The 57671-nt window shown below is 65.8% G+C and carries 48 protein-coding genes and 2 pseudogenes (2 of these 50 only partly in view); 22 read left to right on the top strand and 28 right to left on the bottom strand.

What is annotated here, in order from left to right; genetic code table 11:
* The 3 genes in view from YWC_RS0113385 to rsmB are tightly spaced (at most 58 nt apart) and all read right to left on the bottom strand, a layout consistent with a single transcriptional unit that may run on beyond the window.
* Window positions 1–876 carry the 5' end (the start) of a sensor histidine kinase gene (locus YWC_RS0113385; protein ID WP_036214307.1) on the bottom strand. 1443 nt of this gene lie to the left of the window's left edge, so the window shows 876 of its 2319 coding nt (coding positions 1–876); it begins with the start codon at window positions 874–876; its stop codon lies off the left edge, out of view.
* Window positions 873–1436, bottom strand: coding sequence for a DUF4390 domain-containing protein (locus YWC_RS0113390; protein WP_027865844.1), 564 nt, complete (start codon window positions 1434–1436; stop codon window positions 873–875). The genes YWC_RS0113385 and YWC_RS0113390 overlap by 4 nt, the downstream gene beginning before the upstream one ends.
* Window positions 1437–1494: 58 nt before the next feature.
* Entirely contained in the window at window positions 1495–2907 is a 1413-nt protein-coding gene (gene rsmB, locus YWC_RS0113395) for a 16S rRNA (cytosine(967)-C(5))-methyltransferase RsmB (RefSeq protein ID WP_051306448.1), read from the bottom strand.
* Window positions 2908–3226: 319 nt separating this feature from the next.
* Between rsmB and argS the strand changes: the two genes are divergently transcribed.
* The 7 genes from argS to YWC_RS0113430 are packed head-to-tail and all read left to right on the top strand — an operon-like array spanning window position 3227 to window position 9368.
* Window positions 3227–4966, top strand: a complete 1740-nt coding sequence (gene argS / locus YWC_RS0113400; protein WP_027865846.1) for an arginine--tRNA ligase — start codon at window positions 3227–3229, stop codon at window positions 4964–4966.
* 7 nt (window positions 4967–4973) lie between these two features.
* A complete protein-coding gene (locus YWC_RS0113405; protein WP_027865847.1) occupies window positions 4974–5663 on the top strand; it encodes an SPOR domain-containing protein in 690 nt (229 codons plus the stop codon).
* 27 nt (window positions 5664–5690) lie between these two features.
* A complete protein-coding gene (locus YWC_RS0113410; RefSeq protein WP_027865848.1) occupies window positions 5691–6353 on the top strand; it encodes a thiol:disulfide interchange protein DsbA/DsbL in 663 nt (220 codons plus the stop codon).
* Window positions 6350–7135 (top strand): SDR family oxidoreductase, encoded by a 786-nt coding sequence (locus tag YWC_RS0113415; RefSeq protein WP_027865849.1) that lies wholly within the window; start codon window positions 6350–6352, stop codon window positions 7133–7135. Before YWC_RS0113410 ends, YWC_RS0113415 begins: the two co-directional genes overlap by 4 nt.
* Window positions 7132–7905 (top strand): biotin--[acetyl-CoA-carboxylase] ligase, encoded by a 774-nt coding sequence (locus tag YWC_RS0113420; protein ID WP_027865850.1) that lies wholly within the window; start codon window positions 7132–7134, stop codon window positions 7903–7905. The genes YWC_RS0113415 and YWC_RS0113420 overlap by 4 nt, the downstream gene beginning before the upstream one ends.
* A gap of 7 nt (window positions 7906–7912) precedes the next feature.
* Window positions 7913–8638 carry a type III pantothenate kinase gene (locus tag YWC_RS0113425; RefSeq protein ID WP_036214309.1) on the top strand — a complete coding sequence of 242 codons (726 nt, stop codon included), beginning with the start codon at window positions 7913–7915 and terminating at the stop codon, window positions 8636–8638.
* A 16-nt stretch (window positions 8639–8654) separates the two neighbouring features.
* A complete protein-coding gene (locus YWC_RS0113430) occupies window positions 8655–9368 on the top strand; it encodes an SPOR domain-containing protein (RefSeq protein ID WP_027865852.1) in 714 nt (237 codons plus the stop codon).
* A gap of 17 nt (window positions 9369–9385) precedes the next feature.
* Here YWC_RS0113430 and YWC_RS0113435 read toward each other — a convergent pair whose 3' ends face one another.
* From YWC_RS0113435 to YWC_RS0113465, 7 genes are all read right to left on the bottom strand, one after another.
* Window positions 9386–10462, bottom strand: a complete 1077-nt coding sequence (locus YWC_RS0113435) for a PD-(D/E)XK nuclease family protein (protein ID WP_027865853.1) — start codon at window positions 10460–10462, stop codon at window positions 9386–9388.
* Window positions 10463–10478: 16 nt separating this feature from the next.
* Window positions 10479–11477, bottom strand: a complete 999-nt coding sequence (locus YWC_RS0113440; RefSeq protein WP_027865854.1) for a septal ring lytic transglycosylase RlpA family protein — start codon at window positions 11475–11477, stop codon at window positions 10479–10481.
* 17 nt (window positions 11478–11494) lie between these two features.
* Window positions 11495–12610: a rod shape-determining protein RodA gene (gene rodA / locus YWC_RS0113445; RefSeq protein ID WP_027865855.1), complete on the bottom strand. Its 1116-nt coding sequence runs from the start codon at window positions 12608–12610 to the stop codon at window positions 11495–11497.
* Between the two features lie 3 nt (window positions 12611–12613).
* A complete protein-coding gene (mrdA, locus tag YWC_RS0113450) occupies window positions 12614–14614 on the bottom strand; it encodes a penicillin-binding protein 2 (RefSeq protein WP_027865856.1) in 2001 nt (666 codons plus the stop codon).
* Window positions 14615–14639: 25 nt separating this feature from the next.
* Window positions 14640–15158 carry a rod shape-determining protein MreD gene (mreD, locus tag YWC_RS0113455; protein ID WP_027865857.1) on the bottom strand — a complete coding sequence of 173 codons (519 nt, stop codon included), beginning with the start codon at window positions 15156–15158 and terminating at the stop codon, window positions 14640–14642.
* Complete coding sequence (mreC, locus tag YWC_RS29300; RefSeq protein WP_051306438.1) at window positions 15158–16273, bottom strand: rod shape-determining protein MreC; 1116 nt, start codon at window positions 16271–16273, stop codon at window positions 15158–15160. Before mreC ends, mreD begins: the two co-directional genes overlap by 1 nt.
* Before the next feature lie 122 nt (window positions 16274–16395).
* A complete protein-coding gene (locus YWC_RS0113465; protein ID WP_027865858.1) occupies window positions 16396–17439 on the bottom strand; it encodes a rod shape-determining protein in 1044 nt (347 codons plus the stop codon).
* Between the two features lie 312 nt (window positions 17440–17751).
* On the opposite strand from YWC_RS0113465, the gene gatC reads away from it, so the two are divergent.
* From gatC to YWC_RS29305, 4 genes are all read left to right on the top strand, one after another.
* Window positions 17752–18051: an Asp-tRNA(Asn)/Glu-tRNA(Gln) amidotransferase subunit GatC gene (gene gatC, locus YWC_RS0113470; protein WP_027865859.1), complete on the top strand. Its 300-nt coding sequence runs from the start codon at window positions 17752–17754 to the stop codon at window positions 18049–18051.
* A 42-nt stretch (window positions 18052–18093) separates the two neighbouring features.
* Complete coding sequence (gene gatA, locus YWC_RS0113475) at window positions 18094–19569, top strand: Asp-tRNA(Asn)/Glu-tRNA(Gln) amidotransferase subunit GatA (RefSeq protein WP_027865860.1); 1476 nt, start codon at window positions 18094–18096, stop codon at window positions 19567–19569.
* Between the two features lie 33 nt (window positions 19570–19602).
* Entirely contained in the window at window positions 19603–21063 is a 1461-nt protein-coding gene (gene gatB / locus YWC_RS0113480; RefSeq protein WP_027865861.1) for an Asp-tRNA(Asn)/Glu-tRNA(Gln) amidotransferase subunit GatB, read from the top strand.
* 100 nt (window positions 21064–21163) lie between these two features.
* On the top strand, window positions 21164–21898 hold the full coding sequence (locus YWC_RS29305; protein ID WP_156923654.1) for a hypothetical protein: 735 nt from the start codon (window positions 21164–21166) through the stop codon (window positions 21896–21898).
* Here YWC_RS29305 and pyrE read toward each other — a convergent pair.
* Together pyrE and YWC_RS0113495 are read right to left on the bottom strand one after the other, a co-directional pair.
* Window positions 21886–22545 carry an orotate phosphoribosyltransferase gene (pyrE, locus tag YWC_RS0113490; RefSeq protein WP_027865862.1) on the bottom strand — a complete coding sequence of 220 codons (660 nt, stop codon included), beginning with the start codon at window positions 22543–22545 and terminating at the stop codon, window positions 21886–21888. The two genes, YWC_RS29305 and pyrE, sit on opposite strands and share 13 nt — an antisense overlap.
* 70 nt (window positions 22546–22615) lie before the next feature.
* Complete coding sequence (locus YWC_RS0113495) at window positions 22616–24019, bottom strand: PAS domain-containing protein (protein ID WP_084416425.1); 1404 nt, start codon at window positions 24017–24019, stop codon at window positions 22616–22618.
* A 212-nt stretch (window positions 24020–24231) separates the two neighbouring features.
* Between YWC_RS0113495 and YWC_RS0113500 the strand changes: the two genes are divergently transcribed.
* Both YWC_RS0113500 and YWC_RS29310 read left to right on the top strand, forming a co-directional pair.
* The gene (locus tag YWC_RS0113500; RefSeq protein ID WP_027865864.1) at window positions 24232–25002 is read left to right on the top strand and encodes an exodeoxyribonuclease III; all 771 of its coding nucleotides are present in this window, start codon (window positions 24232–24234) and stop codon (window positions 25000–25002) included.
* A 202-nt stretch (window positions 25003–25204) separates the two neighbouring features.
* The gene (locus YWC_RS29310; protein ID WP_156923655.1) at window positions 25205–29473 is read left to right on the top strand and encodes an Ig-like domain-containing protein; all 4269 of its coding nucleotides are present in this window, start codon (window positions 25205–25207) and stop codon (window positions 29471–29473) included.
* A 15-nt stretch (window positions 29474–29488) separates the two neighbouring features.
* Here the strand turns inward: YWC_RS29310 and YWC_RS0113510 are convergent, their stop codons facing one another.
* From YWC_RS0113510 to YWC_RS0113565, 12 genes are all read right to left on the bottom strand, one after another.
* On the bottom strand, window positions 29489–30424 hold the full coding sequence (locus YWC_RS0113510) for a pseudouridine synthase (protein WP_051306440.1): 936 nt from the start codon (window positions 30422–30424) through the stop codon (window positions 29489–29491).
* 12 nt (window positions 30425–30436) lie between these two features.
* Window positions 30437–31342 carry a M48 family metallopeptidase gene (locus tag YWC_RS0113515; RefSeq protein WP_027865866.1) on the bottom strand — a complete coding sequence of 302 codons (906 nt, stop codon included), beginning with the start codon at window positions 31340–31342 and terminating at the stop codon, window positions 30437–30439.
* 123 nt (window positions 31343–31465) lie between these two features.
* Window positions 31466–32083: a methionine biosynthesis protein MetW gene (gene metW / locus YWC_RS0113520; RefSeq protein WP_027865867.1), complete on the bottom strand. Its 618-nt coding sequence runs from the start codon at window positions 32081–32083 to the stop codon at window positions 31466–31468.
* Complete coding sequence (gene metX, locus YWC_RS0113525; RefSeq protein WP_084416426.1) at window positions 32080–33234, bottom strand: homoserine O-succinyltransferase MetX; 1155 nt, start codon at window positions 33232–33234, stop codon at window positions 32080–32082. Before metX ends, metW begins: the two co-directional genes overlap by 4 nt.
* A gap of 24 nt (window positions 33235–33258) precedes the next feature.
* Window positions 33259–35034 carry a phosphoenolpyruvate--protein phosphotransferase gene (gene ptsP / locus YWC_RS0113530; RefSeq protein WP_027865869.1) on the bottom strand — a complete coding sequence of 592 codons (1776 nt, stop codon included), beginning with the start codon at window positions 35032–35034 and terminating at the stop codon, window positions 33259–33261.
* A gap of 41 nt (window positions 35035–35075) precedes the next feature.
* Window positions 35076–35345, bottom strand: coding sequence for an HPr family phosphocarrier protein (locus YWC_RS0113535; protein ID WP_027865870.1), 270 nt, complete (start codon window positions 35343–35345; stop codon window positions 35076–35078).
* Between the two features lie 52 nt (window positions 35346–35397).
* Window positions 35398–35805: a PTS sugar transporter subunit IIA gene (locus tag YWC_RS0113540; protein ID WP_027865871.1), complete on the bottom strand. Its 408-nt coding sequence runs from the start codon at window positions 35803–35805 to the stop codon at window positions 35398–35400.
* A gap of 1 nt (window position 35806) precedes the next feature.
* Window positions 35807–36757 carry a glutathione synthase gene (gene gshB / locus YWC_RS0113545; RefSeq protein WP_027865872.1) on the bottom strand — a complete coding sequence of 317 codons (951 nt, stop codon included), beginning with the start codon at window positions 36755–36757 and terminating at the stop codon, window positions 35807–35809.
* A gap of 128 nt (window positions 36758–36885) precedes the next feature.
* Window positions 36886–38187 (bottom strand): glutamate--cysteine ligase, encoded by a 1302-nt coding sequence (gene gshA / locus YWC_RS0113550; RefSeq protein ID WP_027865873.1) that lies wholly within the window; start codon window positions 38185–38187, stop codon window positions 36886–36888.
* Between the two features lie 141 nt (window positions 38188–38328).
* The gene (gene amt / locus YWC_RS0113555; RefSeq protein ID WP_027865874.1) at window positions 38329–39729 is read right to left on the bottom strand and encodes an ammonium transporter; all 1401 of its coding nucleotides are present in this window, start codon (window positions 39727–39729) and stop codon (window positions 38329–38331) included.
* Between the two features lie 11 nt (window positions 39730–39740).
* Entirely contained in the window at window positions 39741–40079 is a 339-nt protein-coding gene (gene glnK / locus YWC_RS0113560; protein WP_027865875.1) for a P-II family nitrogen regulator, read from the bottom strand.
* Between the two features lie 17 nt (window positions 40080–40096).
* Complete coding sequence (locus tag YWC_RS0113565; protein WP_027865876.1) at window positions 40097–40828, bottom strand: TorF family putative porin; 732 nt, start codon at window positions 40826–40828, stop codon at window positions 40097–40099.
* A gap of 298 nt (window positions 40829–41126) precedes the next feature.
* On the opposite strand from YWC_RS0113565, the pseudogene YWC_RS29315 reads away from it, so the two are divergent.
* Together YWC_RS29315 and YWC_RS0113575 are read left to right on the top strand one after the other, a co-directional pair.
* Window positions 41127–41354 (top strand): annotated as a pseudogene (locus tag YWC_RS29315) (accessory factor UbiK family protein); the annotation flags it as partial.
* 136 nt (window positions 41355–41490) lie between these two features.
* The gene (locus YWC_RS0113575) at window positions 41491–43956 is read left to right on the top strand and encodes an adenosylcobalamin-dependent ribonucleoside-diphosphate reductase (RefSeq protein WP_027865877.1); all 2466 of its coding nucleotides are present in this window, start codon (window positions 41491–41493) and stop codon (window positions 43954–43956) included.
* A gap of 21 nt (window positions 43957–43977) precedes the next feature.
* Here the strand turns inward: YWC_RS0113575 and YWC_RS0113580 are convergent, their stop codons facing one another.
* Window positions 43978–44460, bottom strand: coding sequence for a hypothetical protein (locus YWC_RS0113580; RefSeq protein WP_027865878.1), 483 nt, complete (start codon window positions 44458–44460; stop codon window positions 43978–43980).
* A gap of 174 nt (window positions 44461–44634) precedes the next feature.
* On the opposite strand from YWC_RS0113580, the gene YWC_RS0113585 reads away from it, so the two are divergent.
* The 3 genes from YWC_RS0113585 to YWC_RS0113595 are packed head-to-tail and all read left to right on the top strand — an operon-like array spanning window position 44635 to window position 47966.
* Window positions 44635–45912, top strand: a complete 1278-nt coding sequence (locus YWC_RS0113585; RefSeq protein WP_027865879.1) for an MFS transporter — start codon at window positions 44635–44637, stop codon at window positions 45910–45912.
* The gene (locus YWC_RS0113590; RefSeq protein ID WP_027865880.1) at window positions 45909–47549 is read left to right on the top strand and encodes a glycoside hydrolase family 43 protein; all 1641 of its coding nucleotides are present in this window, start codon (window positions 45909–45911) and stop codon (window positions 47547–47549) included. Before YWC_RS0113585 ends, YWC_RS0113590 begins: the two co-directional genes overlap by 4 nt.
* 36 nt (window positions 47550–47585) lie before the next feature.
* Window positions 47586–47966 (top strand): SirB2 family protein, encoded by a 381-nt coding sequence (locus tag YWC_RS0113595; protein WP_027865881.1) that lies wholly within the window; start codon window positions 47586–47588, stop codon window positions 47964–47966.
* Between the two features lie 18 nt (window positions 47967–47984).
* Here YWC_RS0113595 and YWC_RS0113600 read toward each other — a convergent pair whose 3' ends face one another.
* The 3 genes from YWC_RS0113600 to YWC_RS0113610 are packed head-to-tail and all read right to left on the bottom strand — an operon-like array spanning window position 47985 to window position 52977.
* Entirely contained in the window at window positions 47985–48392 is a 408-nt protein-coding gene (locus YWC_RS0113600; RefSeq protein WP_027865882.1) for a GNAT family N-acetyltransferase, read from the bottom strand.
* 60 nt (window positions 48393–48452) lie between these two features.
* Window positions 48453–52034, bottom strand: a complete 3582-nt coding sequence (locus YWC_RS0113605; RefSeq protein ID WP_027865883.1) for a M1 family aminopeptidase — start codon at window positions 52032–52034, stop codon at window positions 48453–48455.
* A 10-nt stretch (window positions 52035–52044) separates the two neighbouring features.
* A complete protein-coding gene (locus YWC_RS0113610; protein WP_027865884.1) occupies window positions 52045–52977 on the bottom strand; it encodes an ABC transporter ATP-binding protein in 933 nt (310 codons plus the stop codon).
* 315 nt (window positions 52978–53292) lie between these two features.
* Here YWC_RS0113610 and YWC_RS0113615 point away from each other — a divergent pair, with 315 nt between their 5' ends.
* From YWC_RS0113615 to YWC_RS0113630, 4 genes and pseudogenes are all read left to right on the top strand, one after another.
* Window positions 53293–53805: an adenine phosphoribosyltransferase gene (locus YWC_RS0113615; RefSeq protein ID WP_051306441.1), complete on the top strand. Its 513-nt coding sequence runs from the start codon at window positions 53293–53295 to the stop codon at window positions 53803–53805.
* A gap of 97 nt (window positions 53806–53902) precedes the next feature.
* A pseudogene (locus tag YWC_RS34105) lies at window positions 53903–54013 on the top strand (magnesium chelatase domain-containing protein); the annotation flags it as partial.
* Window positions 54014–54084: 71 nt separating this feature from the next.
* Window positions 54085–55830: a recombinase family protein gene (locus YWC_RS31600; protein ID WP_051306442.1), complete on the top strand. Its 1746-nt coding sequence runs from the start codon at window positions 54085–54087 to the stop codon at window positions 55828–55830.
* 1240 nt (window positions 55831–57070) lie between these two features.
* Window positions 57071–57671 carry the 5' portion of a replication-relaxation family protein gene (locus YWC_RS0113630; RefSeq protein ID WP_156923657.1) on the top strand. Its footprint extends 308 nt past the window's final position, so the window shows 601 of its 909 coding nt (coding positions 1–601); its start codon is at window positions 57071–57073; its stop codon lies off the right edge, out of view.

Raw genomic sequence — 57671 nt, forward strand, 5'->3', positions numbered from 1 at the left:
GTATTCCTCGGAGGCGCTGCGCAGCACCACCGCATTCGAGGCCAGGTTGACCGGCACCGACTGCAGCAGCTGCAGGTAGCGCGGCTCCATGCCGGCCGCCTCGGGCACCGCCAGCACCACGCGCAGGCGCAGGCCGGTGGCGGCATCGAGCCCGTTCTGGTCCGGCCCATCCGGCTGCACGGAGGCGTCGCGGTCCATGGTGCCTTCCGGACGCGCATAGCCCCCCGGCAGCGCGGCCGACTTGAGCATGTCGGGCGTCGGGCGGTCCAGGTCGAGGTTCAGGTTGCGGTCCTGCGCGCTCGATGCCAGCACCGTGCCGTCGGACGTGAGCAGCATGGCGCTTTGCAGCCCGCTGATGTCGTTCACCAGGCCGCTCAGGACGCCCTGCACCATCACCGCGTCCTGGCCCGCCAGCGTGGCAGCGGCGGTCTGGCCGGTGGCGCCCAGTTCGGCCACGGCTTCGTCGAGGGCGGCGCGGCCGAGGTTCAGGCCGGATTCGATCGCGGCCTCGATCTTGACGTCGAACCAGCTGTCGATCGAGTGCGAGACGAACTGCACCGACACCATGAAGATCACCAGCCCCGGCAGGATGCCGATGCCGGCGAACAGCAGCACCAGCCGCGCCACCAGGCGCGAGCCGAACTTGCCGGCCTTGTAGCGCGAATACAGGCGCGCCAGCGCGACGACCACGAGGATCAGGAGCAGCACGGCCATGCCGGCGTTTACGCCCAGCAGCCAGACGTAATAACGGTCGAAGAAGCCGGAGTTGTCGGAGGCCGAGGCCAGCAGGAACAACAGGATTGACGCGATCGCGCCGCCCACCACCAGCGCGTAGCGCAGCGCCCGGTTGAACGATTTACCGCGTACCTGGATCATTCTGCACGGTAGGTGAAGGTTTTCCTGTTGGAGCTCAGGCGCCAGCTCGAATCATTGATGGCGTTGACCTGCAGCGGCTTGGACAGGAAGTCGCGGTCCATGAACATGCGCACCGAGACGTTGTAGACCTCGCCCTTCTTGAGGGCGTCTTTGGGGGCGATCAGCCAGCGCGCCGGCCGCCGGATCAGCGACAGCGCATCGTCGAGGGTATTGAAGGGCTGCGGCACGCTGCCGCCGGTGCTGACGATGTACTGGCGCGTGAGCATGTCGTAGGAGATGCCGATGGTGCGCTTGGAGAACACCGCCTTCTCGTCGCGCCACCACCAGCGCGGGCGCGTCATCTCGATCTCGGTGGTGAAGTGCAGCTTGATCCCGTGCTGGACCGCGTCCTGCAGCTCGTGGTTCAGGTCGAAGGCGAACGCGGTATTCAGGCGGTAGCCGTCCTCGCTGGCCTGGATCTCGACCTTGGTGATGTCGATGACCTCGGCCGCCCGTGCCTGCGAACACGCGAAGACCAGCAGCAGCTGACAAGCGAGGAGGCAAAGAAAACGTAAGGTCACAGGTGCGCCGGGAGCCAAAAAATTGAAAGCCGAGGTTGTCTAATGGATCATCGCGCTGTCACGACTTCTTTTGGAACAGCGCATAGAACAAGCCGTCATGATCCTGCCCGGCACCGCTGGCTGGCAGCAGCTGGCCCGGCGCGTCGAGGCGGATGGCGTCGTGGCGGGCCGCAAACGCGGCAGCCTGCGCCTCCGATTCCTGGGGCCAGAGCGAACATGTCACAAACAACAATTTACCATTGGGCAGCAGCATCTGCCAAAGGTTGTCGAGTATTTTGCTAGAAAGTGTTGCAAGTTGGAGCGTGTCGGACTTGCGGCGCAGCCAGCGGATGTCCGGGTGGCGGCGCACGATGCCGGACGCCGTGCAGGGCACGTCGGCCAGGATGCGGTCGAACTGGCGGCCATCCCACCAGTCCGTGTCCTGGGCCTGGGCCGCGACCAGTCGCGCCGACAGGCCCAGGCGGCCCAGGTTGTCGCCCACGCGCGCCAGGCGCTGCGGATCGGCGTCGACCGAGGTCAGCTCGACGTCGGCAGCCTCGAGGATATGGCCGCTCTTGCCGCCCGGCGCCGCGCAGGCATCCAGCACGCGCATGCCGTCCCGCAGGTCGAGCAGCGGTGCGGCCAGCTGGGCGCCGGCGTCCTGGACCGACACCACGCCCTCGTGGAAGCCCGGGATCTGGCTGACGTTGACGGCCTGCGCCAGGCGCACGGCCGTGGGCCCCACCTGCTCGGCCGCGAATCCGGCGTCCGCCAGCGTCTTCAGGTAAGTGTCGACATCGGTACGGCGGCGGTTCACGCGCAGGGTCAGCGGCGGGTGCGCGTTGCCGGCCGCGAGGATGCTTTCCCACTCCGCCGGATAGGCGGCGCGGGTGCTGTCGATCCACCATTGCGGGTAGTTCCAGCGCGCCAGCGGCTGCTTCAGGGCTTGCTCCAGCAGGGCTTCGCGCTCGCGCAGGAAGCGGCGCAGCACGGCATTGACCATGGCCTTGGCATGGGCGAAGTCGGGGTGCCCGGCGGCGGCGTTGACGGCCTGGTCCACCACGGTGAAGGCTTCGTAGGGCGCCGGCGTTCCCGGCGGCGGGTCGAGCAGGGCCAGCGCGGCCGACAGCAGGCCGCCCAGCATCGGCGGCTCGGGCGCCTTGGTCGTCATCAGGCCCAGCAGGGTGTCGCTGCGGCCCAGCTGGCGCATGCTGCGGTAGGCGATGTCCTGGATCGCCCCGCGTGCCTGCGGCGTCACGTCGTAGGCCGTAAACACGCCGGCAAGCGCCTGCGGCAGCGCGGCGCCGGCGCGCACGCGCGCGATCGCATTGGCCGCGCCCAGCAGGGCCAGGGCCAGCGAATCGGCCTTCAGGTCGGGGCGGTAGTCGCGCTGCGGCGCCACTTTCGCTTCATGGCTCTGGCGCAGGCGCGGCGCCGCTGCTTCCGCTTTGTGCGCATGCTCGCGCTGCGGCGCGCGCGCGGGTTCGCGCATGGCTTCACGCTCGGCCGACGGACGGTAGGACGGCTTGGCGGCGGCTGCCTGGCCGGCGCCCTGGGGCCGCTCCCTGCCCTGCGGCGACGCGGAACGTGCCGGCTTGGCTTTCGGTTTCAGGGTGAGCGTCGGGCGCTTGTCGGTCATGGCGGGTCGGTACAGTGAAAAATGGCCCTCATTGTAACGGCTTAGGCTTTGGTGCCGCTTAACGAAGCTGACAACTTGCCGCGGTGAACATATTGCGCGCTGCGCCAAACCAGTATAATGATTGCTGTTTGCCTGTCCGCAGGCCCGCCATTTTTATCAGATCGACATCCCCATGCTCGCCCAACAAAAACAACAGATCGTTGCCCTGTTCCAGGCCGCCCTCGCGCCGATCGTCGCCGGCACCGACCTCACCCCCAACGTCGTATTGGAACGTCCACGCGATCCGAGCCACGGCGACATCGCCTGCAACATCGCCATGCAGCTGGCCAAGCCGCTCAAGACCAATCCGCGCGAACTGGCCACCCGCCTGGTCGCCGCCCTGCTCGCCGAGCCCGGCGCCACCGGCCTGGTCGACTCGGCCGACGTGGCCGGCCCCGGCTTCATCAACCTGCGCGTCGCCGCAGGGGCCAAGCAGTCGGTCGTACGCACCGTGCTCGAACAGGGCGCCGCCTTTGGCCGCGGCAGCTCCGGCAAGGGCCACCACGCCATCATCGAATTCGTCTCGGCCAACCCGACCGGCCCGCTGCACGTGGGCCACGGCCGCCAGGCCGCGCTGGGCGACGCCCTGTCCTCGCTGTTCGAAGCGCAGGGCCACGACGTCACCCGCGAGTTCTACTACAACGACGCGGGCGTGCAGATCGCCACCCTCGCCACCTCGGTGCAGGCGCGCGCCAAAGGCTTCAAGCCGGGCGACGCCGAGTGGCCCGAGTCGGCCTACAACGGCGACTACATCGCCGACATCGCTGCCGACTTCCTGGCGAAAAAGACCGTCTCGGCCAGCGACGGCGAGCCGGCCACCGCATCGGGCAATGTCGACGACATCGAATCGATCCGCCGCTTCGCCGTGACCTACCTGCGCAACGAGCAGGACCAGGACCTGCAGGCCTTCGGCGTCAAGTTCGACAACTACTACCTCGAGTCCTCGCTGTACGCGGACGGCAAGGTGGAAGCGGCCGTGCAGGCCCTGGTCGACGCCGGCAAGACCTACGAGCAGGAAGGCGCGCTGTGGCTCAAGACCACCGACTACGGCGACGACAAGGACCGCGTGATGCGCAAGTCCGACGGCAGCTACACCTACTTCGTGCCGGACGTGGCCTACCACATCCAGAAATTCCGCCGCGGCTTCGACCAGGCCATCAACGTGCAGGGCAGCGACCACCACGGCACCATCGCGCGCGTGCGCGCCGGCCTGCAGGCGGTGAACATCGGCATCCCGCAGGGCTATCCCGACTACGTGCTGCACAAGATGGTCACCGTGATGAAGAACGGCGAAGAGGTCAAGATCTCCAAGCGCGCCGGCTCCTACGTCACGGTGCGCGACCTGATCGAATGGTCGGGCAACGGCGACGTGACGCGCGGCCGCGACGCGGTGCGCTTCTTCCTCATCTCGCGCAAGGCCGACACCGAATTCGTGTTCGACGTCGATGTCGCGCTCAAGACCTCGGACGAGAATCCGGTGTACTACGTGCAGTACGCCCACGCCCGCATCTGCTCGGCGCTCGCCAACTGGGGCGGCGACGAAGCGCAACTGCCTGGCGCCGACCTGTCGCTGCTGACCGAACCGCACGAAGCCAGCCTGCTGGCCAAGCTGTCGGCCTATCCGGAAATGCTGGAGCGCGCGAAGCTCGAACTGAGCCCGCACCACGTCGCCTTCTACCTGCGCGAACTGGCCGGCGAGCTGCACAGCTACTACTTCGCCCACAAGTGGCTGCTGGACGACAACGAGCCCCTGAAGCTGGCGCGCCTGGCCCTGGCCCTGGCTACCCGCCAGGTGCTGCGCAACGGCCTGGCCCTGATCGGCGTGTCCGCCCCAAGCAAGATGGAACGCGCTCCAACTGAACCACAAGAGTAATCGCAACATGACCGCCATCCGACCCTTCTCCCCGTTGCGCCAGCGCGGCAGCACCCTGACCGGCATCATCATCGGCCTGATCATCGGCCTGGGGATCGCGGTGGCGGTCGCGCTCGTGATCACCAAGGGCCAGTCGCCCTTCACCGACCGTTCCAACAAGATGGGCCGCCCGGCCGACCTCGAGCCGAGCCAGGCGAGCGATCCGAACAAGCCACTGTACGGCAACCGCGACGCCGCGCGCGAAGCCAACCGCCAGATCGCCGAACGCGCCAGCCGCCCGGCGCCGGAACCCGCACCGGCGCCGGCGCCGGCCGCAGCCGACGCCGATCCGCTGGGCCAGGCCATCGCCGGCATGCAGGGCGGCGCGCCTGCCGCACCGGCGGCTCCGGCAACGCCAAGCGCGGCTCCGGCCACCCCGGCCCCGGCAGCCACCGCGGCGGCGCCCGCCGCGGGCGGCGACGGCTACATCTACTACCTGCAGGCCGGCGCCTTCCGCGAGATGTCCGACGCCGAGAACACCCGCGCCAAGCTGGCGCTGCTCGGCTTCGAAGCGGCGATCACCGACCGCAGCACCGACAGCGGCGTGCTGCACCGCGTGCGTGTCGGCCCCTACAGCGGCCAGGAAACCGCGAACAAGGCGCGCGCCAAGCTGCTCGACAGCGGCATCGACGTCGCCGTCGTCCGTAGCCAGCGCTAATCCCTTTCCATCCACCGAAGGATCCGCATGAACCCGCTTCGCCGCCTGATCTGCTGCGCCGCCCTGCTCGCCGCGCCCGGCTTCGCCGCCTCTCCGGCCTCGCCGAAGGAAGGCGCCGAGTACCAGGTCCTGCCGGAAGCCCAGCCGACCGACAGCGGGCGCAGAATCGAGGTGATCGAGTTCTTCGCCTATTACTGCCCGCACTGCTATTCCTTCGAGCCCTACTTGGCCGACTGGGTCAAGAAACAGGGCGACCACATCGTGTTCCGGCGCGTGCACGTGCCGCGCGGCGCGCAGGTGGCGGCGCAGCAGCGCCTGTTCTTCACGCTCGAATCGCTCGGCCTGCTCGAGCAGTTCCACGGCAAGGTCTTCAATGCCTACCACGTCGAGCGCGTCGGCTTCACCCAGGACGAGCAGGTGTTCGACTGGGCCAGCCGCGCCGGCATCGACCGCGCCAAGTTCATCGACACCTACCGCTCCTTCGGCGTGCAGGCCAAAGTGCGCCGCGCGCAGGCGATGATGGAGGCCTACCGCATCACCCACTGGCCGATGATCGCGATCGACGGCCGCTTCCTGACCTCGCCCGGCATGGTCGGCGAATCCGGCAACGTCAGCGGCAACGACGCCCTGCAGGGCACCCTGCAGGTGATGGACACGCTGGTCGCGCGCGCCAAAGCAGACAAGAAGTGAGCTTGCCGGCAGACCGGGTATTCATCACCGGCGCCTCGAGCGGCATCGGCGCGGCGCTGGCGCGCGAATACGCGGCGCGCGGCGCATCCCTCGGCCTGCTGGCGCGGCGCCGCTCGCTGCTGGAAGAACTCGCCGCCAGCCTCCCCCACCCCGAACGCCACCGCATCTACGCGGCCGACGTCACCGACCATGACGCCGTGGCCGCCGCCGCCGCCGACTTCATCGCGGCCAAGGGCGGCGCCGACATCGTCATCGCCAGCGCCGGCATCTCGCACGGCACCCTCACCGAGCGCCCCGCCGACCTGGCGGTGTTCGACGCCGTGTTCGCCACCAATGTCAATGCCACCGTCGCCACCTTCGCGCCCTTCATCGCTTCCATGAAAGCCCAACAGGGCCCGCGCCGCCTGGTCGGGATCGGCAGCGTGGCGGGCATCCGCGGCATGCGCGGCGCCGGCGCCTACTGCGCCTCCAAGGCCGCGGTGCACAGCTACTGCGAATCGCTGCGCCTGGAACTGCGTGCCTCCGGCATCAAGGTGGTTACCATCGCTCCCGGTTATATCGACACTCCCATGACCCGCAAGAACCGTTTTCCCATGCCCTTCCTGATGCCCGCCGAACGCTTCGCCACCCAGGCAGCCAAGGTCATCGCGCGCGGTTCCAGCTACCGCGTGCTGCCCTGGCAAATGGGCGTCGCGGCCAAGCTGCTGCGCCTGCTGCCGAATCCCTTGTTCGATCTCGCGTTCTCGCGCGCTCCGACAAAACAGCGCCAGGGGGAAGCATGAACGCCGCGAATATCTTCTCCTTGTCCCGTTCCGGCGTACGGGTCGAAGTCGTGCCGGAGACCGGCTCGACCAACGCCGACCTGCTGGCGCGCGCCGCGCAGCTCAGCGAGCCGGTGCTGCTGGTCGCCGAGCACCAGAGCGCCGGCCGCGGACGCGCCGGCCGCAGCTGGCTCTCTTCCAGCGAGAATTCGCTGACCTTTTCGCTGGCCTGGAAGTTCGAGGGCGGCCTGCAGGGGCTCACCGGCCTGCCGCTGGCGATCGGCGTGGCGCTGGGCGACGCGCTCGGGCAGCTCGGCGTGCATATCCAGCTCAAGTGGCCGAACGACGTGCTCAAGGACGGCGACAAGCTGGCCGGGATCCTGATCGAGACCCAGTCGGCGTCAAGTGACAGCGGCGGCGGCACCTGGGCCGTGATCGGCATCGGCCTGAACCTCGTCATGCCGGACGAAGTGGAAGCGCAACTCGGGCGCAGCGCCGCCGGCGCGCCCTGGCTGGCGCGCATGGACCGCGACCGGCTGATAGCCGCCCTGCTCGACGCCCTGGCCGACGCGCTGCGCCTGTTCGCCAGCCAGGGCTTCGCCGCCTTCAGCGCGCGCTGGAACCTGCGCCATGCCTGGCAGGGCCGCGCCGTCGTCATCCTCGACAACGGCAAGGTGCTGCAGGAAGGCCTGGCGGCGGGCGTCGACGACGCCGGCCGGCTGCTGCTGGACACCGCCGAGGGACGCACGAGCGTGCTGGCGGGCGACGTGTCGCTGCGGCTCAGCGAGTGAGACGAGCATGAACCTGCTGCTGATCGACGCGGGCAATACCCGCATCAAGTGGGCGATCGCGGCGCCCGGCGCGGCGCTGGGCGCCTGGACGCTGATCGACGCGGTCTCGCATGCCGGACTCGATGGCGCCGCCGATACCTGGCGCCGGGCCGGCGTGGCCCGCGCCATCGTCTCGAACGTGGCCGGCGCCGCCGTGCGCGAACGCATCGCGCAGGCGCTGCCAAGGGGAATCACGGTCGAGTGGTTCGCCTCCACCGCGGAGCGCGCCGGCCTGCAGAACGGCTACCGCAACCCGGGCCAGCTTGGCTGCGACCGCTTCGCCGCCGCCATCGGCGCGCGCGCGCTGGCGCCCGGGCAGGACCTGATCGTGGCGACCTGCGGCACCGCGACCACGGTCGATGCCGTGACAAAGGATGGCCGCTTCATCGGCGGCATGATCCTGCCGGGCCTGGCCCTGATGGCCGGCTCGCTGGCCCGCAATACGGCCCAGCTGCCCCAGGTGACGCCGGGCGCGGCCCCACCGCCGCTCTTCGGCGACAACACCGACGACGCGATCGTCTCCGGCGTCCTGTCGGCCCAGGCCGGCGCCATCGAGCGCGCCTGCGCGGCGCACGCCGCCACGGCATGCATCGTTTCCGGCGGCGCGGCGCCGTATATCGCGCCGGTCCTCAAGTTCTCCTGCCTGCTGGTCGATAACATCGTACTGGTCGGACTGCACGCGGCGGCCGCCTGAGGATGGGGGAGCGCACTTGTTGAAATTCGTATTCTGGGCACTGCTGGCGCTGAACGCCCTGCTGCTGGCCTACGGCCAGGGCTATCTCGGCACGCTCGAGGGCGGCGAGCGCGAGCCGCAGCGCCTGAAGAACCAGCTGGCCGCCGAGCGCATGGTGATGCTCAGCGCACTTGAAGCACGCGCGGCCGCCGAGACGGCGGCGGCGCCGGAAACGCCTGAAGCGCCGCCCGCCGAACCCGTCCCAGTGGCCGCGCCACAGGTAGAGACGGTTGCCTGCACCCAGGTTGGCGCCTTCGCGGCAGCCGACGCGCGCCGCTTCGACACCCGCATCGCCCGCCTCGACCTGGGCGCACGCGCCGCGCGCACGGCCGTGCCCTTCCAGGAAATCACCAGCCACCTGGTCTACCTGCCGCCGAACGGCGGCAAGGAAGGCGCCGAGCGCCGCGTGGCCGAGCTGAAGGAAAAAGGCGTGCAGAACTTCTTCGTGATGCAGGGCGACTCGCCGCTCAGGTGGGCGGTGTCGCTGGGCGTGTTCAAGACCGAGACGGCCGCGCAGGGCCTGGTGGCGGCGCTCGGCAAACAGGGCGTGCGTGGAGTGCGGGTGCTGCCGCGCGGGCCGCAGGGCACGCGCGCGGCCTGGCAATTCCGCTACCTGACGCCGGACGAGCGCGCCCGCGTGGCGGGCATTGCCGACGATTTCGCCGGGGTGCAGCTGCGGCGCTGCGATTGAGCAGACAGGACCCTGGACTACACCAGAGCGGGCACGCCAGCCGAAGCCGATTGCGCAAGCGCGCGGATCACCGTGCCGGTCACCTGCGCGACCACGCCGAGATCGGCATTGAGGCTGTCCGGCATGGATATGCCCGACAGGCGAAAACGGTCGGACTCGAATTCACAGGCCCAGCGACTTTCGATCACCTGCCGGAGCAAGGCCAGATCGCAGCCACCGCGCGGGACAAGCTTCAACTCCCAGCCGCTCAGGGTCACGATGGTATCCACGCCGACACGGCCATACGGCAGGCTGACATCGACATAGAAGGTGTCACGGAACAGGGCGTCTCCGTCGCGGTGATAGGCGCCATCGCTGACCACGCCGCTGCCCAGCAAATCTGCGCATTCGCTTCGCATTACCTGGTGCAAGCCATTCAGCTTTTCTCTCAGGTGCGCCCGCAGGTTGGTGATCTCGCGCTGCAGGTCGGCCAGTTGCTGTTCGTTCTCTGCAAAAAATTGGATAGTGTCCATGTCAAAACGGCTTCCTCGTGCCAGATTGTCGATCGTCTTGGTCAAGTCGATCAACAGATGCCAGTAGCGAGGGGATGCCCGCTCGGCATATTGCCCCATGAGGGGGCGCAGTGCGGCAAACAGCTGCGCATAGGTAATCGTGCGGTAGCCGAGCCGGACCAGTTCGGCGCGGCGCGAAGCGCCTGCCTCCGCATGCAAGGCCAGCAGCACGAAATGACGCTGTTGGCGGGGATAGCGCCTCTCCATCACCTGCACATAGCGCTCGAAGGGGTTGGCCTCGGCATGGTGATAGATCTTGTTCTCGATGGCGAATGCCTGGGATGTTCCTGCCACCACGATATCGATGTGCTCGACCTCGGTCTCGACCGTCACGTCGGCATCCAGGTGCTCGATGCCGAGCGCGGATTGCATTGCACGCAACAGCAGGTCGTTCAAGCCATGCTCGGCCTGGGGATTGAAGAAAAACGCCAGGAAGTTGCTGATTACCTGCTCATAATGCGGGAAACCGCCGATCTCAAGAAAGGTCGGCTCGGCCGGTCGACGCTGGAGGGCGGCAAATTGGGCGATCAAATCGTGGTACATGGCTTGGAACCCGTCACTAGCGCTTTACCACGATCGGCTTCAGTCCGAACGAGGACGGCACCGCTTGCGCGGCCGCCGCCGCATCCTCGCGGCTGCCGAACGGCCCGCCGTACAGGCGGTTCACCGAACCCACCTTCACCACTTCGAGCTTGCCGACTTCGATGCCGGCATCGATCAGCTTTTCGCTCATGGCTTCCGCGGTGCCGGAGCGGCTGTAGGCGCCAAGCTGGACATAGAAGCTGCCGCGCGGGACCAGCTTGGGCACCACCTCGGCCACGGCCGCGCTGTCGGTGCGCACGCGGTCTTCCAGCATCAGCGCCGTGATTTCCGGCGGCGCCGATTGCGCTTCGGAAGTGGCGACGCGGCGCTCCGAGGCCATGCGGATCGGATCGTCCGGGAACAGGCGCTCGACATGGACTTCGTGGCTGCCCTTGCCCAGCAGGCCGAGCTTGAGCGCCGCCGTGTAGGACACGTCGACGATGCGGCTGGCGTGGAAGGGACCGCGGTCATTGATGCGCACCACCACCGACTTGCCGGTCTCGACGCTGGTGATGCGTGCGAAGGAAGGAATCGGCAGCGTCGGATGCGCCGCCGTCATCTTGTACATGTCGTAGAGTTCGCCGGACGAGGTCTTCTGGCCGTGGAACTTCACGCCGTACCAGCTGGCGACGCCACGCTGCACGAAGGGATCCTGGTGCAGGATCGGGGTATAGGTCTGGCCGAATACCGAGTAGGGACGATTGGCCCAGCGCGAATAGGGTTCGGCCTTGACCACCGCATCGGGCAGGTCCATCAGACCCGCCGGCGGATTCAGGCCGGGGCCGTCGTCCTTGTAGTAGCCGCCGCGGCCGGAATTGGCGGGCGGCAGCTTGGGCAGTTCGCCGACCTTCGCCTTGGGATGCTTCCACGGCAAAGGAATCAAGCTTTTGCGCTCGCCGGTGTCGGTGGTGCTGCAGCCGGTGGCGAAGATGGCCAGTGCGATGACCGTGGCAAGTTGTTTTCTTGGAACGGCCATGCGCGGTCCTTGTTAAATTACGTCTGCACTAGTTTACGATGTCTTTGAATACTCATCAATATACCAGCGCCGAGGCCGAGCGTAATAAAGGCTGTTCCGCCGTAGCTCATGAAAGGTAAGGGAACTCCGACGACGGGCAGGATACCAATCACCATGCCCATGTTGACGAAAGCATAAGTGAAGAACATCATCGTGATCGCCCCGGCCAGCAGGCGCGTGAACGTGTTCGGCGCATTCGCGGCGATCATCAGTCCGCGCCCGATCAGCAGCAGGTAGACGAACAGCAGGAACAGGTTGCCGACCAGGCCGAATTCCTCCGAATACACGGCGAACACGAAGTCGGTGGTCTGCTCGGGCACGAATTCCAGCGCGCCCTGCGTGCCCTGGCCGTAGCCCTTGCCGAACAGGCCGCCGGAACCGATCGCGATCTCGGACTGGATGATGTGGAAGCCCTTGCCCAGCGGGTCGGAGGTCGGATCGATCAGGGTCATCACCCGTTCGCGCTGGTAGTCGTGCAGCATCGACCAGGCGATCGGCATCGCCGCCGCGGCCGACACGCCCAGCGCGATGATGGCCTTCCACGGCAGGCCGGCCAGGAAGATCACGTAGAAGCCCGAAGCGAACACCATCAGGCCGGTGCCCAGGTCGGGCTGCCTGGCGATCAGCGTGAACGGGATCAAGAGGATCACCGCCGCGATGAGGTAGTTCTTCCAGGTGCCGGCGTTGGCGCGCTGCTGGAAGTACCAGGCCAGCATCAGCGGCGTCGCGATCTTCAGGATCTCGGAGGGCTGGATGTCGATGCCCACGTGCAGCCAGCGCCGCGCGCCCTTCTTGATGATGCCGAACATCGCCACCGCGATCAAGAGCGCGACCCCGAAGGTGTAGATCGGCACGGCCAGCCGCATCAGGGTTTGCGGCGGCACGTTGGCCGCGATCCACATGACGGCGAAGGACAGCAGGAAGTTGCGGATCTGGTGCTCGACGCGATCCGGGAACTCGGCGCCGGCCGAGGCCATGGTGATCAGGCTGGTCATCATCAGCACGAACAGCACCAGGCCGAGCGGCCAGTCGAAGACCGCAAAATAGGGACGCAGGCGGCGCCGCAGCGAGCGGCGTTCTGGAATGTGCGCCATGGCTTATTCCTTTCGTGTGGCGGGGACGCCGGGCGCGCCCGCGGCGGTGGCCTGGATGACCGGGCCCGGCGCGGCGGCCGGTGCGGGCGGCGCGGCTTTCGGGGCCGGCGCGGCTTTCGGTGCCGGCGCAGTCGTCGAGGCCGGCGGCGCCGGACGCTTGCCCAGCAGGTAGTAGTCGAGCGCCTTGCGCGCGATCGGGGCCGCGGCCGCGGCGCCGAAGCCCGCGTTCTCGACGATCAGCGCGAGCGCGATCGTCGGCTTGTCGGCCGGGGCAAAGGCGACGTACAGCGCGTTGTCGCGGTGGCGCTCGTCGATCGCGTTGGCGTTGTACTTGCCGCCCTTGAGGCCGATCACCTGCGCGGTGCCGGTCTTGCCGGCCGAGACGTAGCCGGCGTTGGCGAACACGCGGCGGCCGGTGCCGTTGGAATCCTGGGTCACGCCCACCATGGTTTGCTTGATGAAGTCGATGTTTTCCTGCTTGAGCGGGATGCGCCGGGTTTCCTTCGGCACGGTCTGGGTCCGCTGCTTGGTGGCGCCGTCCTCGATCAGCTTGACCAGGTGCGGCTTCATCACGATGCCGTTGTTGGCCAGGGTCGAGACCGCGTGCGCCAGCTGGATCATGGTGTAGTTGTTGTAGCCCTGTCCGATCGAGATCGAGATGGTGTCGCCGCCCTGCCACCTGCCGGCGGCGCGGCTCTTGAAGCGGTTCGCCTTCCACTCCTTGGACGGCCGCACGCCCATCTTCTCGTGTTCGAGGTCGATGCCGGTCAGTTCGCCGAAGCCGAACTGCTTCATGAAGTTCGAGATGTTATCGATGCCCATCTCGTTGCCGAGCTGATAGTAGTAGGTGTCGCAGGATTCCACCACCGACTTGTACATGTCGACCACGCCGTGGCCGCCCGGCTTGTCGTCGCGGAAGCGGTGCCCGCCCAGCACATAGAAGCCGGCGTCGCGGATCGCGTCGGACGGCTTGCGGAAGCCCAGTTCGAGCGCGGCCAGCGACATGAAGGGCTTGAAGGTCGATCCCGGCGGGTAGGCGCCCGACAGCGGGCGATTCATCAGCGGGCGGTCGAGCGAGGTGTTCAACTCGTTCCAGCTCTGGGTATCGATGCCGTCCACGAACAGGTTTGGGTCGTAGCCCGGGCGCGACACATAGGCCAGCACGTCGCCGGTGGCGGGCTCGATCGCCACCAGCGCGCCGCGCTGCTCGCCGAAGGCTTCCTCGACCACCTTCTGCAGCTCGATGTCGATCGACAGGATCAGGTTGCTGCCCGGCGTCGGCGGCGTGCGCGACAGCGTGCGGACGGCACGCCCGCCGGCGGTGCGCTCGACCTGCTCGTAGCCGGTGATGCCGTGCAGGTGGCTTTCGTACTTCTTCTCCACGCCTTCCTTGCCGATATGCTCGGTACCGTTGTAGTTGGCATCCAGGCCGTCTTCCTCGAGCTGGGCCTGCTCCTTCTGGTTGATGCGGCCGATGTAGCCGATCACGTGCGAGGCGGTCTCGCCCAGCGGATACTGGCGGAACAGGCGCGCCTGCACCTCCACGCCCGGGAAGCGGAAGCGCTGCGCGGTAAAGCGCGCCACTTCGTCGTCGGTCAGGCGGGTGCGCAGCGGCACGCTGGCGAAGCTGCGCGACTCTTCCAGCAGGCGCTTGAAGCGGCGGCGGTCGCGCGCGTCGATCTCGACCAGCTTGGACAGCTCGTCGATGGTCGATTCCAGGTTGGCCTGCAGCTTGGACGGCGTGATCTCGAGCGTATAGGCCGAGTAGTTGCGCGCCAGGACCACGCCGTTGCGGTCGACGATCAGGCCGCGGTTGGGCACGATGGGCACCAGCGCGATGCGGTTGCCCTCGGCCTGCGCGGCGAACTGGTCATGGCGCAGCACCTGCAGCCAGACGAAGCGCGCCACCAGCAGGCCGAAGCAGATGAAGACGAGCACCACCAGCGCCGTGAGGCGCATGCGGAACAGGTGGATCTCGCGGTCGTTGTCCTTGAATTCGGTCACAGCGCAGAAAACTCGGTTCGGTCGATCAGATAGGACGGGTATGGTCGCGGTCGACCGCGCGGCGCTGCGGCGCCAGCAGCAGCCAGGTAATCACCGGCCACAGGGCGACGGCGACGATGCTCTCGGCGAAGTACAGCACGCCGGGAAAACGGCCCGAGGCGGTGAAGTGGACGAAGAACTGCACCGCCTGCGCCAGCAGCAGCAGCGGCAGCACGTGCATGGCCTGGGTCGTCAGGCGGAACCACAGCACGCGGCGGTGGATCATGATGGCGAGGTAGGACAGCAGGGTATAGGCAAGCGCATTCTCGCCCAGCAGGCTGGCATCGTGCACGTCCATCAGGAGGCCCATGACGAAGGCGACCCCGATGCCCACCTTGCGCGGCTGGTGGATGCCCCAGAACACCAGCACCAGCGCGACGAAGTCGGGCGCCCCGACCCAGCGGCCCATCGGCAGCAGGTTGAGCATGAAGGCGCACACCAGGCTGAAGGTGATGAACAGCGGGCTGACGGGCAGCAGGATGTAATGCGGACGGTTACCGGGCATTATTGGCCCTCCCTGTTGGCCGGGCGGACGGCGGTGGCCGGGTTGACGGCGGTGGATTGGACCGCCGGAGTACGTGCCGGCGCCGGTGCGGTGGCCGCGGGCGCGGCGCCGGCCTGCTGGGCAGGAACGCCGGCGGGCGGCCGGGCGGGCTGCGCGGGCACACCCTGCGGCGGCAGCGGCGCGGGCGTCAGCGGCGGCGCCGGGATCGGCGCCATGTCCGGCAGCTTGCGGCGCGCGGTGGTGGCGGCCGGCTTCGCGTCGGGCGCGGGCTTGGGCGGCAGGTTCGACTGCGACATGATGACCAGCAGCTGGCGGTTGCGGTCGATGCCGCCCAGCGGCTGGCCGACCACGCGCCCGAAGGTGCCGCCGGCCACGCTTTCGACCTGCACTACCTTGGCCACCGCCAGGCCGGCCGGATACATGCCGTCCAGGCCCGAGGTCACCAGCACGTCGCCCACCTGGATGTCGGCATTGGCCACCACGAAGCGCAGGTCGAGCAGGCCGGACTGCCCGCGGCCATAGGCGATGCTGCGCAGGCCGCTGCGCAGCACCTGCACGGGAATCGCCTGGTCGCGGTCGGTCAGGAGCGTGACCTCGGAAGTGAACGGGAACACGCGCGTGACCTGGCCGACCACGCCCGCGTGGTCGATCACCGGCAGGCCGGGCACGACGTCGTGGCGCGAGCCGCGGTCGATCACGATGCGGCGCGTCGACGGGTCGCGCGCGTCGTACAGGATCTCGGTCATCTGGGCCTGGACCGGCAGGTGCTGTTTCGCATCCATCAGGCGGCGCAGCTGCGCGTTCTCGGCCATCTGGAGCTGGGCCTGCTGCAACAGGCGCGACTGCGCCAGCTGCTGGGTCTTGAGCTCGTTCACTTCCTTCTGGAGCGAGGAAATCGACGAAAAGTAGCCGGCCATGTTGCCGAGCGCCTCGCGCGGCATCAGGGCGGCCATCTGCAGGGGATAGAGGACGGTGGCGGCCACCTGCCGCACCGAGGCCAGGGTCTGGTAGCGGGCGTCGACGACCAGCAGCACGACCGAAATCAGGGCGAAGACGATCGCCTTGACCCTTGCCGGGGCACCCTGTTTGAAAAGCGGCGGAGGACTGTATTCCATGTCCTGGTTGGCGTCCTGTCTAGACCGGGCGGCATGCCAACGTCAAGGCGGGCAGAGGCGCACGATGCTTCCGTACGCCCTGCCCGCCGAAACGCCTCTGGCGCCGCCCCTGTCCCGTATTCTTATTCGTAGGAGAAGATCGAGCCCAGCTTGTCCATGCGCTCGAGCGCCATGCCCGAGCCGCGCACCACGCAGGTCAGCGGGTCTTCCGCCACCAGCACCGGCAGACCGGTCTCTTCCATCAGCAGGCGGTCGAGGTCGCGCAGCAGCGCGCCGCCGCCGGTCAGCATCATGCCCTTCTCGGCGATGTCGGCGCCCAGTTCCGGCGGAGCCTGTTCCAGCCCGTTCTTGACGGCCGAGACGATGTTGTTGAGCGGGTCGGTCAGGGCTTCCAGGATCTCGTTCGAGGAGATCGTGAACGAGCGCGGGATGCCTTCGGACAGGTTGCGGCCCTTGACTTCCATTTCCTTGACTTCCGAGCCCGGGAAAGCGGACCCTATTGCCTTCTTGATCGCTTCGGCGGTCTGCTCGCCGATCAGCATGCCGTAGTTGCGGCGGATGTAGTTGACGATGGCTTCGTCGAACTTGTCGCCGCCGACGCGCACCGAACCCTTGTAGACCATGCCGCCCAGCGAGATGATGCCGACTTCGGTGGTGCCGCCACCGATGTCGACCACCATCGAGCCGGTGGCGTCCGAGACCGGCAGGCCGGCGCCGATCGCGGCCGCCATCGGCTCTTCGATCAGGTAGACCTGCGAGGCGCCGGCGCCCAGCGCCGATTCGCGGATCGCGCGGCGCTCGACCTGGGTCGAACCGCAGGGCACGCAGATGATGATGCGCGGCGACGGGCGGAAGAATTTCGAATCGTGCACCATGCGGATGAACTGCTTCAGCATCTGCTCGGTGACGGTGAAGTCGGCGATCACGCCGTCCTTCATCGGGCGGATGGCTTCTATGTTGCCCGGCACCTTGCCCAGCATCTGCTTGGCTTCCTTGCCGACCGCCTGGATCGTCTTCTTGCCGTTCGGGCCGCCCTCCTGGCGGATCGCGACGACCGACGGCTCGTCCAGGACGATGCCCAGGCCGCGCACGTAGATCAGGGTGTTGGCGGTACCAAGGTCGATCGCCAGGTCATTCGAGAAGTAGCTGCGTAAAGAACCAAACATGTGTGTCCTGATTGCGCGCGGGGCGCGCGTCGAAAATTGATCGGGATTGTCCTCGCCGCACAGGCATTGTGCCTCGCGGTCTTTCCTGCGGCGGGCGGTCTCGCAGCCCGACAGCGCATTAGCCCGCCATTCTACCTTATAATTTGTCGATTACATGCTGAAAACGGGTGGTTTTACCCCCCATTTCCAACGCGAGATCGGCGGTGTTACCAAGGTTTTATCGGACGTAGCAAACCGTTCGCTGACCGCTTGCCAACTTTCGTTATTAGCCCAACCACATTTTGCACGCGGCTCGAAGCCGCGCCCTTTGCCATGTCCCTGACACTTTCAGACGTAAAACGCATCGCCAACCTGGCCCAGCTCGAAATGGACGAAGCCCACGCCGAAACCGCGCTGGCCGAGCTGAACGGCATTTTCGCCCTGGCCGAGCAGATGCAGGCGGTGGACACGACCGGTGTTGCGCCATTGTCGCAGCCCTTAGCAAGCATCATGGCGCTGCCGCTGCGCCTGCGCGACGACGTGGTCACCGAGGAGAACCGCCGCGAGGACTACCAGGCGCCGGCGCCGAAGGCGCAGGACGGCCTGTACCTGGTGCCGAAGGTCATCGAGTAATTCGGCAAACTCGCACGCAACCGCTTTTCACAAGACACGCACATGCACAACAAGACCATCAAAGAGCTGTCCGCGCTCCTGCAATCGAAGCAGGTTTCGAGCGTCGAACTGACCACGCACTACCTCGACCGCATCGAAGCGAGCAGCCACAACGCCTTCCTGCACCTGGACCGCGAACGCACCCTGGCGCAGGCCGCCAGCGCCGACGCCCGCATCGCCGATGGTTCGGCCGGCCCGCTGACCGGCGTGCCGATCGCGCACAAGGACATCTTCGTCACCCGTGGCTGGCGCACCACAGCCGGCTCGAAGATGCTTGCCAATTATGAAAGCCCCTTCGACGCCACCGTGGTCGAGCGCTTCGGGCGCGCCGGCATGGTCACCCTGGGCAAGGTCAACCTCGACGAATTCGCGATGGGCTCGGCCAACGAGAACTCGGCTTTCGGCGCCGTGAAGAATCCCTGGGATCCGCTGGCGGTGCCGGGCGGCTCCTCGGGCGGTTCGGCCGCCGCGATCGCCGCGCGCCTGGCGCCGGCCGCCACCGCCACCGACACCGGCGGCTCGATCCGCCAGCCGGCCGCATTCTGCGGCGTCACCGGCATCAAGCCGACCTACGGCCGCGTGTCGCGCTTCGGCATGATCGCCTTCGCTTCCTCGCTGGACCAGGGCGGCCCGATCGCCCAGACCGCCGAGGACTGCGCCCTGCTGCTGAACAAGATGATCGGCTTCGACGAGCGCGATTCGACCAGCCTGACGGTCGAACAGGGCAACGTGGCGGAAGACTACACCCGCAACCTGAACAAGCCGCTGACCGGCCTGCGCATCGGCGTGCCGAAGGAATACTTCGGCGAAGGCCTGGCGCAGGACGTGGAAGCTGCGGTACGTGGTGCACTGGACGAATTCGTCAAGCTGGGCGCCACCCTGGTGGAGATCTCGCTGCCGAAGACCGCGCTGTCGATCCCGACCTACTACATCATCGCCCCGGCGGAAGCCTCGTCGAACCTGTCGCGCTTCGACGGCGTGCGCTACGGCCACCGCGCCGCGGAGTACAAGGATCTGCAAGACATGTACCGCAAAACCCGCGCCGAAGGCTTCGGCCGCGAGGTCCAGCGCCGCATCATGGTCGGCACCTACGTGCTGTGCCACGGCTACTACGACGCCTACTACGTGCAGGCGCAGAAGATCCGCCGCCTGATCGCGGACGACTTCCAGGCCGCGTTCGCCGACAAGTGCGACGTGATCATGGGCCCGGTGGCGCCGACGGTGGCCTGGGATCTCGGTTCGAAGGCGAACGACCCGGTGGCGAACTACCTGGCCGACATCTATACCCTGTCGACCAGCCTGGCGGGCCTGCCGGGCATGTCGATCCCGGTCGGTTTCGGCCAGGGCGAGAAGAACGCCAAGCGCCCGGTCGGCCTGCAAATCATCGGCAACTACTTTGCCGAAGCGAAGCTGCTGAACATCGCGCACCAGTACCAGCAAGTGACCGACTGGCATACCCGCGCGCCGGAAGGCGTCTGATCCCGGACCGATAGAACAAAGAGAGAACACACTATGCAATGGGAAGTCGTCATCGGTCTTGAGAACCACGTGCAGCTCACGACCAATTCGAAAATCTTCAGCGGCAGCTCGATCCGCTTCGGCGCCGAGCCGAACACCCAGGCCAGCCCGGTCGACCTGGCGCTGCCGGGCGTGCTGCCGGTCCTGAACCGCGGCGCCGTCGAGCGCGCGATCCGCTTCGGCCTGGCCGTGGGCGCGAAGATCGCGCCGCAATCGGTCTTCGCCCGCAAGAACTACTTCTACCCTGACCTGCCGAAGGGCTACCAGATCAGCCAGTTCGAAGACCCGGTGGTCCAGGGCGGCACCATCAGCTTCGCCTACGAGAAGGACGGCAAGCTGGAGACGAAAACCGTCAACCTGACCCGCGCCCACCTGGAAGAGGATGCCGGCAAATCGCTGCACGAGGACTATGCCGGCATGAGCGGCATCGACCTGAACCGCGCCGGCACGCCGCTGCTCGAGATCGTGTCCGAGCCGGAGATGCGCAGCGCGAATGAGGCCGTGGCCTATGCCAAGGCCCTGCACTCGCTGGTCGTGTGGCTGGGCGTCTGCGACGGCAACATGCAGGAAGGCTCCTTCCGCTGCGACGTCAACGTCTCGGTGCGCCCGGTCGGCCAGAAGGAATTCGGCACCCGCTGCGAGATCAAGAACCTGAACTCCTTCCGCTTCATGGAAGAAGCGATCCACTACGAAGTGCGGCGCCAGATCGAGCTGATCGAAGATGGCGGCAAGGTGATCCAGGCCACCCGCCTGTGGGACCCGGACAAGAAGGAAACCCGCTCCATGCGCACCAAGGAAGACGCGCAGGACTACCGCTACTTCCCGGACCCGGACCTGCCGCCCCTGGTCATCGGCCAGGACTGGATCGAGCGCGTGAAGGCCGACATGCCGGAACTGCCGGGCGCCCTGCGCGCGCGCTTCACCGGCGAATACGGCCTGCCGGAATACGACAGCCTGGTGCTGACCTCTTCGAAAGCGATGGCGACCTACTATGAGGCCGTGGTGGCCGCCGCCGGCAAGGAAAACGCGAAAGCCGCCGCCAACTGGATGATGGGCGACGTTTCGTCGACCCTGAACCGCGAAGGCGTCGAGCTGGACGACTCGCCGGTATCCGCCGCCCAGCTGGCCCTGCTACTCAAGCGCATCGCCGACGGCACCATCTCGAACAAGGCCGGCAAGGAAGTGTTCGCCGCCATGTGGGAAGCCAAGTCCAGTGACGAGAACCTGGCCGACACCGTGATCGAGCAGAAGGGCCTGAAGCAGATCTCGGATACGGGCGCGCTGGAGGCGATCGTCGACGAAGTGCTGGCAGCTAATGCCAAGTCGGTCGAGCAGTACCGCGCCGGCAAGGAAGCCGCCATCAACGCCCTGATCGGCCAGACCATGAAGGCCTCGAAGGGCAAGGCCAACCCGGCCCAGGTGACCGAGCTGCTGAAGAAGAAGCTGGCCGGCTGAGTAGCGCCCGATGCCAATACGAACCGGGGCGTGCCCCGGTTTTTTCATGGCCCTTACCTGGTGCCACTATAATCGGATGCTCTCTTCCTGAAAGCCATCGATGCGCCACACTGCTGTTCTCCTCGTGCTGTCCGTTCTGGGCGCAAGCGTGCATGCCGCGGATGAAACGACCCAGGTCTATCTCGACAATGGCGAATTGAATTACGTCGGCTATCTGGACGAGGACGCGAACAGGCGCCTGTTCGCGCTATACGAGGGCCTGGCGGACAAGCCGACCGTGCTGTCGATCCGCAGCAAGGGCGGCGAGGTGAACACAGGCATGGCGCTCGGACGCTGGGTGCGCGACCGCCAGCTCGACATCAAGGTGATGGAGTTCTGCCTGTCTTCCTGCGCGAACTATGTATTCCCCGCGGCGCACCGCAAGACGGTCAGCAATTTTGCAATGATCGGCTACCACGGCGGGCCGAGCAGCGGAAAGGTCGGATTCAGCGCAAGCCTTCAGAAAATGCTTGATGCAATGCAGCCTGCCGGGCGCAAGGCCTTCATGGACGATCTGTACAAAGGCATCAATGCCGATGGGGAAAGGGAGCGCGCCTACCTGCGCTCGCTCGGCGTGCGCGAAGACCTGTCCACGCTGGGCCAACAGGCGCGCCACCAGCAGCGCTACGATGCCGATCCCGACATCCTTGGCTGGACCTACTCGCTCGAGGGCTTCGCGCGGCTCGGCGTGCACGGCATCACAGTGATCAATCCGCCGTGGAAACCGGGCAGCACCATGCGCAAGGCCTCGTTCGTGACGATCGAACCCGAAGCCGCTCCCGTTCAGACCCCGTAGCGCGTGCGATAGGCTGCAACCGCTTCCTTGTGCGCACCCAGCCCGGCGCCGCCCGCGTTCGAGAGATAGGTGAACAGGTCGTCCAGGTTGGCGATCGAGATCACCGGGATGCCGAATTCCTTCGACACCTGCTGCACCGCCGAATGCTCGGACAGCGCGCCGTCCTTGCCGGAACGCTCCATGCGATCCAGCGCGATCAGCACCGCGGCCGGCTCGGCGCCGGCGGCGCGGATCATGTCGACCGATTCGCGCACCGAGGTGCCCGCCGAGATCACGTCGTCGATGATCACGACCTTCCCCGCCAGCTTGGCGCCGACGATGGTGCCGCCCTCGCCGTGGTCCTTGGCTTCCTTGCGGTTGTAGGCGAAGGAGGTGTTGCGGCCCTTGGCGGCCAGCGCCACCGCGGTCGCGCTGGCCAGGGTGATGCCCTTGTAGGCCGGGCCGAACAACATGTCGAACTGCACGCCCGAGTCGAGCAGGGTCTGGGCGTAGAACTGGGCCAGCTGGCCCAGCGTCGCGCCGTCATGGAACAGGCCGGCGTTGAAGAAGTACGGCGACTGGCGCCCGGCCTTGGTGGTGAATTCACCGAAGCGCAATACCTCGGCCTTCACCGAAAACGAAATAAACTCCTGGCGCAGATCGCTCACGTGCTTCTCCTGTTGGTTCGAAAATGCGTATTGTAAACCGCCCGCCTGAGGCGACGCCGGTTTGATCGGCTCACTCCGCCCCCGGCTGGCAGGGCCCCACCGGCCTGGCAGCCGCAGGTGCCGGCGGCGCCAGCGTCTTGCCCGCAGCTTGCATGCGTACATGCCCAGTCACGTCGACGACCACGGCCATCACTCCGTGGCGCTCGCCGCTGGCCCTGCACAAGGCCTCCAGGTCGATGTTGAAAAAACGCTCGCCCAGCATGCCGCCCGCGTCCGGCAGCACCAGGCCCAGCGCTTTTTCACCCCAGGGCCGCCCGGTCTCGAACACGTGCTCGAGCGCTGCTTCGACCACGCCATAGCGCAGCTGCGGCAACGCCTCGACCAGGCGCTTGCCGACCAGATCGCGTTGGCCGAACAGCTCGCAGAAGCGCCGGTTCGCGTGGCGAAAGCGCAGCTCGGGCGCCATGAAAATGGCCACGCCGACGGGAGTGTCGGGCAGATGCCGGTTGCGCCGCGCCGCCGTGGCGGGTCGCTCGGTGTGTACGGTGTCGTCGCGCGTCATACAAGCGCTGTAGCGCAGCTTGCCGTCCTTGAAACAGCTGCTCGAGCGCATCCGCACATGAAGAATCCTGCCGTCCTTGCAGCGTAGCCGTGCCGACTGGTCGAGCAGGACGCCGCCAGACAGCAAGGTGTCGAGAATCAGGTCGACCATCTCGACGTCGACATGAAAGTTGGCAATGTGGCGGCCAACATATTCTTCCCAGCGGTAGCCGAGCATCTGCAATTCCGCGCGGTTGGCCCACAGGATGGTGCCGTCGGGCGCTACGCGGTGCAGGCCCTCGGCGGCTTCGCCCGGTTCGCCTTCCTGCCGGGGCGCGAGCGCCTCGCTCCCGGATGCAATCTTTTGTTGTTCACGGCGCGCCTGTTCAAGCGAGCGTCCCTTGAGATCCAGATCGGCGCCATGCACCGTCGTACCGCAGGCGCGGCCATGGCAGGCGCAGATATCCTCGAAGACCTGAGCCTGGACTGCGTCCGGGAACAAGCGCCAGGGGTAGGCACAGAAGAGGCCCAGGCGGTAGTCGGCAAACAACAGATCCGACAGCTGCTCAAGCCGCACTGCAGCCTGGTAACGGCCCTGAGCGCACAGCAATGCTGCCATCTCGACGAAACCGTGTGCCGGACCGGCGCCGCATGCAATCTCGGCCAGCAGCGGCGCGAACACGGCGCGAAAGCGCGACTCGTCCGGCCAGCCATCGACCAGCAAACGCGCAAGAGTCTCCTCGGCGTCGAGAAAGAGGACCCTGTCGGCGCCCGCGCCGGCAAGCAGGTCCTGGATACCGGTGCGATGAGCTGGCGTAGCGATCACGATGCCGGTTCCGTCCATGGCCATGGCAGTAGCGACGAAATCCGCGGCCTCGGTCAGCAAAGCGTCGTCGTCGGCATAGAAGCGGACAATGTGCATATCGGTTTGCATGAAGCCTCATCCAGGTGCGGGGCGAGTCGGGGCGCCCCCATTCTTGCGGCCCGGAACTCGCCAATCAATCAGGCGATGAATTTAACATGCTGCACTGCAATATTTCCGTGCAGAATTTCGACGAGCATCAAGTTCCGGGTGGATACAAAACACGCTACACTGTCGGATGCTTCTGGCCGCAGGGCGGCTGTCTTTTTTATCCAACACGATCCATGCCACGAATTATCTCCGCGAACCTGAACGGTATCCGTTCCGCCCACAAGAAAGGTTTCTTCAACTGGCTCGCCACCCAGTCCGCCGATTTCATCTGCGTGCAGGAACTGAAGGCGCAGCAGGCCGACATGACCGAGGAATTCCTCGCGCCCCACGGCTACCACGGCCACTTCCACTACGCGGAGAAGAAGGGCTATTCGGGTACCGGCGTCTACAGCCGCGTCGCACCGGACAACAAGCGCATCGGCTTCGGCTGCATGGAATTCGACGCCGAAGGCCGCTACACCCGCTGCGATTTCGGCAACCTGACCGTGATCTCGGTGTATTGCCCGTCCGGCTCCTCGTCGCCGGAGCGCCAGCTGGCCAAGTTCCGCTTCATGGAAGTGTTCCTGCCGCACTTGCAGGAGCTGAAAGCGGAAGGCCGCGAAGTCGTGATCTGCGGCGACTGGAACATCGCGCACAAGGAAATCGACCTCAAGAACTGGAAGAGCAACCAGAAGAATTCCGGCTTCCTGCCGGAAGAGCGTGCCTGGATGACCCGCATCTTCGACGAAATCGGCCTGGTGGACGTGCACCGCAGGGTGGCGCCGGACGCCGCCGATTACACCTGGTGGAGCAACCGCGGCCAGGCCTATGCCAAGAACGTGGGCTGGCGCATCGACTACCACGTCGCCACCCCGGGCATCGCGGCGCGCGCCAAGTCCGTGTCGATCTACAAGGATGAGAAGTTCAGCGACCACGCCCCGCTCATCATTGATTACGATCTCTAATAGTCCAGCAGGATTTATAAGCTGAGCTTCTAAATCCCGCCTGCGGCCTGCCCCCCATCCCGGGGGGATTCGCTGCCGGGATGATGCGAAAACACAGCATTCCGGCCGCTTTGGCGAAATGGCATGCCTTTTTGTTGATACTATCCGTCTGGCAACTTTCCAACCAGAATGTTTAGTTAATTAATAACAACAAAATCCGGCCATGCCTACGACCACGATTCCCCCCTCCGTATTCCCGATCGACACCGCCTGGACGAGCGAGGGTGTGACCCTGACGTTTGCGGGCGCAATCAGCAAGGGCAGCGGTTCGATCTTCGTGACCGACGGCGCCGTGCAGACCGTGATCGACCGCGTCACCGGCGAGCCCAGGCTGCGTGTGGTGGGCGGCAGCTTCACCAAAGAGCTGTCGCTCGACCAGGTGAGCATCAGCGACAGCCACCAACTGAAGTTCAGTGGCGCCGGCCTGCCTGCGGACGCCACGCTGAACGTGTACATGGGCACGGGCACGCTGCTCAGCGGCGGCAAGCCGCTCGGGGCCATCACGCTGCCGGGCAGCGCGGCCTTCACCACGCCGGCGGCGGAGCCGCCACCGCCGCCACCGCCGGGCCTGGGCGCGACCGTGTCGATCGCGGACGGGGTATTGAAGGCCGGCGCGCCGCTCGAGATGCTCGTGAGCTTCTCGCATGCGGTCGACGCGGTGCCCCTTGCCGCGGTGTTCAGCGCCGAACACGCGCGGGTCGAGTTCCTCGCACGCAGCGAGGACGGCCTGAGCTGGCGCTTCCGCCTGGTGCAGGACGACAGCGTCGATTCCGCGTCCAATGTCGTGCGCCTGAACCTGGCCGCCGTCCAGCCGCGCGAGAGCCTGCCGCACAGCGGCACCGTCACGTCCTCGCCTTACGCGGTCGACACCCTGGTCGACTCCCATGTCGGCGCCCGAATCCTCCTGGTCCATGACAACGGGCTCAGCGCGGACGACGGCATCACCAACGACCCGCGCCAGCTCGTTTCCGGCACCCTGGTCGGCACGATCGACGAAGGCGAGCACCTGGAGCTGGTCATCAACGGCCGCATGGTCGATCCGGCGAAGATCGGCTTCTCGACCGGGAACGGGATCACCACCTGGCGCTACGACAGCGAGAGCGAGCGCGCCGGGGACGAGCCCGCCCACCTGTTCGACGACGGACCGAACACCATCGTGGCGCGCGTGGTCGGCAACGGCCACGCCAGCCCGGCGGCGACACGCACCGTCACGGTGGACACCGTAGCGCCCGGCATCAAGAGCGCGCCCGCAGGCGGCGTCGACATCGAGCTCGGTGCCGACCTGGTGATCGGCTTTACCGAAGCGGTGCGCTGGTTCGCCGATACCGACAACGACGACCCCGAGTACAAGGAAGATGTGCTGACGATCTGGATCGGCGACGGCCATCGCAGCATCCCCTTCGACACCAGCTGGCTGTCGGCGGACGGCCTCACCCTGCGCATTCCAGCCGCGGTGCACCAGATGATGCCCGACACCGGCTACACCATCGTCCTGCCGCGCACCATGACCGACATGGCCGGCAATCCGTTCGGCGAATACGAAATTGATTTCCATACCGACGACGGCCACCTGCCCAGCGCCGAGCGCGTGACCATCTATGCCGCCGACGGCTACTACCGCGCCGGCGAACAGATCCAGTTCTATATCAGCTTCAGCGAGCAGGTGAAGGTGGCGGGCGACACCGCGCCCTCGCTCATCCTCAGCAACGGCAAGCGCGCCGTGCTCGACGACGTGTACGGCAGCGAGATGCTGTTTACCTACACGGTCGAAGCGGGCGACGACATCGCCAGCCTGCGCATTGCCGATACCTCGCAGTTGGCCGGCAACGTGGCCGACCTGTCCGGCAAGCTGCTGGACGCGGCCCATATCGATTTCAGCGACGGCATCTACAACGGCAGCGGCTACGGAAGCAAGATCGACCTCGTGGTCGATACCATCGCCCCCGCGGCCCCGGCCGCCGCCACGCTGTCCGCAGCCAGCGATTCCGGCACGCTGGGCGACAACATCACCAGGGACGCCTCCCCCGCCCTGCACGGCAAGGGCGAGGCCCACGCGCGCATCAGCATCTACAAGGGCACGACCTGGCTCGGCAGCACCACCGCCGACGCCGCCGGCGCCTGGAGCATCGCATCGATCCTCCCGCTGGGGGACGGCGTGCACGAGCTGACCGTGGTCCAGCGCGACCGCGCCGGCAACACCAGCGCCGCCTCCAGTGCGCTGACGCTGACGATCGACACCGCGGTTCCGGTGGCGCCGGCGGCGCCCATGCTGGACGCGGGCAGTGACTCCGGCACGCCCGGCGACGGCATCACCAGCGACAATTCACCCACCCTGTCCGGCAGCGCGGAGGCCCATGCCACGGTCGAGATCTACGACGGCGGCGCCCTGCTCGGCACCGCCGTCGCCAACGCCTCCGGCACCTGGGGCGCGGCCGCGCCGCTGACGGATGGCCTGCACGACATCACGGTCAGGCAGGTCGACCGCGCCGGCAACAGGAGCGACGCCTCCCCGGCGCTGGCGCTGACGATCAGCGGCGGCGCGAGCGACGCCCCGGCCGCTCCGCCGGCGCCGGCGGCGCCCGTGCTGGCCTTGTCCAGCGACTCGGGCACGCCCGGCGACGGTATCACCAGCGACAATTCGCCCACCCTGTCCGGCACCGCCCTGGCCAATGCCACGGTCGAGCTCTACGCAGGCGCCGACCTGCTCGGCACCACCACCGCAGCTGGCGATGGCAGCTGGAGCCTGACGCTCGGCACGGCCACGCCGCTGGCGGACGGCGCGCGCGAGATCACGGTCAGGCAGATGGACGGCAGCGGCAACCGCAGCGCCGCTTCCGCGCCGCTGCTGCTGACGATCGACACCGTCGCGGCAGTGGCGCCGGGCGAGCCGACCTTGAGCAGCGCAAGCGATACGGGCAATGTCGGGGATCGCATCACGAGCGACAACGCGCCCACGCTGAGCGGCGTGGTCGAGGCCAACGCCGGCGTCCAGATCTACGAGGGCACGACCCTGCTGGCGAGCACCAGCGCGGATGCCGCCGGCCTGTGGTCCGCAACCCTTGGTGCGACAACGCCGCTGTCCGACGGCAAACACGACATCACTGTGAAGCAGGTCGACCGCGCCGGCAATGTCAGTGCCGCCTCGCCGGTGCTCGAACTGACGATCGACACCGTCGGCCCCGCCGCCCTGCCCAGCGCCTTCCTCGCCAGCGATACCGGCATTTCGGACAGCGACGGCATCACCAGGGAGCGCTGGGTGGCCCTGCGCGGCAGCGGTGCGGAGCCCTACACGGAGATCAAGATCTTCGCCGGCACGACCGAATACGGCAGCGGCTACAGCGATGGGACCGGCAACTGGACCGCCTATGTCAGCTCCCCGCTGAATGAAGGCGAGCACAGTTTCAAGGTGCGCCAGGTCGACGGGGCCGGCAACCTCGGCGCCGAATCCCCATCGGTCAGGGTCGTGGTCGACCTTACCGGCCCGGACAGCGCCCCACCCAAGCCGCTGCTGGCCGCCGCGAGCGACACCGGTATCTCCAACAGCGACGGCATCACGCGCGACGCCACCCCGACCTTCCACGGCAACGGGGCGATGGCCAACAGCGTCGTGGCGCTGTTCGTGGACGAGCGCGAAGTGGGCAACACCGTCACCGACGCCCTGGGCAACTGGAGCATCACCAGCACCGTCCTCGGCGACGGCTACCATAGCGTCGGCCTGAAGCAGTACGACGTCGCGGGAAACAAGAGCGGCTATTCGGAATCGTTTAACCTGAGGATCGATACCGCCCCGCCGGCAAAGCTGGCGCTGCCGGACCTGGATGCGGCGAGCGACAGCGGAAGCTCGAACACCGACAACATCACCAACGACACCACGCCCACCTTCAAGGGCAGCGGCGCGGAAGCCGGCGCCACGGTCGTCCTGTACGCCGGCAGCCGCGAGATCGGCCGCCAGAGCGCGGATGCGGCGGGCAACTGGACGCTGACGGTGCGCGATGCCGACAAGTTCAGCGCCGACGGCAACTACCTCATCACGGCAAGGCAGATCGACCAGGCGGGCAATACCAGCGCTGCCTCGAACGCCTTCACCCTGGTGATCGACACCACCGGCCCGACGGTGATTGGCTTCGATACCAACAAGAACGCGCGCGAATTCAAGCTCGGCTTCAGCGAACAGATCGTGTTCCACCCGAGCGGCCTGTTCAAGCTGGTGCAGGCCGCCAGCGACCTGCTTGACTTCCGCGGCAACAGCGGCAACAACTGGTACACCACCGACAGCGCAGCCGGCCCCGATTCGGTCCTGAACTTCAGGATCTCGTTAACCGGTTTCTACAACCTGCACATGAACAACGAAGCCGTGCAGGACCTCGCGGGGAACGTGGCGGTCATCGGCTCGCCGCAGTGGGTGGTCGACCTGCCGGGAATCACTCTCTGACCGGCCCCGAGGGGCTCAAGGCCAGTCGAGCCGGAAGCCGCTCTCGAAGCGGCGCGGCTGGCCGTCCAGCGGATCCTCGAAAGCGATCGAGCGCGCCAGCAACTGCAGCGGCGCGCTGAAATCGTCGCCCTTGCAGGGCAGCGCCACCGGGTAAAAGGCGTCGTTCAGGATCGGCGCGCCGAGCGCGGACAGGTGCAGGCGCAGCTGGTGCTTGCGGCCGGTGTGCGGGTGCAGCCGGTAGTGCGCCACCTCGCCGCGCCGCTCGATCAGCTCGACCAGGGTTTCCGAATTCGGCTCGCCCGGCACTTCCGCGCTCACAAAGAACTGCTCCGCATCCTGCATGCGGCTGCGGTAGGTGAAGGGGAATTCCCGGCCCTCGATCGGGCCCGCCAGGGCCTCGTACACCTTCTTCACCACGCGTTTCTGGAACATCGACTGGTAGGCGCCGCGCGACTCCGGGTTGTGCGAGAAGATCACCACGCCGGCGGTCTCGCGATCCAGGCGGTGGATCGGCACCAGGTGCACCAGGTCGAACTGCTTCTTCAGGCGCACCAGGAGGGTCTCGTGCAAGAAGCGCCCGGTCGGGATGGTCGGCAGGAAGTGCGGCTTGTCGGCCACCAGCAGGTGCTCGTCCTGGAACAGCACCCGTTCGCGGAACGGGATCGGGGTTTCCGATTCTTCCAGCTCGCGGTAGTACCAGATGCGCATGCCCTGGCGCACCTGGCTGCCGGCGGCAAACGCCTCCCCTTTCGCATCGACGATCTCGCCGCGCGCCAGGCGCCGCGCCCAGGCGGCTTCCGGCACATCGGGAAAGCGTTCGGCGAGAAAGCGCAGCATGCCGCCGGCCCGGGTCTCGGTGATCCACAGGTAGCTGGGCGCGACGCCGTCGCGGGTCGGCAAGGGAACGTAGGCGTTGGCTTCGGCCTGGTGCCCTTTCCTGCCTTTACTCATGCACTCCAACCATCAACGCAGGGCGACATTGGTCTGGTAAGGCGGCAGCTTGGCGACCGTGGTGCCCTTGGCGCGCGCGTACAGCGGCAGCAGCACGTTCATGTGCGCCTGCATCTCGCTGATGCGGCTCTCGCCGCCAGGGTGGGTCGAGAACACCTCGATCGGCGCGCGCTGGTTCAGCGCGGCCATCTTGCGCCACAGCGCGATGCCGGCGCGCGGGTCGTAGCCGGCGCGCGAGGAGATGTCCAGGCCCACCAGGTCGGCCTCGCGCTCGTCGTCGCGCGAGAACTTCAGGCCGGCGAACTGGGCGCCATAGCTGGCGATCGTGCCGGTGATGCCCGGGTCGATGCCGAAGATGCCCGAGATCAGGGCGCCGCCGATACGCGCTCCTGCATTGGTCAGGCCCTGCTTGGCCATTTTCTCGCGGCTGTGCTCACGCAGGGCGTGGGCGATCTCGTGCCCCATCACGGCCGCCACTTCGTCGTCGGTCAGCTTCAGCGAGCTCAGGATGCCGGTGAAGAAACCGATCCGGCCGCCCGGCATGCAGAAGGCGTTGACGTCCTTCGAGTCGATCAGGTTGACCTGCCACTGCCACTGGGTCGCATCCTGGTTCCAGCGCGCGGTGTACGGAATGATGCGCTTGGCGATGGCGCGCAGGCGCTGGACTTCCGGATGCGAGGCCGGCAGCAGCACGCCTTTCTGTTGAGCCTGGCTCATCATTTGCGTGTATTGCTGCGCCGCCGCTTCGTTGAGTTGTTCTGCGGGAACCAGCTTGCTCAGGCGCGAAAGCGGCCTGACCTTGATGCCATCCTGGACCGTCGTATTGCGGTCGTCCTGCGCCACGGCGTGGCCGACGCTGGCCGTGCCGAATGCGGCGAGCAGGGCAAAGCTGGCGGCCAAGTGTTTGAGTTTTGTCATTCGTCACCGATAGGCTGTTCTTAGCAGCACTATCTCCCAAGGAAAGTAACGGGTTGAAAGCTAGATAGCGCCGATGATCGCGGATCGCGGCCGGCTCGACAAGCCGCCACCGCACATAAGCGCTTACGCCACCACGCCGGTTTTCTTGCGCAGCCGAAATACCGCCAAGCTGCCGCGCAAATTGGGCAGGAAGCTTACCGGCCGGCCTTCGGCCAGGGCCACGAATTCCAGCACTTCCAGCCCGCACTTCTCGGCCAGGTCCTTGAAGTCGTGGATGGTGGCGTAGCGTACGTTGGGCGTGTCGAACCACTGGTAGGGCAACGTGCGCGAGACCGGCATCCGGCCGCGAATCAGCGCCACGCGGTGCGGCCAATAGGCGAAGTTCGGGAAGGAGACGATGGCTTCCTGGCCGACCCGCACGATGTCGCGCAGGCGCGCCTCGACGTACTGCATCATCTGCAGCGACGACAGGCACAGCACCACGTCGAAGGCGTTGTCGCGGAACAGGTCCAGGCCCTCTTCCATGTCATGCTGGATCACGCTGATGCCGCGCTGGGTGCTCTCGAGCACCTTGTCGTCGGCGATCTCGACGCCGTAGCCGGTGCAGCCCTTGCTCAGCTCGAGGTAGCGCAGCATGGCGCCGTCGCCGCAGCCGACGTCGAGCACGTGGGCGCGCTCGCGCACCCAGTCGGCGATGAAGGCCAGGTCGGGACGCAGGGCGTTCAGGTCAGTCAGGTTCATGCGGCCTCCTTGCCTGCGAGTTCGAGGGCAATGCGGTTGTAATAGGCGCGCACCACCGCCATGTAGCGCGCATCTTCCAGCAGGAAGGCGTCGTGGCCGTGCGGGGCGTCGATCTCGGCATAGGTGACCTTGCGCCGGTTCGACAGCAGCGCCTCCACGATCTCGCGGCTGCGCTCGGGCGAGAAGCGCCAGTCGGTGCTGAAGGAAGCGATCAGGAACTGGGCCTTGGTGCCCGCGAGCGTCTTGGCCAGGTCGCCGCCGTGGACGCGCGCCGGGTCGAAGTAGTCGAGCGCCTTGGTAATCAGGAGGTAGGTATTGGCGTCGAAGTATTCCGAGAACTTGTCGCCCTGGTAGCGCAGGTAGGACTCGATCTCGAAGTCGATGCCGAAATCGAATTTGTAGTCATTGGTCTCGGCCGCGTTGCGCAGCTTGCGGCCGAACTTCTCCGCCATGTCGTCGTTCGACAGGTAGGTGATGTGCCCAACCATGCGCGCTACCTTCAGGCCGTTCCTCGGCACCACGCCGTGCTCGTAGAAATCGCCGCCGTGGTAATCCGGGTCGGTCAGGATGGCCTGGCGCGCCACGTCGTTGAAGGCGATGTTCTGGGCCGACAGCTTGGGCGTGGAGGCGATCACGATGCAGTGGCGCAGGCGCTCGGGGAACATGATGCTCCACGAGAGCGCCTGCATGCCGCCGAGCGAGCCGCCCATCACGGCCGCGAAGCAGTCGATGCCGAGGCGGTCGGCCAGGCGCGCCTGCGCCGCCACCCAGTCTTCCACCGTCAGCAGCGGGAAGGCCGCGCCATAGGGCTTGCCGGTGGCCGGGTTGGTGTGCATCGGCCCGGTCGAGCCGAAGCAGGAGCCGAGGTTGTTCACGCCGATCACGAAGAAACGGTCGGTGTCGAGCGGCTTGCCCGGCCCGACCATGTTGTCCCACCAGCCCTGGCTCTTGGGCTGGTCGGCATAGGTGCCCGCCACGTGGTGCGAGGCGTTCAGCGCGTGGCAGACCAGGACCGCGTTCGACTTGTCGGCGTTCAGGGTGCCATAGGTTTCATACATCAGCGTGTAGTCGCCGATGCTGGCGCCGCTTTGCAGGCGCAGCGGCTCGGCGAAGTGCATCGCCTGTGGTGTGACGTTTCCGATCGATCCCATTGGAGGCTGTGGAGGTGTTTCTTATTAGAGTGTCTGGAGCTGCTCGACCGCGCTGGCGATCTCGCCCGGCTCGATCGAGCGCAGGATGCGGCGCGTGCGCGTCGTGATCGCCGCCAGGTCGCTGTTCAGGATTTCCTGCTTCACCGACAGCAGCTGCGCCGGATGCATCGAGAATTCGCGCAGGCCCATGCCCAGCAGCAGGCGGGTGAGCTTGGTGTCGCCCGCCATCTCGCCGCACACGGCGACGTCCAGGCCGGCCTTCTGGCCGGTGGCGATGGTCTGGGCAATCAGCATCAGGACCGCCGGGTGCAGCGGATTGTACAGGTGCGCCACTTCGTAGTCGACGCGGTCGATCGCCAGCGTGTACTGGATCAGGTCATTGGTCCCGATCGACAGGAAGTTCATGCGCTTGACGAACATCGGCAGCGCCAGCGCGGCGGCGGGGATCTCGATCATGGCGCCGACTTCCACGCCCGGATCGTACTTGAGATTCTCTGCGCGCAGCTGGGCCTTGGCCTGCTCGATCATGGCGAGCGTCTGGTCGATCTCGAAGGCATGCGCCAGCATCGGGATCAGGATCCGCACCTTTCCGTAGCATGAGGCGCGCAGGATCGCGCGCAGCTGGGTCAGGAACAGCTGGGGTTCGGCCAGGCAGTAGCGGATCGCGCGCAGGCCAAGCGCCGGGTTCAGCGCCGTGTGCTCGGTCGGGTCGAGCGGCTTGTCGGCGCCGACGTCGAGGGTGCGGATGGTGACCGGGCGGCCCTTCATCGCCACCACCGCCTTGCGGTACTGCTCGAACTGCTCGTCCTCGCTCGGGATTCGGAGCGCATTGCCGAGTCCGCCGCGGCCCATGAACAGGAACTCGGAGCGGAACAGGCCGACGCCCATCGCGCCGGCCTCCAGCGCGGCCGGGCAGTCGTCCGGCAGCTCGATGTTGGCCAGCAGCGTGACCGGGGTGCCGTCCCTGGTCACCGCCGGGGTCTTCTTGAGCTTGAGCAGGCGCTTGCGCGCCTTGATCAGGGCAGCCTGGCGCGCACGGTACTGTTCCAGCACCAGCTGGCTCGGATTGCAGATCACTACGCCGGCGTCGCCGTCGATGATCACCCAGTCGTCCTGCTCGACCAGGCGCGAGGCCTGGCTCATGCCGACTACCGCCGGGATGTCGAGCGAGCGCGCGACGATCGCGGTGTGCGAGTTCTGGCCGCCGACGTCGGTGACGAAGCCGATGAAAGAGCGCGACTCCCCGTCGCGGTCGCGGAAGGCCAGCATGTCGGCCGGCGAGATGTCGTGGGCGACCACGATCATCTGCGGCGGAGAATGATCTTCACCCGTTAGAGGCGGCGGGATTTCCAAAGCGGTACCCATCAGGACCTTCAGCACCCGCTCGGCCACCTGCTGGATGTCGTGCTTGCGCTCGCGCAGGTACTCGTCCTCGATCTCGTCGAACTGGGCCGAGAGCTCGTCGATCTGGGTCACCAGGGCCCATTCGGCGTTGTAGTGGCGGGTGCGGATGATGTCGAGCGGCGCTTCCGAGATCATCGGGTCCGACAGGATCAGCGCGTGCACGTCGATGAAGGCGCCCAGTTCGGTCGGGGCATCCTTGGGCAGCTCGGTCCACAGGGCCTGCAGGCCGCGGTGCACTTCGGCGATGGCGTGCTGCAGGCGCGCGACCTCGGCCTCGACCTGTTCTTCCGGGACCAGGTAGTGCTTGACGTCGAGCGCGGCCGGCGTGAGCAGGTGCGCGCGTCCGATCGAGATGCCGCGCGAAACCGGAATGCCGTGGAGCGTGAACGATGCCATCGAGGGTCCCGTGTGGCGGGGAGCTGCCGCTTCGCGCGGCATTACTCGCCTTCGCCGAACTTGTCGTTGATCAGGCCACCCAGGGCGGCGATGCATGCTTCCTCGTCGGGACCGTCGGCCTCGAGCAGCACCTTGGCGCCCTTGCCGGCGGCGAGCATCATGACGCCCATGATCGACTTGGCATTGATGCGACGGCCGTTACGGGTGAGCCAGACGTCGCTCTTGAACTTGGCGGCCAGCTGGGTGAATTTGGCGGAGGCGCGGGCGTGCAGGCCCAGCTTGTTGATGATCTCGAATTCCTGTTGAATCATGTTCTCGCTTATTGTCTCGTTTTATGCGCGTGGCCAAAAAGGGATGGGGTGTTCAGCTCGATCCGACGCGGATGCGGTTATCCACCCGCACCGCGCCGTTCTGGGCGCCGGCCAGGGCCATTTCCACGACCACGTCGAGGGTGTCGCGGCGGTAGGTGATCGCACGCAGCAGCATCGGCAGGCTGATGCCGGCGATGACTTCCACGTGGCCGGCGTCGGCCAGCGAGTTGCAGCAATTGGACGGGGTGCCGCCCTTGATGTCGGTGATGACCAGCACGCCGTCGCCCTCGTCCAGGCGCGCGATCGCCTCCTTGGCGAGGCAGTTCACCTCGTGCAGGTCCTGGTCGGCGGTCACGTCGATCGCCTCGAAGCGCTCGGTGGGGCCACGGAATACGTGGGCCACCGCGGAGATGAATGCCTGGCCCAGCGGAGCGTGGGTCATCAGCAGGATGCCTACCATGTCAGTGCTTCTCAGTTGCCTTGCGTTCGACCGCGTCGATGAACATCGCGGCCACGTCGAATCCGGTCTGGTCGGTGATCTCCTGGAAGCAGGTCGGGCTGGTGACGTTCACTTCGGTCAGGAAATCGCCGATCACGTCCAATCCTACCAGCAACAGGCCGCGCGCCGCCAGTTCCGGGCCGATGGCCTCGGCGATCTCGCGCTCGCGCGCGGTGATCGGCTGCGCCACGCCCAGGCCGCCGGCAGCCAGGTTGCCGCGCACTTCGTTGCCCTGGGGGATGCGCGCCAGCGTGAACGGCACCGGCCTGCCGTCAATCACGAGCACGCGCTTGTCGCCCTGCTTGATGGCGGGGATGAATTTCTGCGCCATGATCGTATGCTTGCCGTTGCCGGTCAGGGACTCGATCACCGAACCGAGGTTCATGCCGTCGTCCTTGACGCGGAAGATGCCGGCCCCGCCCATGCCGTCGAGCGGCTTGAAGATCACGTCGCCGTGCTTCTCGTGGAAGGCGCGCAGCCGCGCCGCGCTCGAGCTGACCAGGGTTGGCGAGGTGTACTGGCTGAACTGGCCGATGGTGAGCTTCTCGTTGTGGTCGCGGATCGCGCCCGGGCGGTTGAACACGCGCGCGCCCTGGCGCTCGGCCAGCTCCAGCAGGTAGGTGCCGTACACGTATTCCATGTCGAAGGGCGGATCCTTGCGCTCGATCACGGCATCGAAGAACGAGAGCTGCACGCTTTCGGGCCGGTCGGCGCGGTACCATTCATCGGCCTCGCCGGTGAGGTGGATGCGCGTGACGACCGCCGTCACCACGCCCTCTTCCAGCACCATGTCGCGCTGTTCGAAGGCGTAGATGGCGTGGCCGCGCCTGGCGGCTTCGCGCATCATCGCGAAAGTCGAATCCTTGTAGATCTTGAACGTGGAGAGCGGGTCGGCGAGAAAAGCGATTTTCATGGGGCATCCATGGCAGGAGATACCCCGATTTTAGCCGGAAACGCGAAAGCTCGCGGACGAGCCCCGCCGGAATGCCGTCCAGCTGGCCTGAAGCCCCCCATGCTACGAGGGTCAGGTGTGTTTTTGGATTAATACACTTCCGGATTCGGATCGGTGCGTTCGAGTTCGAGCGAGGCCGCCAGCAGGCCCAGGCGCGCTACCACGCCGTACACGTAGAAGCGGTTCGGCGCCGCCGTGCCCGGTTTGGCTTTCAGGTCCGGCACCGCGTGCTGCTGGGCGAAGGCCAGCGGCACGTACTGCGAGCCCGGCGCGTTCAGGTTCTGGTCGATGCCGCGTTCGGCGTGCACGCGGTAGAAGCCGCCCACCACGTAGCGGTCGATCATGTACACCACCGGCTCGGCCACCGCGTCGTTGATGGATTCGAAGGTCGGTACGCCTTCCTGCACGATCATGTCGGTGACGGCCACGCCATCCTTGATGACGGTCATCTTGTTGCGCTGGGCGCGGCTCAGGTCGCGCACCTCGCTGGCATCCTTCACCGTCATGACGCCCATGCCGTAGGTGCCGGCATCGGGCTTGACGATCACGAAGGGCTTCTGCTCCTTCATGCCGTATTCCTTGTACTTCTTCTTGATCTTCGAGAGCAGGGCCGAGACGGCATCCGCCAGCTGCTCGGTGCCGACGTCCTGCTGCAGGTCGATTTCGCCGACCTTGCTGTGCAGCGGGTTGACCAGCCAGGGGTCGATCTCGATCAGCTTGCCGAACTTCTTGGCCACTTCGTCGAACGCCTTGAAGTGGTTGCTCTTGCGGCGCAGCGCCCAGCCGGCGTGCAGCGGCGGCAGCAGCGACTGCTCGTGGATGTTTTCCAGGATAGCCGGGATGCCGCTCGAGAGGTCGTTGTTCAACAGGATGGTGCAGGGATCGAAATCGGCCAGGCCGACGCGGCGGCCGTTCGGCGAACGCACCAGCGGCTCCACCACCAGCATGTTGCCGTCAGGCAGCGCCAGCGGCGTCGGCTGGGTGACGTCCGGCGACAGCGAGCCGAGGCGCACATGCAGGCCGGTCTGGCGGAAGATCTGCATCAGGCGCGCCACGTTCTGCAGGTACATCGGGTTGCGCGTGTGGACTTCCGGGATCATCAGCAGGTTGCGTGCATCCGGGCAATACTTGTCGATCGCGGCCATGGCGGCCTGCACCGTCAGCGGCAGCATCTCGGTCGACAGGTTGTTGAAGCCGCCCGGGAACAGGTTGGTGTCGACCGGCGCCAGCTTGTAGCCAGCATTGCGCAGGTCTACCGAGCAATAGAACGGCGGCGTATGCTCCTGCCACTCGAGGCGGAACCAGCGTTCGATGGCGGGCGTGGCTTCGAGAATCTTCTTTTCCAGGTCCAGAAGGGGACCGGTCAGGGCGGTGGCGAGGTGCGGAACCATGGTGTGGACGTCCTAGTATTGGCTTATTCGAATTATATCGGTAGCCTTAGGTATGGACGAATATCCTTATTTAAAGTCCGCATACTTGCCGTAAACGCAAAAAGGCGCCCATGCGGGCGCCTTCCTTGGAACATCGCGCGCTTACAGGTGGTAAGCCGACTCCCCATGGCTGGTAATGTCCAGCCCTTCGCGCTCGGCATCGGCCGGCACGCGCAGGCCCACCACCACGTCCACCAGCTTGAAGGCGATGAAGGCCACCAGCGCCGACCACACGATGGTCACGCCGACCGCCTCGGCCTGCACCAGCAGCTGTCCGGCGATCGAGTAGTCCGGCGAGGCCTTGTTGGCGACGTAGTCCCAGACGCCCTGCCCGCCCAGCTGCGGCGCCGCGAACACGCCGGTCAGCAGCGCGCCCAGGATGCCGCCCACGCCGTGCACGCCGAACACGTCGAGCGAGTCGTCGGCGCCCAGCAGGCGTTTCAGGCCGGTCACGCCCCACAGGCAGACCACGCCGGCCAGCAGGCCCATCACCAGCGCGCCCATCGGACCGACGAAGCCGGCGCCCGGGGTGATCGCCACCAGGCCCGAGACCGCGCCCGACACCGCGCCCAGCAGCGAAGGCTTGCGCTTGAAGGCCCACTCGCCGAACATCCACGACACGGCCGCCGCGGCGGTCGCCAGCAGGGTGTTGATGAAGGCCAGCGCGGCCACGTCGCCCGCTTCCAGCGCCGAGCCGGCGTTGAAGCCGAACCAGCCCACCCACAGCAGCGAGGCGCCGATCATGGTCATGGTCAGCGAGTGCGGAGCCATCGACTCGCGGCCCAGGCCGATGCGCTTGCCGATCACATATGCGCCGACCAGGCCGGCCACCGCCGCATTGATGTGCACCACGGTGCCGCCGGCGAAGTCGAGCGCGCCGTGCTGCCACAGGAAGCCGGCATTCTCGGTGACGCTCGCCAGGCTGGCGGCATCGGAAATCGCATCCGGGCCGGCCCAGAACCAGACCATGTGCGCCACCGGCAGGTAGCCGAAGGTGAACCAGATCACCATGAACAGCAGCACCGCCGAGAAGCGCACGCGTTCGGCGAAGGCGCCGACGATCAGGCCGCAGGTGATGGCGGCGAAGGTGCCCTGGAAGGCCACGAAGATGAACTCGGGGATCATGGTCTCCTTGCTGAAGGTGGCGGCCTGGCTGAAGGTGCCGGCCGCGGCGTCATAGATCCCGTTCAGGAACACGCGGTCGAAGCCGCCGATGAAGGCATTGCCCTGGGTGAAGGCCAGCGAGTAACCGTACAGGCACCACAGGACGATGATCAGCGAGAACACCATGAACACCTGCATCAGCACCGACAGCATGTTCTTGGCGCGCACCAGGCCGCCGTAGAACAGCGCCAGGCCCGGGATCGACATCATGATGACGAGCAGCGTGGCGACGAACATCCACGCGGTGTCGCCCTTGTTGACGGTGGGCGCGGCGAGCGCCGGCAGCGCCAGGCCGGCGGCAGCTGCGCCGGCGAGGACTTTGGTAACGGTATGCTTCATTCGGCTTCCCCTTAGAGTGCGTCGTTGCCGGTCTCGCCGGTACGGATACGGATGACCTGGTTGAGGTCGGCCACGAAAATCTTGCCGTCACCGATCTTGCCGGTGCGGGCAGCGCCCGAGATGGCGTCGATCACCTGCTCGACCACGGCGTCGTCGACGGCCGCTTCGATCTTGATCTTCGGGAGGAAGTCGACCACGTACTCCGCGCCGCGATACAGCTCGGTGTGGCCTTTCTGGCGGCCGAAGCCCTTCACTTCGGTCACGGTCATGCCCTGTACGTTGATCTCCGACAGCGCTTCGCGGACTTCGTCCAGCTTGAAGGGCTTGATGATGGCGGTAATCATTTTCATGGTATTGCCTCGCTATTTCAGAAAGTTTTGGACACGCTCAGCACGGCTGCCGACTTGCCCAGGTTTTCGCCTTCCGGGCTCAGGTAGGCCTTGGTATTGCCCTTGACCCAGGCCAGCGACACGGTCGCCACGCCGAAGTCCTTGCTCAAGCCGACCTTGTAGTCGGTGTACGAGAAAGCGCTGTTGTTGTTCACTTCCTGGCGCCCCGCGTGCAGGTTCAGGAACACGCCCTCGTAGACGTCGATGTCGGCGCCCAGGTCCAGGTAGCCGCTGCGCTTGCTGTTGGCGGTGCCGAACAGGTTGGTGGTCGAGTGCGAATACTTGACGTAGGCCGGACCGAAGCCCAGGCGCGCGTACAGTTCGAAGGTGTTGGCGCGCGGGCTCAGGTCGTTCGACGGATACCAGTAATACAGGCCGCCGACATCATAGGTGAGGTTCTCGCTCAGGTTGCCGCGCTTGCCGCCGTAGACGTCCCATTCGATGTCGCCGTCGCCGCCGAGGTCTTTCGTCCATTTGATGGTGGACAGCCAGGTGCCCACGTACAGGCCGGTCGGGCCGTGCACGTAGTCGACGCCGCCCTGCAGCGCCGGATCCAACCGGGTTTGCGACAGGCCGCGGTAACGGTAGTCGCTGGTGATGGCGGCGTTGTAGCTGATTTGATGCTCAGGAGCAGCTTCTTGCGCAAACGCAGGAACACTCGACAAGGCCAGCACGGCCAGGCTTGCTGCTGCAATGGTGTTGCACTTCATGACATTCCCCTTATTTTCAACAGCTGCGTTCGACGGCTGAACCGTGGCGCGGGCTGTTGCGGTTTACAATCTGGTTTGCTACACGCCTGCCAACTCTTTAGCAGGATGTGTGCCAGCTTGAAAAAACCACCGAAAGGGCGACGGAGTGCTGCTGGAATGCTTGTTTTCTCAGCCATCCGCCCCATTTGCGATTCGAATAACGGGGGAAACCCTTGCGCCAGGCATCCGCCGCGGCGCGGCGCACCAAAAGCGGAGTGCAACGCACTGTCGTGGTGCAGTGCGATCCGACTGAAAGGAAATGGACATGAACAGCTTCTTCAATGACATCCAGGGCAAGATCAACCAGGCGCTGGAAAGCTCGCCGGCCAAGGACATCGAGAAAAACGTCAAGGCGATGATGACCCAGGGCTTCTCGAAGCTCGACCTGGTCACCCGCGAAGAGTTCGACATCCAGGCCCAGGTGCTGGCCAAGACCCGCGCCAAGCTCGAAGCGCTCGAGCTGCGCGTGGTGGAGCTGGAAGCGCGCTTGGCCGCGCAGGGCGGCACCGTCAGCACGGCGGCTTCCTCCACGGCAGCCGCCCCGGCCGCCGGCGATGCGCTCCCCGGCGCCACCGATCCGTCCGCGCCGCACGTCATCCTCGACAAGCCCTGAATCCCGCGCCATGAACGCGGTCGACCAGCCGGCAGGCGCTGCGATGGCGCCGCAGGAGGTCTCGCTCGACGTCCTGCGCGAGAAATACGCGAAGGGTGAGGAAAGCAGCATCCTCGACGTGCGCCGGCGCGTGGCGCGCGCCCTGGCGGCGCTCGAACCGGAGCACCTGCGCGACGAACTCGAGGCGCGCTTCCTCTGGGCCCAGGAACAGGGTTTCGTTCCGGCCGGGCGCATCAACTCGGCCGCCGGCCTGGGACTGCAGGCCACCCTCATCAACTGCTTCGTCCAGCCGGTGGGCGACTCCATCTCCGGCCTGGATGACGGTTTGCCGGGCATCTATACCGCCCTGCTTGAAGCCGCCGAGACCATGCGCCGCGGCGGCGGCGTCGGCTACGACTTCAGCGCGATCCGCCCGATGGGCAGCAAGGTCCACGGCACCCGCTCGCGCGCCTCGGGACCGGTCTCGTACATGGAAGTGTTCGACGCCTCCTGCCGCACGGTGGAATCGGCCGGCGCCCGGCGCGGCGCCCAGATGGGCGTGCTGCGCATCGACCATCCCGACATCGAACGCTTCATCGCCGCCAAGGACGACGGCGGGCTCACCAACTTCAACATCTCGGTCGGCGTCACCGACGCCTTCATGCGCGCGGTGGAAAGCGACGAGCTGTTCGAGCTCGTGCACCGCGCCGAGCCGGGCATTGAAGATGCGGCCAATGCGTACCGCCGCGAGGACGGGCTCTGGGTCTATCGCCAGATCCGTGCGCGCGAACTGTGGGACCGGATCATCGCCTCGACCTACGACCACGCCGAGCCGGGCGTGCTGTTCGTCGACCGCATGAATCTTGAGAACAACCTCTGGTACGCAGAAGAGCTGCGCGCCACCAATCCCTGCGGCGAGCAGCCCCTGCCGAGCTACGGCTGCTGCGACCTCGGTTCGGTCAACCTCACGGCCTTCGTGCTGGACCCGTTCGGCGCCGATCCGCAATTCGATTTCGAGCGCATGTGCGAAGTGGCCTCGGTCGGCGTGCGCATGCTCGACCTGGTGCTGGACGCGACCGAATGGCCGCTGCCGCAGCAGGCCGCCGAGTCAAGGGACAAGCGCCGCATCGGCCTCGGCTTCCTGGGACTGGGCAGCGCCCTCGTCATGCTGGGGCTGCGCTACGACTCCGATGAAGGACGGTCCATGGCGGCGCGCATCGCCGAGACGCTGCGCGACGCCGCCTACGCGACCTCGGTCGCGCTGGCGCGCGAGAAAGGCGCTTTTCCGCTGTTCGACGCGAAGCAGTACCTGGACGGCCAGTTCGTCGAACGCCTGCCCGACTGGCTGCGCGACGCGATCCGCAGCTACGGCATCCGCAACTCGCACCTGCTGTCGATCGCGCCGACCGGCACCATTTCGCTGGCCTTCGCCGACAATGCCTCGAACGGCATCGAACCGCCCTATTCCTGGACCTACCAGCGCAAGAAGCGCATGCCCGACGGCGCCATGCGCAGCTACGACGTCGAGGACCATGCCTGGCGCCTGTACCGCCAGATGGGGCACGACATGGCGTCGCTGCCGCCGCAATTCGTGACGGCGCTCGAGATGCGCGCGATCGACCACCTGCGCATGGTGCAGGCGGTCCAGCCTTTCATCGACACCGCGATCTCGAAGACCGTCAACGTGCCGGAAGACTATCCCTTCGAGGATTTCCGCGACCTGTACAGCCAGGCCTGGCATGCGGGCCTGAAGGGGCTGGCGACCTACCGTCCGAACGCGGTGCTGGGCAGCGTGCTGTCGACGGCGCCGCAAGCGCCACAGGCCTCCCAGCCGGACGAGGACCCGCTGCAGAAGCGCTTCGAGCGCCGCCCGCTGGGCGAACTGGAGTCGGTCACGTCCAAGATCGAATACTCGACCCAGGAAGGCCGCAAGACCGCCTATCTCACCGTCAGCTTCATCCGCGCCGACGGCACCCAGGAAGGCCGCAAGGTGACGGTGGAGCGGCCCTTCGAATTCTTCATGCCATCGAACCAGCGCACCGGCGGCCAGCAGTGGATCACGGCTTCGATGCGCCTGCTGTCGATGGTGGCGCGCGCCGGCGGACCGATCGCGCGGGCGCTGGCCGACATGCGCGACGTGGTCTGGGAAAAAGGCCCGGTGCGCTGCGGCTACCTCACCCGCGAGGACGGCACCCAGGTGCCGGTCTACCACGATTCGGAAGTGGCGGCGATCGCCTTCATGCTGCAGCGCGTGCTGATCCGGCGCGGCTTCCTGGACGCCTGGGGCAACCAGGTGCCGGTGCCGGAGCTGGCGCGCCGCTTCGCCAGCCGCGGCGAGGGCGTGGCGCTCGAGGCCGAACCGCAGCCCCCGACCAGCTCGGGCGCCCTGCCCGCGGTCAGCGGCGCCAGGTGCCCGGAATGCGGCGCGCGGGCGCTGCGCAAGGTGGACGGCTGCACCCGCTGCGACGAGTGCCACTACGTCGGGGAATGCGGCTGAGATCCGCGCAGCAGGTCGGTGTTACCGGTAGCTGCGCGCGACAATGACCCTTTCCTGGTAATCGTCGAGATAGCGCCGGGTCGCAACGCGCCATGCATCCTGGCTGGCGATGAGCCTGGCCGCTTTGGCTTGCACCGCGTCGGCGAGTTGCGCATGCACCGCAGCGACATGGCTGGTCGCCGCGTCGCGCTGGGCGGGCGTCATGGCGCCGAACAGGTCGGCGGGAATGTGTTTGTAAGCGGCTTCCGGGCCGAGTGAGTCCATGAGGCGGCGATGGCACTCGCGCCAGCTCCGGATGGCCTTCGCGGTGTTTCGCTGCATTGCGCTCGACGCGGACTCGCTGGGCAGCCTTGGCACCGCGCAGACGGCGCCGGCCAGTTCGGCCCCGGCATAGCCCGAGGTCCAGTAGGTGAGCGCCGCCTCGCGCGCGGCATCGGCCGGGGCCTGCGCTGCGGCGCTGCTCCCGGCTGCCGCCAGAACGAGTATGCCGACCAGTTTCTTCATGGTGTCTCCTTGATAATGAGTCCTTGCAGGGACAGCATATGCGGCACTTGCCATTCCGGCAAATGCGAGCCGCATGGAATCGATTCCCCGGCATCGCGGGCCAGAAAGTTTGCGCTAACATTTCGCTGAAATAATGTGATATGGTTGGCAACCCAACATAATGGTTGCGCAAACATGTTCACTCGAAAGATCAAAGGACTGCGCTGGTGGATGATCGGCCTGGTCATGCTGGGGGCGGTCATCAACTACCTGACCCGCAGCTCGCTGGCCGTCGCGGCGCCCACCCTGCTGAAGGAACTGGACATCAGCACCGCCGAATACTCGTACATCACGGCGGCCTTCCAGGGCGCGATCATGCTGCAGCCGCTGTGCGGCTATGTGCTGGACGTGATCGGCCTGAAGTTCGGCTATGCGATGTTCGCGGTGGCCTGGTCGATCATCTGCATGCTGCACGGCTTCGCCACCAACTGGCAGACGCTGGCCGTGCTGCGCGGCTTGCTGGGACTGGCGGAAGGCTCGGCCAACCCGGCCGGGATGAAGGCGGTATCCGAATGGTTTCCGGCCAAGGAGCGCGGCATGGCTGGCGGCATCTACAACATCGGCGCCTCGTTCGGCTCGATGCTGGCGCCGCCGCTGGTGGTGTGGGCCATCCTGCATTACAACTGGCAGTCCGCCTTCGTCATCACCGGCGCGCTCGGCCTGGTGTGGGTGGCGATCTGGCTGCTGCTCTACGATGCGCCGGCGCGCCACCGGCGCTTATCAAAAAGCGAGGCGCAGCATATCGCCGCCGGCCAGGAGCAGCACCTGGAGGGCGACGGCAAGCGCCCTTCCGTGTCCAGCATCATCAGGCAGCGCAACTTCTGGGGTATCGCGCTGCCGCGCTTTCTCGCCGACCCGGCCTGGGGCACGCTGGCGTTCTGGGTACCCCTGTACCTGACCACGGTGCGCGGCTTCGACCTGAAGCAGATCGCCATGTTCGCCTGGCTGCCCTTCCTCGCCGCGGACCTGGGCTGCCTGTTCGGCCCCACCGTGGTGCTGTGGCTGCAGAAGCGCGGGGTGCGCCTGATCAACGCGCGGCGCGGCGCCTTCACGCTGGGGGCGATCATGATGATGGGCGTGGCGTTTGTCGGTTTCGTGGACGACGCCTATGCGGCGATCGCCCTGCTCAGCCTTGCCGGCTTCGCGCACCAGACCCTGTCGGTCACCGTGATCACCATGTCCTCCGACCTGTTTCGCCGCAACGAAGTGGCCACCGTGGCCGGCATGTGCGGCACCTTCGGCAACCTGGGCCTCCTGATCTTCTCGCTCCTGATTGGCGGCCTGATGAGCAGCGTGGGCTACACGCCCTTCTTCGTCAGCCTGGCGGTGCTGGACCTGGTCGCCGCCGTGCTCCTCTGGACCCTGGTGCGCGAGCCCGCGCGCGCCGACCTTCCCGTCAAGGAAACAGCATGATCCAGAACCCGATCCTGCCCGGCTTCAACCCCGACCCGTCGATCGTGCGCGTGGGCGAGGATTACTACATCGCCACTTCCACCTTCGAGTGGTACCCGGGCGTGCAGATCCACCATTCGCGCGACCTGGCCAACTGGCGGCTAGCAAGCCGCCCGCTGGCGCGCGCCAGCCAGCTGAACATGCTCGGCGCGCCCGACTCCTGCGGCGTGTGGGCACCCTGCCTCACGTATGCCGACGGCCTGTTCTGGCTGATCTACACCGACGTCAAGCGCTACGGCCGCACCTCCACCGGCGGCGCGACCGGGAGCGCCTCCTTGCGCGACTTCCACAACTACCTGGTCACCAGCCCCAGCATCGACGGTCCCTGGTCGGACCCGGTGTACCTGAACAGCAGCGGCTTCGATCCTTCCCTGTTCCACGACGACGACGGGCGCAAATACCTGCTCAACCAGCTGTGGGACCACCGCCCCGGCGGCAACCGCTTCGCCGGCATCGTGCTGCAGGAGTATTCGGTCGAGGAGCGCAAGCTGGTCGGACAGCGCGAAAACATCTTCAAGGGCACGGCACACGGCCTGACCGAGGCGCCGCACCTGTACAGGCGCGCAGGCTACTACTACCTGCTGACCGCGGAAGGCGGCACCGGCTGGAACCATGGCGTGACGATGGCGCGCTCGCGCAGCTTGCGCGGGCCCTACGAGCTGCATCCGGACGTGACCATCCTCAGCGCGCGCAACCGGCCGGACGCGCCGCTGCAGCGCGCCGGCCACGCGGACCTGGTGGATACGCCTGACGGCGACACCTGGATGGTCTACCTGTGCGGCCGTCCGCTGCGCAACCGCGGCACCTGCACGCTCGGACGCGAGACGGCGATCCAGCCGATGCTCTGGGGCGAGGACGGCTGGCTGCGCACCCGCGACGGCCGCGGCACGCCCGAGTTGCAGGCGGAGGCGCCGCAACTGGCGCAGCATCGCTTCCCGCTCGAACCGGTGCGCGAAGATTTCGACGGCTCGCAGCTGCCGCTCGCCTTCCAGTGGCTGCGCACTCCGTGGCCAGATGAGATTTTCAGCCTGGACGCCCGCCCGGGCCACCTGCGCCTGTTCGGCCGCGAATCCATCGGCAGCCAGTTCCGCCAGGCCCTGATGGCGCGCAGGCAGACTGCGCATTGCTACAGCGCCGGCACGGTAGTCGAGTTCGAACCGCAGCACTACCAGCAGGCGGCAGGCCTGGTGTGCTACTACGGCGCGGCCAAGTTCCATTACCTGTACCTGAGCCACGACGAGGACATGGGCAAGCACCTGCGCGTGATGAGCAGCCTGCCGAACCATATGCAGTCCGATGCCTTCAGCGCGCCGATTCCCGTGCCGGCCGGCGTGCCCGTGGAGCTGCGCGTCGAAGTCGACGAAGAGCGGCTGCTGTTCGGCTATCGCCTGCCCGGAGGTGAATGGCAATGGCTGCCGCAGGGCTTCGATGCCAGCATCCTGTCGGACGAGGCATCGGCGCCCGGGCAGCCCAATTTCACCGGGGCCTTCGTGGGCGTGGCCTGCCAGGACATGGCCGGAACAGGCCTGCATGCCGATTTCGACTGGTTCGATTATTCCGAACGTCCGCTCGTGGCCGACCCACGCGCCGAAACCTGAGGCATACTGCGCAGGTTGCCAACTCATGAACCTGCCATGCCTTACATCGCACTCAAGCACCTGCACGTCACCTTCGTGGCCCTGAGCGGCCTGCTGTTCCTGGTCCGCGGCATCTGGATGCTGCGCGCCTCGCCGAACCTGGAGCAGCGCTGGGCCAGGATCGTGCCGCACATCGTCGACACCCTGCTGCTCGCCAGCGCCATCGGCCTGGCGGTGGTGAGCCATCAGTATCCGGGACAGATGCCATGGCTGACGGCCAAGGTGGTGGGCCTGGTGGCCTACATCGTGCTCGGCACCATTGCGCTCAAGCGCGGCCGGACCCAGGGCGTGCGCACCGCGGCTTTTGTGGGCGCACTGGCCTGCTTCGCCTATATCGTGGCGGTGGCGGTGACGAAGAACCCGCTGGTGATCGCCTGAGGATTTCGCCGGACGCGTTCAATGCTCGCTGCCCGCGTAGATCCACATCGGCTCGGTCTTGCCGGCCCGCTCGAAGCCCAGCGCCTTGTAGAAGTCGATCGCCGCCCCGTCGGCGGTCAGCATCATCTGGTGGAAGCCCGCATACCGGTCCAGCAGGGCTTGCATCATCAGGCGCCCGACGCCCTTTCCCTGCTGCGCGGGATGCACCAGCATGTGGGGAAAGTAGACGACCAGGTGGCCGTCCGAAATCGCGTTGCCGAGTCCGACCAGCTCGCCCTCGATACGCGCCGTCACCAGCGCATGCGAGTTTCGGAGCGCGGCCATCAGCCGCACCGGCTTCTCCGCCGACGACCAGCCGTTGGCGCGGTAAAGCCGGATCACCTCGTCCTGTTCGAGCTGGTCCGCGAATGACACTGTAATGTCCATGCTGTCCTTGTTCTGGTTACCAGAGAAGGGCTGCGCGCCCATCGCGCGTCAGCCCTACCCTCAGTCGACGCTGACCGCCTTGCGGTTGTCGCGCGACACACGGTCGATCATCTTGTTGTACGGGTCGACCCCGACCTCGAAAGGCTTCTCCTTGACCGTGACGGTCACGACCGGCTTGTCGCCCTTGAGCATGCGCTTTTCCAGCAGCAGCACCCGCTCGTCCTGCTCCTTGGCGCCGGGGGCACGGGCGAACACGCCGATCTCCACCGGTTCGTCGTAGGCGCGCAGCGTTTCCTTGCCGCGGCCGTCGGCTTCCATCTTCGCCAGGTGCAGCTGCATGGTCACGTCCCACTGGCCGTCGGCACGCTTGACCGCCTTCGCATCAATGACGCGGTTATCGTAGAAGACGATCTTCTCGAACAGGTCGGCGATCAGGGCATGCTTGTCCGCCGGCGCTTCGGCGCGGATATAGTCGAGCAGCTCGGCGGAGGTGGTAAACGGCGACTCCTGGTAGCCCTTGTCCTCCAGGTACCGCTTCAGCGCGCGGTTCAGCGCCGCCTCGCCGATCTCGTCGCGCAGCCGGTAGAACACCAGGCTGCCCTTGCGGTAATGGATGTAGTCCTGGTTCTCCACCCGGTACAAGGGCAGCTCCTCGATCCGCTCGCTGCCGCGCGAGCTGAGGTAACGATCGAGCTCATAGCGCAGGAAGCGGCGCATCTGGTGGCGTCCATATTCCTTTTCCATCACCATCAGCGCCGAGTACTGGGACAGCGACTCGATCAGCATGCTCGCGCCCTGCACGTTGGCGGCGGTTACCTGGTGGCCCCACCACTGGTGCGCCATTTCGTGCGCGGTCACGTAGAACACGTAGTCGATGGCCTCCTTGTCGCGCAGGTCGGCGATGAAACCAATCGACTCCGAGAACGGGATGGTGTTGGCGAACGACTGGGCGAAGCTCTGGTAATTGGGGAACTCCAGGATACGCACCTGCTTGTGCTGGTAGGGCGTGAACTGGGTAGTGAAGTAGTCCAGTGACTTGCGGGTGGCCATGATCATGCGGTCCACGTTGTACGCATGCTTGCGGTCGTGGTAGACCTCGATCGGGATGCCGCGCCAGTCGCCCTTCTTCACCTGCCAGTCGGCCGAGAGATAGGCGAAGAACGGCATCATCTTCTGGTCCATCTTGTACTGGTAGTAGTTGCGGCCGTTTTCCTTCCACGACTTCTGCAGGTAGCCCGGCGCCAGCGCGATCTGGTCGCCGCTGGTCGAGACCGTGGTGTCGAAACTGATCCAGTCCGCCTCCGGTCCGAACATCGAGTGCTGGCGCGCCGCCGTGTTTTCCAGCTTCGCCATGCGCTCGGGTTCGCCCAGGCCGCGCTTGCGGCGTTCATTGCGGTCCTGCAGTTCAGCGCCCGGCTGGTAGCCCAGCTGCGGGAAGAAGGCGCGGTTGTTGAAGAAGGTCCCGTTCAGGTTGATCACATCGGCGTCGCCATTGTTCGAGAAGCCGGGACGGCGGACGTCGACGGTGAATTCCAGCGGCAGACGCGCGCCGGGCGGCAATGGCTGCGCCAGCTTCAGGATGCTGAAGCCGGCCTCCTTGTCGTTCACCAGTACCTCGTGGGCGGGCAGCTCTCCCCAGGTGGTCACGACGTCGGGGTTGACCTGCAGCGGCAGCGAGTCCACCGGCTTGCCGGTCTTGTTCTCCAATATGTAGCTGCCCCGGATCATGACGCGGCGCTGTTCCGGGTAGATGTCCACTGCGGCGCGCACATCGGTCACCTTGGCGTGCGGCAGGTCCTTGTACTGGCGATAGGACTTCTCGTACCGGGCCTGCTTGTCCATCCGGGCATCGCCCGCCTCATACCTGGCCAGGGTATTGGTGTTGTGGAAGATCCATCCGCCCAGCGCGGCGACCCCGAGGATGCAGGCCGCCAGCGCCACGCCGGCACCGCCTTTCAGGCGCCGCCCCGCTTCGCGCACGCGCTCGCGCCACGCAAACGACAGGCCGCGCACCCAGAAGGCCTGGGCCACAATCAGCAGCGCGACGGTGAACAGGCTCCAGTACGCGGCGAACCAGGCCCACCCTTCGATGAAGTGGCCGAAGCCGTTCATGTCGGAGTACGGGGTGCGCGGCAGGCCGGCGAAGTCGTACAGGTTGTGCTCGAAGTGCAGGACGTTGGCCACGAGCTGGAACACGATCAAGAGGATCACCAGCAGGTAGCCGATGAACTTGTTGTTCGACACGACCTGCAGCACCACCGCAAACAATCCCAGCAGCACGAAGGGAAGCCCGCCGATCAGCATGCCCTTCAGGTAGACCATCGGTTCGACCGGCGCGCCGCCCTTGAACAGCTGGATGACGATCGCGGCCAGCACACCGGTGAGCAGGAAGGCCAGCACCACGCCCACCAGGGCCAGGCTCTTGGCCACCAGCGGCGCCCAGTTCGGCATCGGCATGGCATCGCTCACGTCGGCGATCCTGGCCTGGCGTTCCTTGAAGATCAACTCGCCCGCGTAGAAGGTGACGATGATGAGCAGCATGAAGGTGAAGCTGCCGTTGAGCAGTTCGACCATCAGGTGGGTCATCGGATACACGGTGGTGCCGAAGATCTCGCCCATCTGGCTCGCCGCGCCTACCAGGTTGAGCACGCTGAACAGCAGCATGACCAGGAAGGGCACGCTCTTGAACACGGCGGCGGCATCGAAGGCGAGGATGTGCCAGCACTGGATCCAGCGCGTGGCGGCCCCGAAACCCGGCTCGATGCGCGGCAGTTTTACATGTGCCGGCGCCTGCGCGGCCTGGGGCAGCGCCTTGGCCTTGCCGAACAGGCGCTTGCCGGTGCCGGCGCGCTGCGGCTTGAACAGCGCCAGCGTCAGGCCGAACAGCACCAGCGCGACCGTGCTCCACAGCAGCCGGTTGGCCAACACGTAACCGCCGATCTCCGGCAGGCCCGCGTTGCGCTCGGCTGCGGAATAGTAGCGCGTGGCGCGCGCCAGCGCCCTGCCGCCGAACGGATCGGACAGGACGGCGATCCACTCGTTGTTGATGTCCGAGGTGAAGTTACCGGCAACGACATACAGCACCAGGAAGGCCAGCACGCCGACATACACCAGCATGATCGAACGCGTGGTCGCGGCCAGCAGCATCAGGAGGGCGCCGATCAGGAGCAGGTTCGGCAGCACCAGCACGGCCAGTCCCCACAGGTAGGCGTGGCCCGGGAAGGGGCCCACGCGCTGCGTATCGACCCAGGGCATCAGGGGACCGAGCATCATGCCCACGAGGATGCCGGCGAAGATGACCAGGCAGGCCAGCAGGCCGGCGGCGAAGCGGCCGACCAGGTAGTCGCGCTTTTTCATGGGCGTCGCGAACAGCATGTCGGAAATGCCGACTTCGCTGTCGCGCAGCACGGAGCCGGAGATGAAGATGGTGACGACGAACATCGACATCAGGCTGAAGACGCCGAGCATCTGGGCGACCACGACCGGCGCATTGCGGTTGACGTTGCCGATGGCGCCGCCGACCTGGATCGCATCGGTGGTGGAAGCGCCGAAGGCCAGCGCGCCGAAGATCAGCGCGCAGACCCAGAGCAGCGGCTGGCGCAGCTGGGTCGCCAGTTCGAACATGAAGAATTCCCTCAACATGGCCCTCCCCTTACGCCGCGACGGTGGGTGTGGCCACGGCTGCCGGCGCTGCCGCGCTGGCGGCCGGCGCCGCGCGGCCGGCATTGCGGATCTGCAGGAAGTACACGTCTTCGAGATCCGGCTCGACGCTGACAAAGCCATCGTCGGGCTGGGACTCGGCAAAGACGTTGATCTGCGGGCGGCCGGCCACCAGGCGGGTAGACAGCACGTTGAATCGCTCCTGGTAAAGCGCCAGCTCGTCCTGGCTGACGGTGCGGCGCCAGACGTGGTTCCTGAGGGTCTCGATGGCCGCCTGCGGTTCGCCCTGCAGCAGCACGGTTCCCCTGGCGATCATGGCCATGCGCGGACACAGGTCGGTGACGTCCTCGACGATGTGGGTGGACAGGATCACGACCACCTGCTCGCCGATCTTGGCCAGCAGGTTCAGGAAGCGGTTGCGTTCATCCGGATCGAGGCCGGCGGTAGGCTCGTCGACGATCACCAGGCGCGGCGCGCCGAGCAGCGCCTGGGCGATGCCGAAGCGCTGGCGCATGCCGCCCGAATAGGTGCCGAGTGCGCGCTTGCGCGCGTCCCAGAGATTGGTCTGCTGCAGCAGCGCTTCGACCGCTTCCTTGCGCTCGCCCTTGCCGGTCAGCCCCTTGAGGACGGCGAAGTGGCTCAGCAGCCGTTCGGCACTCACCTTCTGGTAGACGCCGAAGTCCTGGGGCAGGTAGCCGAGCTGGCGGCGCAACCCTTCCTTGTCCTTCAGGACGTCGAGGCCGTGGAAATGGATGCTTCCGCTATCGGGATCCTGCAGCGTGGCGATGGTGCGCATCAGCGAGGACTTGCCGGCGCCGTTCGGCCCCAGCAGCCCGAACATTCCGTTGGGGATGTCGAGGCTGACATCGTTGATGGCCTTGACGCCATTGGCATAGGTCTTGTTGAGCTGCTTGATCGATAGCATCTGCTGGTTCTCCAGGTTCCGTTGAATGGTTCGCTGCCTTGACGTCCATGAGACAAGACAAATATTGCCGTGAAGATAATGTACAGATACCAGAAAGCAATGCCAGACTTTTTACGACCAAGGACTGGAAACAGGGGACGAATGACGTTTTTTTGTCATAAGCGAACATCGAAAAGACGGCTTTGATTCAGGCTGCATAAGCATTCGCGCCACGCCCCGCGCATGCCATGCGAACGAGGGCCGCGCTGCCTTTGCCCAGACCGGCGATAATCATCGTTCGCGACCCCATTCGCCTCACCTACACAAGCACTTCACATGAACAACTTTAACGATGTTCCACTGGAATTCTTCCAGGATTACCCGGAACCGGGCGTCAATTTCATCGACGTCGGCTGCATTTTCGACAACCCGGAACATTGGCGCCTCGCCATCGACACCCTGCACGCGCAGACCGACGACTTGCACTTCGACTTCATCCTGGCCATGGACGCGCGCGGATTCATGATTGCCGGCGCGCTCGCTTTGGAGCACAAGGTCGGCTTCGCCATGGCGCGCAAGGCAGGTAAATTGCCCGGCAAATCGATCAGCATCGATTACAAGCGCGAATACGGCAGCGCGACCATCGAGATCCAGCCAGAGCGGATCAAGGGCCAGCGGGTGCTGATCGTCGACGACGTGCTGGCCACCGGCGGCACCATCGAAGCGGCAGCGTCCCTGCTGCGCCAGATCGGCAAAGAGGTGGTCGGTGCGGCCGCCCTGTTCGACATCGCATTCTTCAAGGACAAGCGCGCGCTGACCATGCCCGTCGTGACCCTGCGCGACGTCTGACCTGCAGGTACTGAATCAGCGCACGCTTGGGTGTGCTCAACGAAGCGTCTGCGAAGCGGTGCGACCATCCTGCGAGTCCCTACTTGCCAGGAAACCCATGAGTCTCGCCGTGTTACGAAGCCGCGCCCTCGCCGGCATGGACGCGCCCGCGGTCAACGTCGAAGTCCACCTGGCCAACGGCCTCCCCGCCTTTACCATGGTGGGGTTATAATGGCACCACTCAAACCAACTTAAAAACAGCAGATTTCCAACATTGGTATCTGCCTGTTCTATAGCCAAATGCCAAGCCACACGCTCAAAGTCGACGTCCATGCGGACTCTGCCCCAAGACCGATTGCGTACAGCTACGTCCGATTTTCGACGGCCAAACAGGAACTCGGGGACTCGCTTCGCCGGCAAGTCGCGATGGCCGAAGAGTATTGCGCGAAACACAACCTTGACCTGCACCCGGTCTCATACCGTGACCTGGGCGTGTCGGCATTCAAACGCAAGAACGTTGAGAAGGGGGCACTGGCGGCCTTTATCGACGCAGTTAAGTCAGGAAAGGTGCCAAGGGGCAGCTACCTGGTAGTTGAACAGTTCGACCGGCTGTCCAGGGCCGACGTCGACATGGCGGTGAAGTTACTGCTCGACCTTGTGCATAGCGGAATCGTGCTGGTGACCCTCGTCGATGAGAAGATTTGGAACCGGGAGACCATTAAGGACATTGGCAACCTCATCCTCGCAATCGTGTTCATGTCGCGTGCGAATAATGAGAGTGCGATGAAAGCCGACCGTCTCAGTAAAATCTGGGGACAAAAGCAACTGAAAGCCGGCCAACCGGGCACGCGTATTGTGACAAGCGAGTGTCCGCGCTGGCTCCTTCCTAACGACGACAAAACGGGATTTATCGTCAGAGATGAGCGCGTCGAGAGCATTCGGCGAGTATTCGAAATGCGCATCGGCGGCTTCGGTATCGTGTCAATAGTGAACCGGGCCAATAAAGAGAAGTGGCCCGTGCCTGGCAGCGGCGACAGTTGGCACACATCGCTAGTCGGCCGCCTGCTGCACAACCGCTCTCTCCTGGGCGAATACCACCCCCACAAAATGGACGACAACGGCCAACGTGTTCCAGTGGGTGACCCGGTACTTGGCTACTTCCCTGTTGTGCTTGACGAGCAGACATTCCTGCGAGCTCAGGCTGTAGCTGACCGTAAGGGCCAGTTCCCGGGCCGGCGCGATGCAAGTCTCAAGAACTGGCTTCAAGGCCTGTTGAGGTGCAGCTGCGGCCAATCATTTGTACGTAAAAACAAGCAGTCGTCGAAACAACCCGGGTACGCACGCTATTACTGCACGGCACGCAATCGTGGCCTAACCGACTGCCCGTCCTTGGGCGCCACCGAGATTGAAGGCACAATCATCAGCGCTGTATCTCAGATAGCACCGCAATTCTGGAATGGTACCGCACGGCTAGAGGAGTTAACCGGCCTCGCCGATGTCCAAGAAGTTGACTTACGCGCCGCTAAGGAAAAGAGCAACCGATTTGCCGAGGCAATCGGAAGTTCAAAGGCGCCGATTGCGTCGTTGATGCAGCGCCTGACGGCGGCCGAGGCAGAGGTAGAAACGGCTGAGAAGGCCCTGGCTGCGACGCGTGCAGAGATGTCGGAATTAAGCGGCGATAGCGAGTCGGTGTTTGCAAATATTGTTGACGCAATCAAGAACGTTAACTCTTTAGATGCTCGCGCCGCCCTACGAGAAGAATTGTCACGAGTGCTTTTGAAGTGCGTCGTCGATGCGGAAGCACGAGTTGTTGACATGTACATCCGCGGCGACAGCCAGCCTATTCAGGTGCCACTCGGGAACAAACAGGATGTGTCTGAAATCTCCCATGAGTCGTACATCAAAAGCGGCGGCTCTAAAATTCACATTACACCTGAAAGAGCACCGGTAATGGCCGGGCTGACGTTCACGCTACAGCAGCCCGAGGACTATGAAGCGTATTTGGCATCCCTGCCTGGAGATGACGTACGCCCTGACGAATCATAATCCAGCGTCAATGTAGGCGGAGCGGAGCCGGGGGCAGGCCAGCCAAATTTACTCGGAGGGCACCCTGCGGTGAATCACCTGGTGCCTCTCCGAGCAACAGTGTCCACACAAAAAACGAACGCAGGCTGTGCGTCCGCGTTCGCCAGCCCCTCCGCAGCGCCGCTGCATCATGGAGACCCCAGGGCGCAATGCCCACCTTGTATAGCAACCTGTGCGAAGGAGCACCCTCCCCTGCTGTTGCCAGGTAGCGATGCGGTGCAGGAACCAGTGCAGCCGAAAACTCGCGTTTGGAAAAACAACGCCGCCTTGGCAAACGCTACCTCCAAGTCACCTCCGCACTAAATGTAAGAGCCATCCGCCCTTGCTAGCACGAGCACGGCTGGCACTCGGTCTGTGTCGCAGCAGTAGCATCCACCGCATCCACTACCGCACATCGTACGCGCACCAGGGAGCATCGTCCTTGATATCAAATAGGCGGTTGGCGTCCGCAGCAAGGGGTAAGTGCTGTTGGCCAGAGTGTGCGGCTCAGGGGGCGTCGCAGAACTCGCGGTGCGTGCACATCGTTTCGACGTAGCGGCTCGGTCGCTGGCGCAGCTGGCGAGCGGGTTGAGCGGCTGCCCGGGGGTTGGCGCGTCGACGTAGCGGTTCGTGCGCCGGCGGAGCTGGCGCAGGGGCTAAGCGGCAGGACTGTGATTCACCGCGTCGACCCAGCGGTTCGTGCGCCGGCGAAGCTGGGGCACGGATTGAGCGGCACGCCAAGTTGTTGTGCCGGTACGCGGAGGTCGGTCCTGCGTCCGCGGAGCGGGCGCGGGGCCGGTCGGAGTGCCAGGCATTGTACAGAGTCCGCAGCTCGTTCACGTGTCCGCGGCAGCGGGAACGGGAGCGGGCGGAGTGCCAGTGTGCCTGCATCAACTCTGCGCATTCACGCATACAAATTCTGTGCAAGCCCCGGGGTCGTATTACAGCGCCAGCCTGCTGAACACCGGGACGCCCCCGGTTTTGCAAATAGCATATTCCCCGGCGAGAGGGCTTCGGCGCGTCGCAGCCTAATCGCTAGCAACGCTCAGGTGAAATACTTGGCCAACCCGTTTTTCAGACGTTATTTCATGCGCCGAAGGGGGCGCCGAAGTCCACGCCAAAGCCCGCGCCGAAGGGCTTAGTCACAACTACTCGAGTAGTAGCTATACGTAGCAGACTGACCGCAAGTCGAACACCCAAAAATAACAAAAACGGAGCGACTATGAGCACTACAAACACCCCTAGCCGTGGCCTCGACAATCGTATCAAACTGCGTCTGAACCAAGAGAAGGTTCTCGTTTCTCTTCATCGGTTTGGATGGCTGCCCGTACGCCAAGTACACCTCGCCTGCTGGCCAACCGAAGCGACTCCCCGCAACGCCCAACGCTATCTGGCGCAGTTGCTCGAGCTGGGCCAAGTCCAATTTAAGGTTGGCCCGGACGGTAGCCGCGTCTATGCCCTGACTCTAAAAGGAGCTCGCCGTCTGCGCAATGAGCTCGGACTTAAGGCCACGTATGACAAAGACTTCGCAGGCCGTGCGATGCCGTCGTATCACCATCGTTGCCTCGCGAACGAGGTAGCATTCGCCTGGACGAAGCTGAACGGTCCTGCGGCAGGCTACTACACAGAACATGAAATCGCGGCCGGCCGGGCCCCGGTCACGTCAGCACCGAAGCTTATGTCTGACCCTTGTGGCAAGGTTCCCGATGGGCTCCTGACCTGCGAGTTCGCAGTCGACGAAAACAACACATACGCCACTTGGTACGGATGGGTTGAAGTCGAGTACAGCGATAAGCCCAAGCCTGCGCACCAGCATATGGTAC

This window comes from Massilia alkalitolerans DSM 17462, assembly GCF_000427785.1.
GTDB lineage: Bacteria > Pseudomonadota > Gammaproteobacteria > Burkholderiales > Burkholderiaceae_D > Telluria > Telluria alkalitolerans.

Bases quoted from the DNA above. Each gene is read 5' to 3' on its own strand.
- YWC_RS0113435 (WP_027865853.1), bottom strand. From the start codon at position 10,462: ATGTACCACGATTTGATCGCCCAATTTGCCGCCCTCCAGCGTCGACCG.
- metX (WP_084416426.1), bottom strand. From the start codon at position 33,234: ATGGGATCGATCGGAAACGTCACACCACAGGCGATGCACTTCGCCGAG.
- gatA (WP_027865860.1), top strand. From the start codon at position 18,094: ATGCACAACAAGACCATCAAAGAGCTGTCCGCGCTCCTGCAATCGAAG.
- YWC_RS0113595 (WP_027865881.1), top strand. From the start codon at position 47,586: ATGCCTTACATCGCACTCAAGCACCTGCACGTCACCTTCGTGGCCCTG.
- YWC_RS0113425 (WP_036214309.1), top strand. From the start codon at position 7,913: ATGAACCTGCTGCTGATCGACGCGGGCAATACCCGCATCAAGTGGGCG.
- YWC_RS0113600 (WP_027865882.1), bottom strand. From the start codon at position 48,392: ATGGACATTACAGTGTCATTCGCGGACCAGCTCGAACAGGACGAGGTG.
- YWC_RS0113575 (WP_027865877.1), top strand. From the start codon at position 41,491: ATGAACGCGGTCGACCAGCCGGCAGGCGCTGCGATGGCGCCGCAGGAG.
- gshB (WP_027865872.1), bottom strand. From the start codon at position 36,757: ATGAAAATCGCTTTTCTCGCCGACCCGCTCTCCACGTTCAAGATCTAC.
- YWC_RS0113585 (WP_027865879.1), top strand. From the start codon at position 44,635: ATGTTCACTCGAAAGATCAAAGGACTGCGCTGGTGGATGATCGGCCTG.
- YWC_RS0113465 (WP_027865858.1), bottom strand. From the start codon at position 17,439: ATGTTTGGTTCTTTACGCAGCTACTTCTCGAATGACCTGGCGATCGAC.
- YWC_RS29305 (WP_156923654.1), top strand. From the start codon at position 21,164: ATGCGCCACACTGCTGTTCTCCTCGTGCTGTCCGTTCTGGGCGCAAGC.
- YWC_RS0113515 (WP_027865866.1), bottom strand. From the start codon at position 31,342: ATGACAAAACTCAAACACTTGGCCGCCAGCTTTGCCCTGCTCGCCGCA.
- YWC_RS0113510 (WP_051306440.1), bottom strand. From the start codon at position 30,424: ATGAGTAAAGGCAGGAAAGGGCACCAGGCCGAAGCCAACGCCTACGTT.
- gatC (WP_027865859.1), top strand. From the start codon at position 17,752: ATGTCCCTGACACTTTCAGACGTAAAACGCATCGCCAACCTGGCCCAG.
- gatB (WP_027865861.1), top strand. From the start codon at position 19,603: ATGCAATGGGAAGTCGTCATCGGTCTTGAGAACCACGTGCAGCTCACG.
- YWC_RS0113580 (WP_027865878.1), bottom strand. From the start codon at position 44,460: ATGAAGAAACTGGTCGGCATACTCGTTCTGGCGGCAGCCGGGAGCAGC.
- YWC_RS0113420 (WP_027865850.1), top strand. From the start codon at position 7,132: ATGAACGCCGCGAATATCTTCTCCTTGTCCCGTTCCGGCGTACGGGTC.
- YWC_RS0113405 (WP_027865847.1), top strand. From the start codon at position 4,974: ATGACCGCCATCCGACCCTTCTCCCCGTTGCGCCAGCGCGGCAGCACC.
- YWC_RS0113440 (WP_027865854.1), bottom strand. From the start codon at position 11,477: ATGGCCGTTCCAAGAAAACAACTTGCCACGGTCATCGCACTGGCCATC.
- metW (WP_027865867.1), bottom strand. From the start codon at position 32,083: ATGAACCTGACTGACCTGAACGCCCTGCGTCCCGACCTGGCCTTCATC.
- YWC_RS0113495 (WP_084416425.1), bottom strand. From the start codon at position 24,019: ATGCAAACCGATATGCACATTGTCCGCTTCTATGCCGACGACGACGCT.
- YWC_RS0113535 (WP_027865870.1), bottom strand. From the start codon at position 35,345: ATGATTCAACAGGAATTCGAGATCATCAACAAGCTGGGCCTGCACGCC.
- YWC_RS0113540 (WP_027865871.1), bottom strand. From the start codon at position 35,805: ATGGTAGGCATCCTGCTGATGACCCACGCTCCGCTGGGCCAGGCATTC.
- YWC_RS0113615 (WP_051306441.1), top strand. From the start codon at position 53,293: ATGAACAACTTTAACGATGTTCCACTGGAATTCTTCCAGGATTACCCG.
- ptsP (WP_027865869.1), bottom strand. From the start codon at position 35,034: ATGGCATCGTTCACGCTCCACGGCATTCCGGTTTCGCGCGGCATCTCG.
- glnK (WP_027865875.1), bottom strand. From the start codon at position 40,079: ATGAAAATGATTACCGCCATCATCAAGCCCTTCAAGCTGGACGAAGTC.
- YWC_RS0113565 (WP_027865876.1), bottom strand. From the start codon at position 40,828: ATGAAGTGCAACACCATTGCAGCAGCAAGCCTGGCCGTGCTGGCCTTG.
- YWC_RS0113605 (WP_027865883.1), bottom strand. From the start codon at position 52,034: ATGTTGAGGGAATTCTTCATGTTCGAACTGGCGACCCAGCTGCGCCAG.
- YWC_RS0113590 (WP_027865880.1), top strand. From the start codon at position 45,909: ATGATCCAGAACCCGATCCTGCCCGGCTTCAACCCCGACCCGTCGATC.
- mreD (WP_027865857.1), bottom strand. From the start codon at position 15,158: ATGCCCGGTAACCGTCCGCATTACATCCTGCTGCCCGTCAGCCCGCTG.
- YWC_RS0113410 (WP_027865848.1), top strand. From the start codon at position 5,691: ATGAACCCGCTTCGCCGCCTGATCTGCTGCGCCGCCCTGCTCGCCGCG.
- argS (WP_027865846.1), top strand. From the start codon at position 3,227: ATGCTCGCCCAACAAAAACAACAGATCGTTGCCCTGTTCCAGGCCGCC.
- mreC (WP_051306438.1), bottom strand. From the start codon at position 16,273: ATGGAATACAGTCCTCCGCCGCTTTTCAAACAGGGTGCCCCGGCAAGG.
- YWC_RS0113610 (WP_027865884.1), bottom strand. From the start codon at position 52,977: ATGCTATCGATCAAGCAGCTCAACAAGACCTATGCCAATGGCGTCAAG.
- rodA (WP_027865855.1), bottom strand. From the start codon at position 12,610: ATGGCGCACATTCCAGAACGCCGCTCGCTGCGGCGCCGCCTGCGTCCC.
- YWC_RS31600 (WP_051306442.1), top strand. From the start codon at position 54,085: ATGCCAAGCCACACGCTCAAAGTCGACGTCCATGCGGACTCTGCCCCA.
- rsmB (WP_051306448.1), bottom strand. From the start codon at position 2,907: ATGCGCGAACCCGCGCGCGCGCCGCAGCGCGAGCATGCGCACAAAGCG.
- YWC_RS0113500 (WP_027865864.1), top strand. From the start codon at position 24,232: ATGCCACGAATTATCTCCGCGAACCTGAACGGTATCCGTTCCGCCCAC.
- amt (WP_027865874.1), bottom strand. From the start codon at position 39,729: ATGAAGCATACCGTTACCAAAGTCCTCGCCGGCGCAGCTGCCGCCGGC.
- gshA (WP_027865873.1), bottom strand. From the start codon at position 38,187: ATGGTTCCGCACCTCGCCACCGCCCTGACCGGTCCCCTTCTGGACCTG.
- YWC_RS29310 (WP_156923655.1), top strand. From the start codon at position 25,205: ATGCCTACGACCACGATTCCCCCCTCCGTATTCCCGATCGACACCGCC.